This window comes from Acrocarpospora corrugata, from assembly GCF_009687845.1.
Lineage (GTDB): Bacteria > Actinomycetota > Actinomycetes > Streptosporangiales > Streptosporangiaceae > Acrocarpospora > Acrocarpospora corrugata.
Genome location: NZ_BLAD01000047.1, coordinates 1 through 57004, shown reverse-complemented (window position 1 = coordinate 57004; position 57004 = coordinate 1). Strand labels below are relative to the sequence as shown.

Below are 57004 nucleotides of genomic sequence, written 5' to 3'. Positions count from 1 at the left end.
CCTGTTCCGGTCAGTTGCAGCTGCGCGGCGAGGACGGGTTCGGCTTCGACCGCACGGTCACCTCGCCCGCCTCCGCGCCCAGGGAGGCGGTCGGGCAGGCCGTGCTCACCGATCCGCACGCGATCGAGACCGCGACCACGTTCCCGAACATCCACCCGCACGTCTCGGCCTCCTCGACGCTCATCGACCACCCGGCCGCGGGCGGCCTGTCCGCCTTCGACGGCAACCCCAAGACCATCTGGTACGCGGGAGCCTTCGACGCCAAGCCGACCCTGACCATCGATTTCGGCGAACGACGCAAGATCGACCAGATCGCGATCGAGTATCCCGAGACGATCACCGGGGCCGCGCCCATGCAGCTGCTGGTCTGGGCGGACAAGGCGCTGCGCGGCGGGTACGTGCCGGCGGACGGCGTCTTCCGGTTCGAGCCGGTCACCACCCGGAAGGTGGTGCTCCAGTTCCTGCCGCGTCGTAGCCAGGCCGTGCATATCGCCGATATCCGCATCCCGGGGGTTAGCCCGGCGGGGGTGCCGGGGTCGTTTCCGGTCCGGACGATCTGCGGGGTCGGGCCGGCGTTGTCGGTCAACGGGTATCCCGTACAGACCCGGATCGTCGGCGGCACGGTGGCCGACTTGATCAGCGGTCGGCCGCTGACCTTCGCCAGCTGCGAGAGGTGGATGCTGGCGGCGGGGGAGAACCGGGTCCGGGTGGCCGCGCGGGATTCGTATCGCATTCTGTCGATGGCGATCAGGGATCCGCTCGACCGGCCGCTGCCGCCCGTCACGGCCACGCCTGTCGTCACCGAGAAGTGGACCGGCGGCGAGCGCACGTTCTGGCCGCGGACTGACGAGCCCGGTTACCTGGTCGTCAACGAGAACTTCAACGGCGCGTGGCGGGCCAGGCTCGGTGACACTGAGCTGACCGCCGTCCGCCTCGACGGGTGGCGGCAGGCGTGGATCCTGCCGCCGGGGGCGTCAGAGCATCGGGTCACGCTGGAGTACCCGCCGCAGACGAGCTACCGCGCCGCGCTGGTGACCGGGTTCCTGATGGTGATGCTGCTGGTGGCGCTGGCCAGGTGGCGGCGGGCGGCGGTGGCGATCCCGGCGGCCCTCCCCGCTGGGGTGTCCGCCCGCGCGGCGGCCGGGCTGGCGATCGTCGTCGGGATCTGGACGGGAGGGCTGTTCGGGCTGTTGCTGGTGCTGGGCACATATGCGCTGGTCGTGGGCCTGCGGCGGGTTCCGTCGCTGCGCGCGGCCAGGGCCGTCGACTTGCCTGTGCTGGTGGCGGTCTTCCTCGGGCTGGCCGGGCTGTCGGCCGCGCTCGGACACTACCTCGCCGGGCTCGGCCAGGAGGCGGCGGCCGGAGTGCTCGGCGATGTCGTGGCTCAGCTGCTCTGCCTGCCGGTGCTGGGGCGGCTGGTGGCCGGGCTGCTGGAGCCGGTGCAACCGGCTGTCCCGGAACTCGAAGCGGTTCATGTCATGGCGGGAGCGCGCATATGACCCAGATCGCGATCCGGCCCGCCGTCCTCGCGCCGGCGGGTTCCCGGCTGCCCGTCCTGATGGGCGTCGTGCTGGTGGTCGTGCAGCTGGGGTGGCGGGCGTCCGGGGTGCTGCGGTCGTTCTTCCGCGAGGACGACTTCGTCCTGATCGTCAGGGCGCAGGAGCAGGATCTCGGATGGAGCTATCTGTTCACGCCGCTGGGCGGGCGGCTGACGCCGGGCGGGCTGCTGCTGGGGTGGTTCCCGGCGCGCGCGGACGCCTACGACTGGATGGTCATCGCGATCACCATGCTGGTCATACAGGCGCTGGTGTCGCTGGCGGTGCTGCGGATGCTGGTCGTGCTCTTCGGGCGGCGTCCGGCGATTCTGGGGCCCTTCGTCATCTTCCTGGTGACGCCGTTGACGTTGCCCGTACTGACCTGGTGGTCGGCGTCGTTGTCCGCGCTGGTCCCGCAGCTGGCGGTGGCCATGGCGATCGCCTCGCACGTGCTGTGGGAGCGCACCGGACGGCGGGCGCACGCGATAGCCGCCGTGTCCTGGGTGGTCGCGGGCGCGTTCTTCTCCCTGTCCGTCGCCGCTGTGCCCGTCCTGCTGTTCGTGCTGTCCCGCGTCTACCTGCGACCACGGCGGGCGCCTGTCCTGTGGACCATGTACGGATTCGTGGTCGCCGTCAGCGTCGTCGCACGCCTGGCCACCTCGGGATGGCACACACCGGACCCGGCCACCGGCGTCAGGTTCCTCTGGCGGCTCATCGGCCAGACCTTCGCGACCGGCCTGATCGGCGGGCCGGGCCGGTGGTACTTCGGGCGGCCGGACCACGGGATCGCGCTGCCCGCCCCCGCGCTCGTCGTGGCCGCGTGGATCGTCATCCTGATCGTCGTCGCGGTCACAGTGAAGGCGCGCGCGAACGCGCCCGCCGCCTGGCTGATGCTCCTCGGGTACGTCCTGGCCGCCGCGGCTCTACCCGCCCTGCTCGGCCCGGTGGCCTCGGTCGGGGAGATCCTCGGCGGCCAGACCGAACTGCTGGCCGGAACCGCTCCCGTCATCGCGCTCTGCCTCGGCCTGGCGACGCTGGGACCGGACCCCTGGCCGCGCCTGCCCAGGCGGGCCGCCGTGGTCGCGATCGCCGGTGTGGTCGCGCTGGCCGTGTGGTCGTCGTCGGCGTACACGGGGAACATCCGCACCCAACCGGCCCGCGACTACCTGGCCACGGCCGCCGCCGAACTGGCGCGAACGCCGTCCAGCGTGCAGATCTACGACACGCCGGTGCCCCGGCAGCTGATGTCGAGCTGGTTCGGGGACTACCGGATGACCTCCCGGGTGCTCGGGCCGCTGGCCGGTCCGGACCTGCGGGACGCGATGCGCCGCCCGGCCCCCGCCGCCGACCCGATGGTCTTCGACCGCACCGGACGGCTCCGCCCGATGACCCTCACTGCCGTGATCGCCGCCGCGCCGACCTCGACGCCCGCCTGCTACCGGCTGGTCGCGGGCCGGATCGACATCCCGCTCGCCCACGACCTGCCGATCAGGAAGTACACGGTGGCCTTCTCCTACACCGCGACCCGCGCGGCCCTCGCCACCTTCTCGCTCGGCGGCGCCCGCGTGCCGATCAGCCTCGACCGGGGCAGCGGCGTACGTTACCTGCAGGTGGTCGGCGGCGGCCCGGCGGTCCGGATCTCCGGGATCAGCGCCGGGGCCGGGGTGTGCGTCAGCGGGATACGGATCGGGTCACCGGTGCCGCGTCCGTAGTGACCGCCCGGCCGAGCTGGTGGAAGGGCTGCTCGATCAGGTGGTGGGTGAGGGCCGCCAGGGCCAGCGTGCCCGCCGCGGCGACGGCCAGGACCGTCGCGAAGCCGCCGCCGAAGGCCAGCTCGTTGCCGGTCAGTTCGTAGTAGCCGTAGATGACGACGAACTGCCACAGGAAGATCCCGTACGAGATGCGTCCCAGGTAGCGGACGACGGGGTTGCCGAAGACGAGGTGGGTCAGCCCCCGGCGGCCGGTGCTGAACGCGGAGGGCGCCACCAGGAAGAGGCCTACTACCGCCCACAGGACGGCTTTCGTGGTGCCTTCGGTGGCGGGGAGCGCGCCCAGGTGCATGGGCCCGGTCAGCGGGGTGCTGCCGGCGGCGAAGGCGAGCGCCGCGACCGCCCAGGACAGGGACGGGCGCCGGGCCACGGCCGCGCAGAATGCCCGCGCCCGCTCGTCGTTCGCGGCCCAGGCCGACCCGATGGCCAGCGCCATGCCGGCCCCGAACCACAGGAGATACCGGGGGAGCAGCATGTTGAACTCGGGCGGCATGCCCGGCTGGTGCGCGACCACCGTCCAGATGACCGAGATCACGCCGAGCGCGCCGACTCCGGCCAGCAGCGACCGCGCGCGCGTCCCGATCGCGGCGCTTGTTCCGGCGAGCATGGCCAGGGCGGCGGCGATGAGCGGCAGGGCCAGGTAGAAGGCCACTTCGACGGCGAGGGACCACATCTGCTCCAGGCCGCGGCCTTCGGTGCCGCCCCACCACGAGCCGACGTCGTAGATCTGGAGCAACAGCAGCCATTTCGCCCAGACCCACTGGGAGGCGTTGTGGCCGGAGTTGAAGAAGATCATCGCGATGACGGCCACCAGCCAGTAGGCGGGCAGGATGCGGAACGCCCGCCGCCACAGGTAGGCGGTGGTGTCCGGGCCGTTCCCCGCGTCCAGGGCGGCGCGGGCCCAGGGCCGGTACAGCAGCAATCCGGACAGGGTGAAGAAGATCGCCACGCCGACGTCGCCGCGCGACACCGCCCAGGCGCCCCAGCCTTCGGTCAGACCGGTCTTGCCGCCGACGTGGTAGACGAGCACCGCCAGGGCGGCGAGGGCCCGGATTCCGTCCAGCGCGTCCTGATGGGCGGTGTCCCGCTGCCGCTCAGGCTGCCGCGGCCGCCTCGGCGGCCTAACCGATATTTCCTGCTTTTTCATGACTGGTTCTGGCGGTGCCGCCGGTTCCCGTGGTTCGGCGGGGCGGCCGAGGATGGGCCGTTCCACCAGGTAGTAGGTGGCCGCCGCCAGCGCCACCGTGCCCGGCAGCGACAAACCCAGCACCGTCAGGAAATTTCCTCCGAAGTACGGCAGTCCGGTGACCCGGAAGACCGCCTCCATCACCACGAACTGCCACAGGAAGATGCCGAAGGAGACCTGCCCGAGAAACCGCATCGGCCCGCTGCCGAGCACCCGGTTGAGCCCCGTCGCCCCGGCCGGCTGGCAGGCCACCGGCAGCACCACCAGCAGCGTGATCAGCGTGTGCAGCACCAGCCGCAGCTCCTCGTCCCGCAACCCCGTGAACGGATCCCCGAACCGCCCGGCCACCGGCGTCGTCAGCACCCAGTACGCCACGGCCGCCGTGACCAGCAGCGTCCCGGCCGCCGAACCCGCCGTGTCCCGCGCCGCGCGCGCCCGGAGCCCACCGGGCGTGTCGGCTTCCGCCCAGGTCAGCAGGGTGGCGACCGCCATGCCCAGGGCGAAGAAGACCAGATAGTGCGGTAACAGGAACTGGATCCAGAACACCCGTTCCGGCACGTGCATGAAGATCGCGTACACGAACGAGGCGGCGCCGAGACCGCCCAGCGCGGCGAGTAGCCGTACCGCGCGGGAATCGGTGGTGGCGGACCGGATGAAGCGGCGGGCGGCCCACGCGAGCAGGGGGAGCGCCAGGTAGAAGGCGGCCTCGACGGCCAGGCTCCACATCTGGCCGAGCGCGGTCGGGCCGAGGCCGCCGTTCGGCCAGCCGGGGGAGGGGTCGTAGACGTGGACCAGCAGCAGCATCTCGATCCACTGGCGGACCGTGTACCCGGCTGATTCGGCGAGCAGGGTCATCGCCACCACGACGGTGATCCAGTACGCGGGCAGGATGCGTAACGCCCGCCGCCACAGATACCCCCGCACGGCGGGCCGGGGCCCGTTCAGCAGGATCTCCCGCGCCCACGGCCGGAACAGCAGCAACCCGGACAGCGCGAAGAAAATCGACACGGCCACGTCCAGCCGCGCGGTCAGCGTGCCGGGCACCCCGCCCGTCATCGTGAAGTTGGTCATCGCCGCCGCGTGGAACACCAGGATGCCGAGCGCGGCGAGCGCCCGGAGCCCGCTGATCGCGTCGATCCGCCGCGTCACGCGCGCTTCCTTCGCGCCGGCTTCTCCACCAGCTGGTACGTCACCCACGCCAGCACCACACTCACCGCCAGCACGACGAAGAACACCGGAATGAACTGCTGATCGAGGTACGGCCGCCCGCTGATGTCGTAATACGCCCAGACCACGATGATCTGCCACGCGAACACTCCGTACGACAGGTTGGCCAGCCACCGCATCGCCCGGTTGCCGAGCAGCACGTTCACCCAGCTCCGCCCCGGCGGTTGCAGGGCCACCGGCGCGACGATCAGGAACGCCATCACCGCGTACGCGACCAGCCGGAACGCGTCCGGGAGCAGGTCGGGGGCGAGCGACTGCGGGGTCTTCGGCCCGCCGAGCGGGGTCGCGGCCAGGCCGAACACCATGGCGGCCAGCACGAAGCAGGTGCCCGCGTTGGCGGCGATCTCGGTGCCCCAGCGGCGGATCCGTTCGGCGCCGGGGGAGTCGGCCCTGGCCCAGACGGTGAGCACGCAGGTCGCCATTCCCACGGCGAACCACGGGAAGAAGCGCGGGAGCCACCATTCCATCCGCATGGTGTAGACGGGGTGGTGCACGGCGTACATGTAGGCGAAGGACGTCAGGGACAGTCCGGCGAGCAGGATGAGCAGGCGTTTCGCCCGGGTGTCGACGGAGGCGCCGCCCGCGCGGGCGGCCCGGCCGAGGGCGGCGGCCAGCAGGGGGAGGAGCAGGTAGAAGCTGACGTCGATGGAGAGCGTCCACATCTGCTGGAGGCCGATGGGGGCCAGCTGGACCACCGGCCACCACGGGGTGGGGTCGAAGACGTACACCAGGAGGAGCACTTCGGCCCAGTCCCAGACGGTCTTCGCGGCGTCGAGGTTGAAGGCGATGAGCGCGGTGAGCGCGACCACCCAGTAGAGCGGGAAGATGCGCAGGATCCGGCGGGTCAGGTAGACCCGGGTGCCGGGGGGTTCCGTGGCGGTCAGGAGGTGTTTGACCCAGGGGCGGTAGAGGAGCAGGCCGGAGATGGCGAAGAAGACCGCCACCCGGGCCTCGCCCCGGGAGAGCAGCCAGGCCAGTGGGCCTTCGCCGTACTGCAGGCCGGTGATGCCGGCGATGTGGAAGACCAGGACCGCCAGGGCGGCGAGCACGCGGAGGCCGTCGACCGCGTTCAGGCGGGTGGCCGGGGTGGTCGCGGCGGGCTGGTCGACGTGCATGGGCGCCTGGCCAGGGGTGCGGCGTAGGGTGACAAGTCGCATTACCCTACCTCTTACCTAGAATCTGTTCTACTGCGGATGGGGGAGTCGGATGCGCCGGTCGGTGGGTCTCCTCCTGCTCGCGGCGGCGGGGTTTCTCGGGGTGCTCGCGGTGGTCGTGCCCACCTACCTGCTGGGGGCGCTGACGGTGGCGCCGGAGGACTATTACGGGGTTTTCCGGTTACGCGCCGTTGGGGCGGAAGGTCTGGATCAGGCGAGTGGGAAGGTGCTGACCGGGCTCACCGTGGAGTCCGTTTCGACCGTTCGCGGTGACCCGAACGCGGCCACGGCGGATCTCGTCGTCTGGGATGGGACGACGACCGTGCAGACGTCGACCGGGATCGTTCTGGCCTACAGCGATCGCCGGGTCGCGTTCGACAAGACGTCGGGCCTGGTCGTGACGTGCTGCGGGGCCTACGTGGGGGAGACGGGCGTCGAACAGTCAGGCCTGGCCTACAAGTGGCCATATTTCGCCGGTCGGGGGGATTATCCGTTCTTCGATCCGGTCACGTTGCAGACCCGGCCGATGCGCTACGAGGGTGAGGAACGTATTTCGGGGCTGACCGTTTACCGCTACCGCCAGACGATCCCCGACAGCCGTGTCGGCCCGGTTCCCGGTGGCAGACTGCCCGCCGCGGACCAGGACGTCCCCGCCTACCTGTACGCCTCCGTCGACCGGACCTACTGGGTGGAACCGGTTACAGGAACTCCGCTCCGCGTCCGCGAGACCCAGAACCAGACCTTCAGAACCGCCGACGGCCTCCGCCGCCTGACGGCCCTCGCGGCGGACTTCCACACCCCGCCCGAGGAAACGACCGCCCACGCGAACGACCTCCGCCCGACGATCACCATTCTCGGCTTCGCCCGGGGTCCCGCGCCCTGGGTGTGCGGGGGGTCGGCGGCGATCGCCTTGGTGGTGGGCCTCGTGCTCTACCGGCCGGAAGGGCTGCGTGGAACCAGAAACCCCCCGGCCGACCCGGAAGGGCTGCGCGGAACCGGAACACCCCCGAACAACGGGAACCTCCCTGAAGGCGAGAAGCGGCGAAACGACGATGACCTGCACGAAGGCGGCATCTCCGAAATATCGGTTGCCCGAACCCTCGACGCCGAATGAGTCAGATGGCTGAGTTGCGTGACTTCTATGAGAACCCGGAGACGCCGGTGTCGGCGGCCGAGGATCGGACCGCGCGGATCGTCGGGTTTCTCCGGGAGATCGTGGCAACGGCGACTGAGCCGCTGACGATTCTCGACGTGGGCTGCGGAGACGGCGGCATCACCCGGATGGCGGTCGACGCAGCACCCGGGCATCGGGTGATCGGCATGGACTGGGCGGCGGCGCCGTTGCGGACGGCTAGCGGCAAGGGGCTGACGGTGGTGCGCGGCGGCGCGGCCCATCCCGGGCTGCCGGTGGCCTCCGGCCGGGTGGACGTAGTGATCTTCTCTGAGGTGATCGAGCACCTGGTCGATCCGGACGCGGCCATCGTGGAACTGCGCAGAGTGCTCCGGCCGGGCGGGCACCTGCTGCTGTCCACCCCCAACCTGGCGGCCTGGTTCAACCGCGGCATGCTGCTACTCGGCATGCAACCGGTCTTCTCCGAGGTCAGCATGGTGCACGTGTTCGGCCGCCCGGGAAGTTCAGTGGCCGGGCACCTGCGGCTGTTCACCCTGCCTGCCCTCCGCGAATTCCTCCTCGCGTACGGCTTCACGGACCTGATCGTGCGAGGCGCGAGCTACCACGACGTCCCGAAGCCCCTGAAACCGATCGACCGCCTACTCCGCCACTGGCCGGCGGCAGCCGCGATCCTGACCGTGCACGCCCGCAAACCCACCTAGAACATGTTTCGGTTACTTTTCGGTATCCCCAGTGACGCAGGTCACAACAAGCTCTACCATGACGCGAAATAGAACCAGTTTCATGGTCCGGTCATGGAGGGGCGATGCGCCGCACGCTCGGAATCTCTCTCATCGCACTCGGGGCCTTTCTCGTCGTCCTGGCGCCGCTGGTCAGATACCCGGTGGCCGGCCGCCTGGTCCAGGCCCCCGGCGACCAGTACGGCATCACCACGCTGGCCGCCGAGAACGCCACCTATTTCAGCGTCGGCGACCTGAAAGTCCTCACCGGAAACCTGGACATCATCGTCACCACCCGCGGCGACGTGGCCCAAGCCACCGGCGACCACGTCGTCTGGGACCAGTTCACCGCGGTCAACGACGTCACCAACAACAAGCCCGGCATCTCCCTCTCCGAGTTCCGCAGCGCCTTCAACAAGTACACCGGCGTGGGCGTGAACTGCTGCAACGCCAACATCGACGAGAAACCGGTAAGGCTGGAAGGCCAGATCTACCTGTTCCCGTTCGGGGTGGAGAAGAAGACGTACAAGGTCTTCAACTCGACCACCATGAAGGCGTACGACACGGTGTTCGTCGGTGAGGAGACGGTCGGCGGGCTCCCGGTCTACAAGTTCGAGCAGAAGGTCCCGCCGACCGTCATCGACACGCTGGACGCGCCCGCCTCCCTGTTCGGCATGGCGGAGACCGGCAACGTCAAGGTCGACCGGGTGTACGACGGCGTGGTGACGTATTGGGTGGAGCCCACCACCGGCGCCCCCGTCAACCAGCAGCAGCAGCGCCACGAGGTGCTGAAGACCGCTGACGGCGTGGAGCGCATGCCCGCCTTCATCGCCACCGCGAAGTTCACCCCGGCCACCCTGGACGCGCAGGTCGCCACCGTCCGGGCCAGCGCCGACCAGGTAAAGCTGATCAGGACCACCCTTCCGCTGGCGGCGCTCATCCTCGGCCTGCTCGCGCTGGCGGCCGGCGTGATCCTGACCCGCTCACGCCGCGAAGTGAAACACGTTCAGGCCGCAGACCGAGCAGAGGGTTCCGAGTAGAACACGTTGCAGTGAGGTGGCCACCTATCCGTTCCTTTCAGCTTGGCCCTTTCTGGGTCAGACGCCGCGCAGGAAGGCGTTCAGTTCGGCGAGTAGTTCTTCGGCGTAGCGTTTGTCGTTGAACATGTCGCCGGCGTGCTGGGCGCCTGGGTAGACGAGCAGGTCCTTGGTGCTGGTGGTCGCCTTGTGGAGGTCTGTGGCGAGCTGGTTGGCGCCGCCGGTGATGTCGTCCTCGGCGACGACGTAGAGCGCGGGGACGGTGAGTCGTCCGACCGTTTCCTGCTGTTCGGGGAGGCCGCCGGAGAGGGAGATGACGCCGGCCGCCTTCGCTTCGGGGCTGGCAGCGGTGGCGAGCGCGACCGAGCCGCCGAGTGAGCCGCGGGCGTAGACGATCTTTTGGGCACCGAGATTTCTGAGTTCCCCGGCGACGGCCGTCATCTCGGTGGAGCCGCGGTCGAGCATGGTGGGGACGCCCGTGGTTCTGGGGACGAAGCCGTACCGGAACACGGCCCCCCGGAATCGGCTCTTCGCCAGATGGTCGGCCCAGATCAGCCAGTCGCAGTGATAGCCCACCAGGGTGTTGGCGATCACGACGCCGATGGGCCCTTCGCCGGCCACTCCGGCGGTGAGGTCGGCGTCGGAGCTCTTGACCGTCATGGTGGTGAACGGCACCGGCGGGGCCGGTGTTGCAGCCGACGAGAGTGGGGGTGCCGGACGGCGCGCTCAACGTGGCCCGCGCCCGTTGCTCGTCCTCGCCGCAGGCGGCCAGTAGCATCACCACGCCCAACGCCAGCCCCAGAGTACGCATATCAATGTCCGCCGGGACGACGAGACGCGTCAACGCAAGAACTAATCTTACTTTGTAAAGGCGATTGCGTATAGAAATTTCCCCATAACGCACGACAACCACAACCCAAGAACCTCAGCAGCGACGCCCATCCAGAGCTGCTCCTCCGCCGCGCGGACCTCGATCTCCATTTCCCGCACCCCCTGGACGTCGTGCTGGCGGCCGACGACGGCGAGGATGCGGGAAATCACGTGGGGCTGGCCGCAGGCCACTCAGTGCACGGTGACCCGGCTGGCCCGGTAGCGCCCGTTCGGCGATGCTGGCGGCGGACTTCGCTCTGGACCTGGGCCAGCGCGTACCAGGCCGTCGGGGGAGAGCGCGCGAGCCAACTGCGGGCGCCCGCCGCGTTCGGCAACCTGGTGTTCTACGCGGCGGCGATGACCAACTTCACGATGACGGGCGGGGTGCCTTTCACAGCTGAGCGCCGATGATGGGTGCGACGAACGTCAGCGGATTCCCGTACATGCCGAGTTTGGGTCCCGGGTGAGATGCGGCGTCACGGGGTGATGGCCCGGTGCAGGCGGCGGGCCTCCTGGAGGACGAGGCTCGATCCCTTGCGCGCCGCCAGTTCCGCCAGTCCGGGTATCTCGCCTCGCGCTCCGGCCAGGACCGCGGCCTGGACGGCGACGCTCAGGAACTCGCCCAGGCCGCTTCGCGTTTTCTCGCCCGGTGCTGTCGGCAGTAGGAGCGGGACAGCTGTGGTGAGGGCCTGCCACATCTCGGTGTGTGCTCCGGCTGTGGTCAGGTCGGCGAGGGCGGCGGTGATCCGTTTGAGTGGGACGGTATCGGCTCGGACCAGGTGTGCGATGGCCCAGCCGAGATCCGCGGCCGGGAGTTGGCCGCGTGCGGCCAGGATGGTCAGCGCGTCGGCGGCGGCCGCGCGCTGGGCGGGGCGTGGGTGGGCCAGGCAGGCGGCGATGGTGACCGCGGTCGCCTTGCCCACTGGGCCGTCGCCGTGGGCCAGGGCCACGGTGGCGTTAACGACGGTGGCGTTAACGGGGGAGCCGCTGCGCTTGGCGAGCCAGGGCAGCACCTGCACCATGTACGTGGCCACGACCTCGCGGTGGGATGGCATGATCGCTGGCCACCACACCACGTCGTCGGGGTAGGCGGCGTATCCGTTGGCGGGCTGTGCCGAGCACAGTTCGTGCAGCCAGTCGGGTAGGTCGTCGGGTGGTGTCACCGAGGCCCGTATGCCGTGTGGGAAGTCGGGGTGGTGGCTGCCGGGCCGTCCTACCTCGCAGTGCACCTCCGGGTCGGGCAGTCCGCCGTCGCGCAGCCAGTCGGCGAGTCGACGTCCGGCTTTGGTCGGCAGTTTCTCGGCCCGGACGAGCAGGGTCTCGTCCACTTGCCGCGGTAGCCGGAGCAGCGCTTGCTGGAAGTCGGCTTCGAGTGGTTCTGCGTCGCCCAGGCGTTCCATGCGCTCGATGAGCGTCGTGGGGGCGACGTGTCCGGTAGCGGTGGTCGGCGTGGCCAGGAGTACGGGAATCGTCGCGCCTCGCTCGAACAGGTAGATGATCTCCCGAAGGCGGCGCAGGACCAGGCGGTGGGGCAGCACGTCGAGGAAGGCGAGGGCGGGGTCGGCGCGTTTGGCCAGTGCCGTGGTCAGCTGGCGGCTGCGGCCGGGGAAGGTCAGCGCGAGCACGCAGCGGGACAGCAGTGCGTGTGTGGTGCGGTCGTTGCTGCTGTAGGCGTGGCTTTCAGGGTGCACCCAGGTTCCGCGCCAGCTGGGGGTCAGCTGCGCCACGATCTCTTCGCGGTCGCGATGGGCCAGTTCCACCAGGGCGGCGAGGATTCGTTCGATCTGGCTCGGCTCCTCCGGCCAGCGCAGGTCGATGAGTTCGTTGAGCACCTCGGCCGCCGACGCCAGGGGTGGCGCGAGCAGGGGCGGCGGGGGTGCGGTGAGCTTGGTGACGGTCGGCGGTTCCGGTTGCGTCGCGGCCGGAATCGTGCCGTAGGCGGCGGCGAGGCGTTCGCGTAGTTCGTCGGGCAGGCGGCCTGCCGCCTCGCGGATCGTGTCCCGGGCGGCTTGGTCGGCGTGCGGGGCGAGCTTGACCGCCAGCCGTACCGCGCGGTCCCACAGGGCCTGGACGTCTGCGTTGAATACGTGTGCCAGCGCTGCCGCCGCGCCGCCGCCTCTGGATGGGGGTGCGGCGGCGAGCCATTTCACGGCTGCGGCGACGTACTTCTTCTCCGGCCGGAACGCCAGTGCGCCGATCGCCTCGGCGAACAGTTCGTCGGGTAGTGCCCCGGCGGTCGCGGCCCGGCGGAGTTCGTCCAGCGCGAGCTGCGTGAGCGGTGAGGACCCCGACGGCAGAAGCCGGACGAAGTCAAGCACCGGGATCTCGGCTACGGTGGTCTCCAGTTGCCGCCACAAGGTCACGAACGGAGCGATCTCGTCGGCCTCGCCGCCGGTCAGAAAGCGGCTCGCGCAGCCGTCGACCAGCGCCTGGCGCGGCAGCCGTCCCGTCGCGGCGAGGGTGACCAGTTCGCCGGTGATGCTCAGGCCCGACTGCGGGTCGGGTGCGGTGCCGCCCAGCGTTTCGTATCGGCTCGCTTCGCGCTGCTGCCGCCGGCTTTCGTCCTCGTCGGCGGCCAGCGCGTCGGCTACGCCCTGGGCTCGGAACAGGTGGGGGAGCAGGTGGTCGAGCAGTGGGTCGTCGCCGAGGACGGGCCGGCCGCCGTTTTCTCGGCGTCGTGCCATCACCCGCCACGTCCAGGCGGCCACGAACGCGTCACTCTCGGGCGGTACGACGCCGGTCTGGACTATCAGCGCGGCGGCGAGCTCCCACCCCGGCGTGCCCTGCAACCGTCGCCCTGTGCTGCCCGCCGGTGGACGTAGCCGCTTCACCAGCCGTACGGCGAGGTCCTGCCGCCACGCCTCGGGCCGGTGCCGCAGTACGGACATGACCATGGCCGTGTCGGCCTCTTGGTTGCGCACTTGGCGCAGCTCCCGCCGGTTCAGCCAGGCCGTCACCTGGGCGGCCCCACCCATGCAGGCCGCCCCGGCGAGCCGGTATCCGGTGGTCATCTCGCCGAGCCGCACCATGACCTCCCATCGGGAGGTGCCGCCCAGCCGTCTGGCCAGCTGGTCGGGCATTTGCTCGGCCACTGTCCGCCGGTCGGCGTCGCTCAGGGCGTTCAGGAACTCCGCCAGGCGTTCGTAGTCCTGCGCCTCGATGAGGTCGAGGGTCTTGTCCCAGGGGTTCACGTGGCCGCCAGGTTGATGCTGAAGGGGCCGGGTAGAGGACATACCCGGATAGAAACGATCATGGCTGGGACCTTAGTGGCAGGCGCCGACATTCCCGGGGCTCGTACCGTCGGCCGGGTCGCCGGTGGGTTCGCGTCGTCCCAGGAATGAGGGCCTGACGCGGACGCATGTCTACTGAAGGAGTCGGGACCTCTGCGCGGAGGCACGTTTAGGTCCGCGAGGAGGCAGCCAGGATCAGACCGTGACCGGGACCAGCCGGGCCGCCACGCCGGAATCGCCCTGCAGCCGCACGGCCCCGTTTGGAGTCGTGATCACGTGGCCGGGAAAGGATTGGACGGGATGATGCTCGGGCTTGTAGCTTGCAGTTGATCGTGACACCGCCCGAGGAGGTGAGACCCATGAACGCTGTATCGATGTGGGTGCTCCCCCTTCCCGTCACGGCCGGGTGATTGACGTAGGTGTCGCCGGGAGCGCCTCGCCAACAAGGCACTCCCGAAAGGCAACACTTTATGCACTCTCAGCAGGTCACCGCCGAACCATCGTCGAACGACAGGGTCGAGCGTGACTCCACGGTGGGCGACGTCCCCGGAGTTCTCTGGTCGCCGGCTTCCGGCGCCGATCGCGCGCCGCTCGTCTTCGATGTGATCATTGCCGGGTGCGGTCCGACCGGTGCGATGCTGGCCGCCGAACTGCGGCTGCACGATGTGCGGGTACTCGTTCTGGAGAAGGAAACCGAGCCCGCGTCGTTCGTCCGCATAGTCGGTCTGCATATTCGCAGTCTCGAGTTGATGGCGATGCGCGGACTGCTGGATCGCATTCTCCAGCGTGGAAGACAGCGTCCGGCCGCCGGTTTCTTCGCCGCCATCCCCAAACCCGCGCCCAAGGGCCTGGATTCCGCGTACGCGTATCTGCTGGGTATCCCGCAGCCGGTCATCGAACATCTGCTCGGAGAGCATGCGATCGAACTGGGTGCGCAGGTCCGGCGCGGTTGCGCGGTCGCCGGTTTCGAGCAGGACGACGAGGGTGTGACCGTCGAGCTGGCCGGCGGGGAACAGCTGCGTTCGCGCTATCTCGTCGGCTGCGACGGCGGGCGCAGTACGGTGCGCAAGCTGCTCGGTGTCGGCTTCCCCGGCGAGCCCTCGCGGACCGAGACGCTGATGGGCGAGATGGAAGTGGGTGTGCCGCAGGAGGAGATCGCCGCCAAGGTGACCGAAATCCGCGAGACCCGTCAGCCATTCTGGCTCCGGCCCTTCGGCGAAGGGGTCTATAGCGTCGTAGTCCCCGCCGCGGGAGTCAGCGACCGCGCGGAACCGCCCACCCTTGAGGATTTCAAACAACAGTTGCGCACGATCGCCGGAACCGATTTCGGCGTGCACTCCCCGCGCTGGATGTCCCGCTTCGGGGATGCCACCCGGCTGGCCGAACGTTATCGGGTCGGGCGGGTGCTGCTGGCCGGCGATGCGGCACACATCCATCCACCCACCGGCGGGCAGGGCCTCAACCTGGGCGTTCAGGACGCGTTCAACCTCGGCTGGAAACTGGCCGCACAGATCCGCGGCTGGGCGCCGGAAACACTGCTGGACACCTACCAGGCCGAACGTCATCCGGTCGCCGAGGACGTGCTGGACAACACCCGCGCCCAGATGGAACTGCTGTCCACCGAACCGGGCCCGCAGGCCGTGCGCAGGCTGCTCACCGAGCTGATGGACTTCGACGAGGTGAACCGCCATCTGATCGAGAAGATCACCGCGATCGGCATCCGCTACGACTTCGGCGAAGGCCCCGACCTGCTCGGCCGCCGCCTGCGCGACATCGACGTGAAACAGGGCCGCCTCTACGGTCTGCTGCATCGCGGCCGCGGCCTGCTGCTGGACCGCACCGAACGCCTGACCGTCGGCGGCTGGTCGGATCGGGTCGATTACCTCGCGGATCCCACTGCGGTACTGGATGTTCCGTGCGTCCTGCTACGCCCTGACGGCCACGTCGCCTGGATCGGCGACGATCAGCAGGACTTGGACGACCATCTCTCCCGCTGGTTCGGCAAGCCCGCCAACTGACGACGCCGTCTGAGATGCTCCCGGGCGTCCGGACTCACGAACATGCCGATACCTCGCAGGCCACCAGTTGCCTCGCCGATTCTGCTGCCGCTGAAGCGTTGAGGTGCGCGGTTACCTGAGGCCTCCCGCCTCCGTGTCGCATCTGACGGAAATCCCGATCGAGGACGCGGCGGCCTGCCGATGACGCGGTGCCGACGGCGCGGGGTCGGCCGCGCAGTTGGAGATCGTGGCGGAGCCGCCCACCTGGCCGCCCTGCGCGTCGGCTGTGCCGCCGGACGCCGACGAGAGGAACAGCGTGGCGGCTGTCACCGCCAGGGCTGCGACGCCGGTGAGGGCTGCGACGCGGCGACGCCGGCGTACTGTCTTCGCGGGCGGGGGGACGATCGTCGTCATGGTCATGAGGGCTGGCGATATCGCGTGCCTGCCTTCCGCGCGGGCTCGCCGAGGGGGGCGGGCGGGCCCCTCGGCGTGATGCCGGTGCCGGGGCCTGCCGGGGTGGACCTGGTCGGCCGGAACACCTGTGACGGCGGTGAGGACCTCGCTAGCGGAGACGCCTGTGGCGGCGGTGTGGACTTGGCTGGCGGGGGTGTCTGTGGCGGCGGTGTGTGCCTGGCCGGCCGGGGCATCTGTGGCGGCGGTTGACAGTCCGCGGTGGCCTCCGACGAGGTCGCACAGCACTTCCACGGCCGACGGCCGGGCTGCAGGGTCTTTGGCCAGGCAGGCTGCCACCAGTTGGGCGAGTGGTTCGGGGATGCCGGAAAGGTCGGGTTCGGCGTGGAAGATGGCGTTCAGCGTCGCGGGTACGGTGCTTTCGGAGAAAGCTGGCCGTCCGGTCGCGGCGTAGACCATCGTGCCGGCCCAGGAGAACATGTCCGAGGCGGCGGCGATCGCCTGATCGGCGAATTGTTCTGGTGACATGTAGGCCGGGGTGCCCGCGGGCTCGGTGGTGCCGGCCGTGTCCAGCGCGAGCGCGATGCCGAAGTCGATCACGACGGGTCCTTCTGGGCCCATGATGACGTTGCCGGGCTTGAAGTCCCGGTGCACGACTCCGGCGCTGTGGATCGAGGCCAGCGCGGTCAGCGTGGTGACCGCCAGTCGTTCCAGCCCGCCGCCGGTCCGCGGCCCGTCCTTGTCGACCAGTTCCTCCAGCGACGGCCCCGGGACGTACTCGCTGATGATGTACGGACGGTCTTCGGCGAATCCGGTCTCCAGCACCCGGGCGGTGGAGAAGGTGGCCACGCTCGCGGCGATCTCCGCCTCGCGCTGGAACCGGTTCCTGACGTGGGGGTCGGCGGCGAGGCAGTGGTGCATTATTTTGATCGCGACCTGCCCCCCGTCGGGGGACTCGCCGAGGAATACCGTGCCCTGGCTGCCTTCGCCCAGGTGTTTCACCACGTGGTATCCGCTGACTTGCCCCGGATCTCCGCGTCCCACATATAGATCTGCCACGCTGACTCACCTCTCATGATCGCGCCCTGTCACTCCGTCTCTGCCGTCAGAGCCGGGGTAACCGCGTCTCGCCATCATGTTCGGTGGTCAAGGGAACTCCTCAGCGGGCGGAAACCCGCTTTGACTGCACTTTCGCCTGATATGTTGATAAGTATCAACCTATATGTTGATGGGTGTCAACTTCCTGGGATAGGCTTTACCCATGAGCACTCCCAAGGCGCGCGCCGGCCGCCCGCCGGCGGAGTCGTGTCCTGCCACCCTGGAACAGATCCTGGCCGGCGCCCTGCGGATGTTCGCCGACAGGGGTTTTGAGGGAGCCTCGGTGGCCGCGCTCAACCGGGAGCTGGGCGTCAGCCACAACCTCCTCCACCAGCGCTTCGGCTCCAAGGAGAAGCTGTGGTACGCCACGGTCGACTGGGCCTTCGGTGACGTCGCCGCTCAGCTGCTGCCCGAACTGGACGACCTCGCGGGCGGCCCGCTGGAACAGGTGCGCCGGATCATCCGCCGTTTCGTCCTGGTCCACGCCGCCCGCCCGGAAATTCTGCGCCTGGTCACCATTGAAGGCATCGCTGACAGCCCCCGGCTGGACTACCTGTATGACCACCATGTGGCCCCGCTGCTCGCCGCGATGACCGGCCCTTTGGGGCGGCTGGCCGATGAGGGGGTCATCGCCCCGGTCTCGCCGCGTACCCTGCACTTCCTCATCGCGCACGGCGGGGCCGCGCCCTTCAGCCTGCCCGCGCTGGCCCGCCGCATCGGCCCCGGCGACCCGCTGGCGGCCGACGCGATCACCGAGCACGCCGATCTCGTCGCCGACCTGATCCTGGCCGGCCTCCAGGCCCGCCGCCCTCAGGACGCGGGGCCGCGATAAACCCTGCGCGCAAGGGTCTGTTGCGAAAGGCTCGGGTGGTGCCACAACGGAGCGGGAGCCTATCGCGGTCGCATCAGGTCGAGATCTTCGCCCCATGCGTCCGGCACCGCGCCGCGCCCGGCCCGCCGGGCCGCGGCCTCGACATGGGCGAAGAGTTGCCGCTGGGTGAGATCCGTTGTCGCGCCGTCGGCGAGGACGACGTAGAGGTCGTTGAGGACGAGGCCGACGACGGCGGGGTCGGCGACGGCGAGTTCAACGAACGCGGGATAGGTGAGGGGCTGCTCAGTGGGCATCGTGTGATCTCCGGTGGGATGGTGGCTGATTATGCCTGTTGGGGGCGGCCCCACCTGCCGGGGTCGCCCGCACCGGGCGAGCCGTGCGCGAACGCCCGTTAGCACATACCGGGCCCCGGTCGCCCCCGGGAATGCTGGCGATGTGAGTCATGTTGGGGCAGGGCATGACAACAGTTGGACTGATTGGCAGCGGTCACATCGGCAGCACGCTCGCCAGGCTCGCGGTGGCCGCGGGCTATGACGTGGTCCTCAGCAATTCCCGCGGTCCGGAGACTCTGCGGGATCTGGTCGGCGAACTGGGGCCGAACGCGCGGGCGGCCACTCCTGCGGAGGCGGGCGAGGCCGGCGATCTCGTGGTCGTCACGGTGCCGCTGCGGGCCTATCGCGACGTTCCGGTCGAGGCCCTCGCCGGGAGGATCGTCATCGACACGAACAACTACTACCCGGATCGCGACGGGCATTTCGCCGAGCTGGACGACGAGTCGTCGACCACCAGCGAACTCCTTCAGGCGCATCTGCCGACCTCGAAAGTGGTCAAGGGCTTCAACAACATCTTCTTCCAGCACCTGGCTTCCCTGGCCCGGCCGTCCGGATCGCCGGACCGGACCGCCCTGCCGATCGCCGGTGACGATCCCGGAGCGAAGCGCGCGGTGACGGAGTTCCTCGACGCGATCGGGTACGACGTCGTCGACGTCGGCCCCCTGGCGGAGGGCTGGCGGTACCAGCGCGACCTTCCCGCCTACGCCGGGCTGTACGCCGGGGAGGGCCCGGACGGCTGGGACAATCCGGTACCGGCCTCGGCTGACGCCGTGAAGGCCGCTCTGGCCTTGGCCCGCCGGTACTCCGAGTAACCGCCGGCCCTGGGCGGGCTCAGGTGTGGGTGCGCAGGACGCGCCGTTCGACCAGGCCGAGCAGCACGTCGCAGGCCTTGCCCAGGGCCGCCAGCAGCAGGATCGCGAGCAGTAGGATGTCGGTGCGTCCGGTGTTCTGGCTGTCGGTGAGCAGGAAGCCCAAGCCCATCGAGGAGGCGATCAGCTCGGCGGCGACCAGGAACAGCCAGCCCTGGGCCAGGCCGAGCCGCAGCCCGGAGAACACTGCGGGCGCCACGCTGGGCAGCATGATCCGGCCCAGCAGGGAGCCGCCGCGCAGCCCGTACGCCCGGCCCACCTCCACCAGGTGCGGGTCGGCGTGCGCCAGCGCGGCCGACACCGTGGTGTAGACCGGGAAGAAACTGCCGATCGCCACCAGGGTGATCTTCGGCCCTTCGCCGATGCCCAGCCACAGCACCAGCAGCGGCACCCAGGCCAGCGACGGCACGGCGCGCAGCGCGGCCACGCTCGGCGCGACCAGGGCGCGGACCGCGGCCGACAGGCCGACCAGGGCGCCAAGCGCGAACCCGAGCCCGGATCCGGCGGCGAACCCGATCACCACCCGCTGGAGGCTGATCGCCACATGCTGCCAGAGCGTGCCGTCCCCGGCGAGCTGGCCGAGCGCCTCCAGCACCGACAGCGGCGGCGGGAGCTGGGCGGAGGAGTAGGCGCCAGTGGACGCCAAAACCTGCCAGGCCGCCAGCAGCAGGACCGGCAGCGCCAGCGCCGCCACGGCGGCCCGCAGCCCCGGCCCGGATCGGGTCGCCTTGGCGGGCGAGGTCACGGCTTGGCCGCCTGCTGGGCGAACTTCGGCTCCAGCAGCGTCTCCAGTGCCGTCCTCGCGTCCTGCTCGCTCTTGACCTGCTTTTCTGCCACCAGCGTCGGCAGGATGCGCTCCAGCACCTGCCGCTGGGCGTCGCCCGGCACCGGGCTGATGTCCAGTTTGGTCCGCTCGCCCAGCACCACCTTGGCCACCTCGGGAGAGACCTTCGACTCGCGGGCCAGCAACGAGACCGCCGCGTCGGGATTCTTCTGGATCCAGTCGCGAGCCTTCTCGTACGCGTTGACCGCCGCCTGCACCAGATCGGGATGCTCGGTGATGAACGCCTCCCGGGCATTGAGGAAGCCGTAGGAGTTGAAGCCCGGATTGCGGTAGATCAGCTTGGAGCCGGCGTCCACCTGGCCCTGCGCCATCAGCGGATCCAGCCCGGCCCAGGCGTCGACGTCACCGCGCTCCAGCGCGGTCTTGCCGTCGGCGTGCTGAAGGTTGACCACCTCCACGTCGGTCGCCGCCAGGCCCGCCTCGTGCAGCGACTGCAGCAGGAAGAAGTACGGGTCGGTGCCCTTGGTGGCCGCGACCCGCTTGCCCTTCAGCTCCTTGACGTCGGCGATCGGCGAGTCCTTGCCCACCACGACCGCCGCCCACTCCGGCTGGCTGTAGATCCCCACCGCCTTGATCGGCGTCCCGTTGGATCTGGCCTGGAAGGCGGCGGCGCCGGCGGTGGAACCCAGGTCGATGACGTCGCTGCGCAGGTTCTCGTTGGCCTTGTTGCTGCCGGCCGACAGCGTCCAGGTGACCTTGACGCCCTTGGCGGCCAGCTCGGTCTCCAGCCACTTCTGTTCTTTGATGACCAGGCTGGAGGGGTTGTAGTAGGCGTAGTCCAGCCGCAGTTCGGTCTGCGCCCCGGCGGCCGGTTGGCCGGTGGTGTCCTCGCCGCTGACGCAGGAGGTCGCCAGCAGGGCGGCCAGCGTCAGTCCCAGCGTGATCCGGAGTCTGCTCATGGTGCGTCGTTCTCTCTTTCGCGGGGGGCGGCCCGTCGCGGCACGCCGAGGCGGGCCAGCAGGTCGGATCTCAGTTCGGCCAGTTCCGGCTGGTGGTGGTCGCGGGGCCGGTCGCCGGGCACGTCGAGTACGGCGGCGACCCCGGTCGGGCCGCCGTCCGGCGGGGCGGCCAGCAGCACGATCCGGTCGGCCAGCTTCAGCGCCTCGTCCACGTCGTGGGTGACCAGCAGGACGGTGGTGCCGGAACGGCGCTGCACGTCCTCGACGAGGTCCTGCATCCGCAGCCGGGTCAGCGCGTCCAGGGCGGCGAACGGTTCGTCGAGCAGCAGCACGCCCGGCCGTCTGGCCAGCGCCCGGGCCAGGGCGGTGCGCTGGGCCATCCCGCCGGACACCTGCCGGGGCCGGTGCCGGGCGAACCCGTCCAGCTCCACCTCGGCCAGCCACCGGCGTCCCTCGGCGTCGCGGTCCGCCCTGGGCAGGTCGCGGGGGAGGCCGAGGGCGACGTTCCCGGCGAGGGTGCGCCAGGGCAGCAGCCGCGGCTCCTGGAAGACCACGGCACAGCGCGGGTCGATGCCGGCCACGTCGTGCCCGTCGACCCGAACCGTTCCGGCGGTGGCGGTGTCGAGCCCGCCGACCAGCCGCAACAGCGTCGACTTGCCGCAGCCGGAGGCGCCGAGGAGCGCGACCACCTCGCCCGGGGATATCTCCAGATCGATGCCCTGCAGCACCACATGTTCGCCGAAGGCCCGGCGCACGCCGCGCAGGGAGACCCCGGCGGGGGCAATTCCGGCCGAGCCCACCACAGAGGTACGGATCACCACAACCAGAACAATAACCTACTAAACCAGTAGCAAAAACGGACTTACCGTCGTGGCAGGCCGGACGCAACAAATCTGGCCGCCCAGTCGTCTCAGGGGGTGTGGAAGAAGACAACGCGCCGATTCGCTCCCGCGGTCACGACGCCAACCTCACCCGGGAAGCTGTGGTTCGACCCTCCGGGAGAGGCGCCCGCCGGTTGCGGCTGGCGGGCGTTGTCGCCGCCGGCGCGGCTCTCGCCCTGGGCGTGATGTGGCTGGTTTTCCCGGATCGGGTCCGCGTCGCCTCCTCCGTCGGCGTCCCGGGGCTGCCTCCTCCGCCGTCGGAGGTCTGGCCTGAGGCGGTCCACGAGCTTCCGCTGAGGCTGCCGGATGGCAATCCGTACCAGCCGATCCTCTTCCTGGACCGGGACAGGATGCTGATCAAGGTCGAGGCCGGGCTGCTGGCCTCCTACGATCTGCGGACCGGCGAGGTGAAGGACCTGGTCCGCCTCCGGAAGGAGATCCGCGCCTCCGGCTTCGCCGTCGGGTCGGGGGCCATCGTCTGGTGGACGAGCCGCCGCGACCGCGACGGCCAGGTGGTCGACATCTGGACCGCGCCGATCACCGGCGGAAAGGCAGCCGTCCGCGCGAGCGCCCGGCCGGACGGACTCGTGAAAGACCCCAGACTCCAGGTACTGTCCTCGGCCCTGGTGAGCATGGACTCCTTCAGCGGGCTGTCGGTGGCGGGCGGGAACATCTACTGGTCCAGCGTGAACGCCGGCCTCTGGCGGCTCCCGCTGGCCGGCGGCGCGCCCCCGGCCCCGGTTCCCGGCACCGCCGGATACCACTTGCTCTCCTATCCCTGGATGGGCCGGCCCGACGAATGGGGCAGACCACTCCCGCCCGGACAGGCCACTCCGGGCGACACCAACCGGCCCGTCTTCGGCGACCTGCTCAACATCGAGACCGGCGAGACCAGCACCGCCGTCATCCCCCCTGACACCCACTCCTGGACCTGCGGCCTCACCCGCTGCATGGGCCCCCTGCCCGGCAACTCCGGCGAGAACGGAGCCGCCCAGTCACGCGACGGCTCGGCGCAGCGGCGGCTCCCGTCCATGGAGACCCAGAACGCGGCCATCGCCCGGGACCGTTTCTCCATCCTGCGCGTGTACGGCACCGGCCACCGGGTCGAGGCCGTCGCCTTGGTGGACCTGAAAACCGGCGAGGCCGGCCTGGTGGGCCGGCGCGGCGTGGGGGACGGCCTGGCCCGCGGCCAGCTCTTCCACCACACCGACCTGTACTCCTACCGGCTCAACGACAAAATGATCATCGTTGACCTGCGCGCCATCCCCTAGCGCGGCAACGTCCGCAACCACCATGAGCGCGCCGCCCTGTCGACAGATGTGACAACGACGCTGGGATACGGCGTGGTCCTGTTGGTGCCGAACAATTCACGGTTCCGGCAGTTCGTGATCGATTCCGGCTCAGGCCAGGTCGACGGGCCGTATCCGCAGCTTGGCGGCGATGCGGGCCAGCGCCTGCTGGTCGGCGGCGGTGAGCGGGTCGAGCACGAACTGCCGGACCGCGCGGACGTGCGTGGGCGCGGCGGGGACGACCACCGCGTAGCCGGGGCGGATGGGCGACCGCTCGCCCATCTGGACGGAGAGTCGGTGTCGCCGCCCTCGGCGCCCCGAAGATGCGCGTCGAGATCCGCGTCACCGCCATCATCGGGAGCTGAGTCGACAACGTCCCGTGAGGTCAGCCGGATTGGGACGTGGGGTGCGACTTGCGGAGTCTGGCCGCCCGGGTGATCAGGTGAGGTGAAGCCGGGCGGTTCTGGTGGCGATCATCACAAAAGCGACACTCGTGCATTCCCGGGCCTTGGCATCAGCGCGTACAGCGAGCCGTCGAATGAGACGCCCCGAGGTCCATCAGCTCAGCCAGAGCCGGAGTCTCCCTCTCCCAGCGGGAGAGGCGGTCGTGGACTGTCGTCGTTACCGCACAGTTCCAGCACTTCCAGCACCTTCTGGGGTTGGGTCATGTCAGCGCTTCGCTCCAGGAAGATCAGCTGGCGCTGGGTCAGCGTCCGCACCGCGAGCTGGCCCTTGTCCTTGATGACCAGCACGCTGCCCACCAGCAGCACCGCCTGATCAGTTCCCTGAAGTGCCTGAATGAGCGTCGCCGCGGCCTGCGCCTGGAGGTTGTCGTTCTGGGCCTGGACTTTGTGCAGGCCGTGCAGTTCGGCGGCCCTGCGAATCTCGTCGGCTATCTCCTTGGCTTCGGCAGTGCTCGCCAGGTCCTTGGCCTTCATCCTGAACGTACGAAACCACGACCCCCGAAGAGGGGCGATCTGAGCGGAAACGCCCCAGCCGAACGATTCCGCCAGCGCGACGACCGCCGTCTCCACCGCGGAACTGGCCGGTTCGTCGGAAAGATAGACAAAGCACTCCTGCGTCGCCTTCGAGGCCCCGACGCGGGATTGCCGGAGAAGGGCACTGCGCATTTCGGTCTCAATGGGATTGGGCGGACGAGCATCACCCGAGTGACCGCCTCCGGCCGATCCGACCTGCGCCCTTCCGCCAACGACAAGGCGGTCCCGTTCGGCTTCCGCGACCTCCTCGAGTTCGAGCAGGACGCCACTGACGAGCGCGATCGCCGACGCCGGGCGCTCATTGACCAACCTGCGCGCCTGCTCAAGTCTGATCTGGAGAGTACGCAGCCTTGATCCGGTCGTCGGATGCGGTTGAAGCGCCAACTCCCGGTCCAGCAGGTCCTCGACCTCGGCCAGCATTTCGCCGGCCAGGCCGGTAAATTGCTGACTGCGAAGTTTGGATCTGCTACCCGTTAGGGCAACCGCGACAAGTCCCTCGACGACCCGCTCAGTGAAACCCCATGACGGCAACCCGCGGTGCTCGTCCGCGCCGGGGGAGACATTGTCAGGCTGGTCCCACAGTCCCCGCACCCTGCCCCTCGACAAGCCGCCGCTGGTGGAGATATCGCCAAATGCCGTCGACGAGCGCCAGAAGACGCTGGCTGGTCCTCATGCTCTGCGTCAGCGACGCCACCCAGGCGGCCTGTTTCAGCAGCAAAGGCGCGAAGTCGGAGACCATCCAGATCAGTGGCGGGCCGAGCTCATCGCTGCCGCGCAGGTCGACCGGGAGGCCGAGGACATGCGGGTTGCCCGCTGGATCGTCGCCGACCACGCGGCGGGAACGCCGCATGGGCCAGGCCAGTTGCTCCAGGACACCGGGGACGCGGACCAAGTCGACGTCGTCTGACCTGTCGGTGACCGATCTCTGGGTGATGATGACTGCGATGCCCAGAGAGTAATAGGGCGACTCATCCCCATCGGTCGTACGCCACGGAATGTCCTCCAGCGGCCCCGGCCGAACGTAGCGATCGTCTGCCAGTACTCCTGAGTCAACGACCAGCGACGATGCAGCGACTGGCCAGGGCCATCTGATCGTCGTTGAGCAGACCGAGCACCCGGGTCCGTTCGGAGAACAGGTCGCCGATACCAGCCATGGCGTTGACCGTGAAGTACAGGATCGGCGCCGCGCCCGCCACACCCTCAGGCTGCGGTCCCACGTCCAACGGGGTCTCCACCGCCGGGGCGTCCTTGACGATCCCCCAGGTCCAGCCGCACTCGACCAGCAGGCCCGGATCATCCGAGTCGACCCCGGCGGTCAGGTCCCGCAGTCCGGCCCGGATGAGCTGTAGTTCACGCTGAAAGGTCCTCAAAGATCTGCCGCTCCGGGAGGCCGGCCTGGTTGACGGTTGCCAGCAGCACACGCCCCGCGTCGCTGGCCGGGCCGAAAGCGTTGACCGTGAAACTGCGCTGCAGCCCGACCATCGCGGCCGACAGCCGCGTTCTGGCCGAGTCCTCGCACGCACGCAACTCCTCGCGGAGTTCCTCCTGGACGCTCTGGCGATACACCCGAAGGAAGGCCAGGCCGTCCAGCATGAGCGTCACCGACGTGGAGAACGAGTCCACAACGTCGAGCCGCATCTGGCGGGGAGACACCTGCTCGTCGGGGTCGGCGGGCGCGAAGTAGGTGCCTGCGGCAAACAGCGGCCGCCCATCCGCGCCGGTATAGCGGCGCAGATAGTCCCCGACAGCCTTCAGGATGCGGTTGGCAATCTCGGCGCTGTCCCCTAAAGCGGCCAGCACGTCGTCGGCGATCTCATTCGGAGTGCCGAGGTTAAACCCGGGAAGCTCGGAAGCCGGATAAAGCAGACAGGCCAGTTGCTCCGCATCGGAGATGCTGTTCGAACCACTTCGGCCGCCCCACGTCCAGTCGCCCTCACGCAGCGAGGTGCGGGCGACGGCCGCCCAGATCTCCAGGAGCTCCCGCCGTGGCTCAAGATCCATACACAGTCATCCCCTCCGACACCTCTACACAGAGCGTCGGCCCATGACCGCCTCGGTGTAGCGCGAGGGAGTTCATTTGCGTATGCTCCCACCCGCTGCAACGACGACCAGCCCGTGATCCCAGCGGCGGCGGCAGGCAGCGCCGCCGTCGGCTGGCGGCATGGTCGCCGGGACCCGCAAGCGGGCCATCGGACGCGGCGAGCACACACGGGCCTGCGCGTCGGCATCGAGGCCGAGGAATGCACCAACCCGCCGCTCTGGAGATGCGCGGTACGGGTGACTTCGGCGCTGAAGCGAGCCACTTCCTCCACGACCGGTCGATGGAAGGTCACAGCTGTGTGGCCGTGCGGATCAGCCCGGCCAGGGCGAGGGAACGGCTGTGCGCGGGCCAGGCGATATGGGTCACGACAGGGGGCGCGTCGGTCAAGGGGACGGCGGTGTGCTCGGCCCACAGCCACGCGCGGGCGGAGTCGGGGATGATGGCCACGGTACGGCCGAGGGCGATCAGCTGGGCCAACTGCGTCTGGTCGCGGATCTCGGGGCCCGGGCCGGGCGGGAAGATGCCGTGGCGGGGCCAGCGGGCGAGCGGAAGATCGGGGACGTCGCTGACCTCGGCCAGGGACAAAGTCCTGCGCGCCGCGAGGGGGTGCCCGGCGGGCAGGACGGCGATCTGCCCCTCGGTCAGCAGTTCCTCGCTGTCGAACCCGGCCAGGGAGTTGAACGGCGCGTGCATGAGCGCCACGTCGGCGCGGCCATTACGCAGCAGCTCTTCCTGCTCGCAGATGCCGCACGGCAGGACCTCGATCTCGGCGGCGTCGGGCTCGGCCGCGTAGGCGTGGAGAAGCTTCTGCAGCAGCTCGTGCGAGCCGGCGGCCTTCACCGCCAGCACCAGCCGATTGCGGGGGCCGCCCGGACCGTCGGCGGCACCGGCGCGGCGGGTGCGGCGAGCGGCGGCGGTGGCCGCGTCGAGGGCTGCGCGGCCCTCGTGCAGCAGCACCTCTCCGGCGCCGGTCAGGCAGACTCCGCGGCGGTTGCGTACCAGCAGGGAGACGCCGAGACGCCGTTCGAGCTGCTGGATCGCCCGCGACAGCGGCGGCTGGGCCATGCCGAGACGCTCGGCGGCGCGGCCGAAGTGCAGTTCCTCGGCGACGGCCACGAAGTACCTCAACTCGCGTGTCTCCAGGGCGTCCACGGCCACAACCTACCTCAGTGATACCTACCGGGTATGACAGGGCACCGTATCGGTGTTGGATGCACCGCCCGTACGCGAGCGAACATCAACGTCATGAGCGAAACGAAGATCGCGCTGGTGACCGGCGCGAACAAGGGAATCGGATACGCGATCGCCGCCGGGCTGGGCGAACTCGGATACCGCGTGGGTGTGGGAGCCCGCGACCAGGTCCGGCGCGAGACCGCCGTTGAGAAACTGCGCGCCGCCGGGGTGGACGCATTCGGGGTGCCGCTGGAGGTGACCGGCGCCCACAGCGTCACCGACGCCGCGGAACTGATCGAACGGCGGGCCGGGCGCCTGGACGTCCTGGTCAACAACGCCGGCATCTCAGGCGACGCGGGTCCAGGGTGGGCGCAGGACCCGACCACGCTCGACCTCGACGTGGTCCGCACGGTCGTGGAGACCAACGTCATCGGTGTCATCCGGGTGACCAACGCCATGCTGCCGCTGCTGCGGCGCTCAACCTCGCCACGCATCGTCAACCTCTCCAGCAGCGTCGCCTCGCTCACCCGGCAGGCCGACCCGGACATCGAGATCGGCCCCATCATGGCGGCCTACTCCCCGTCGAAGTCGTTCCTCAACGCCGTCACCGTCCAGTACGCCCGGCAGTTCGCCGGTACGAACATCCTGATCAACGCCGCCTGCCCCGGCCTGGTCGCGACCGACTTCACCGGCTTCTATGGCCCCCGCACTCCCGAACAGGGCGCAGCCACAGCGATCCGGCTCGCCACACTCCCCGACGGCGGCCCGACCGGTTCGTTCTTCGAGGACGACGGCGTCATCCCCTGGTGACCTTGAACCTGTGCCGGCCGGCGTCAGGAACTCGTGAGGATGACGAGTTGCTGGGTCGCCCTGGTCATCGCGACATAGCGGTCGACCGCCCCTTCGATGCCCTTGCCGTACGCCTCCGGGTCGATGAGGACGACCAGGTCGAACTCGAGTCCCTTCGACAGCTCCGGGGTCAGCGACCGGACGCGGGACGTCGTCCGGAAGGTGGGATCGCCGATGACGCAGGCGATCCCGTCGGCATGCGCGGCGAGCCAGGCGTCGAGGATCGAGCGCAGATCCGAAACGGATCCGTGCACGACGGGGACGTCGCTGGTGCGGATGGAGGTGGGCACGTTGGCGTCCGGGAGCACGGCCCGGATGACCGGCTCGGCTTCCGCCATGATTCCCGCAGGCGTCCGGTAGTTGACGCTCAGGGAGGCCAGGTTGACCCGGTCGATCCCGATCCGCTTCAGTCGTTCCTGCCATGACTCCGTGAACCCGTGCCTGGCCTGGGCGCGATCCCCGACGATGGTGAAGCTCCGGGACGGGCACCTGAGCAGCAGCATCTGCCACTCCGCGTCGGTCAGTTCCTGAGCTTCGTCCACGACGATGTGCGCGAACGGGCCGGCCAGCAGGTCCGGTTCGATGCCGGGCGGCGCGGTCTCGTCGACCAGGGTGTTCCGCATGTCCTGTCCGTGCAGCATCGTCACCACACCTTCACCGTCGTCGTCGGCCTCAAGCAGGGCGTCGACGACCTTGGTCATCTGCTCGCGTTCGGCGGCGACAGCGGCCCTGTGCCGACGCTTACGCCGTGACGCCTCCGGGTCGCCGAGCCGCTGCCGTGCCGCGTCCAGCAGCGGCAGGTCGGACACCGTCCAGGCCTGGGCGTCCCCGCGCTGCAGCGCCTGAATGTCCTCAGGGCTGAGCCAGGGAGCGCATTTCCGCAGGTAGGCGGGCACCGACCAGAGGTCTCCGACAAGGTCGGCCGCCTCGATCAGCGGCCACGCGCGGTTGAAGGTCGTGAGCAGCTCCCTGTTCAGCAGCAGCGACTTGCGCAGCAGGTCAGCCGGGGCGTCGCCGCCGTGCTTGTCCATCAGGATCGTGAGCAGCTCCTCCCAGATCTGGTCGCGCGCGTCGTTGTGCGGCGTACCGGGCTCCGGCGCGTCGAACGCCTCAGCCCAGTCCTCGGCACTCAGCCAGATGTCGGACCAGTGGGTCGTGACCGTCATCCCCGTGGTGGGCGGATTCTCGTAGAACCGGACGGCCGGCTCGATCGCCTTCACCAGGTTCGCGGACGACTTCAGCCGGGCCACGTTCGGGTCGGTCTCGATCGCCGCCGCGGCACCTTCGGCGACGAGGTCCCGCAGGGTGCAGGTCTGCACACCCTCCTCTCCCAGGCTGGGCAGTACGTCGGCGACATAGGCCAGATACGGCTGGTGCGGACCGACGAACAGCACGCCGCCCCGGTGATGACCGAGGCGAGGGTCGGAGTAGAGAAGGTAGGCGGAGCGGTGCAGAGCGACGACGGTCTTCCCCGTGCCCGGCCCGCCGTCCACGACGAGAGCGCCGCGGGATCCCGCGCGGATGATGGCGTCCTGGTCGGCCTGGATGGTGCCGAGCACGTCCCGCATCCGGGCCGACCGGTTGCCGCCCAGGCTGGCGATGAAGGCGGACTGGTCGTCGAGCGCGGCGTGCCCTTCGAGCCCGTCCGGGGTGAACACCTCGTCCCAGTAGTCGCTGATCCGGCCGCGGGTCCAGCGATACCTGCGGCGGCTGGCCAGGCCCATCGGGTTGCCGTGGGTCGCTCCGAAGAACGGCTCGGCCGCGGGGGAGCGCCAGTCGAGCAGCAGCCGGCGGCCCGTGCTGTCGGTGAGGCCGAGCCGTCCGACGTACACGGGCTCGGGGTCGTCCGCGCTGACCATGTGTCCGAGGCACAGGTCCAGGCCGAAGCGGCGCAGGGTGCGCAGGCGGGCGGTCAGCCGGTGGATCTCCAGGTCCCGGTCCAACGCGGCGCGGCCTTTGCCGCCGGGCGCCCTGCGTTCGGCATCGAGGCGGCCGGACAGGTCGGCGATCGACTGCCCGAGGCTCTCCGCGATGGCCGTGAAGTGCTGCTCGTCGCCGGCGATCAGCTTCGGGTCGGCCTTGGGGGCGAGGTGGTCGGGAAGGTCAAACGCGCTGGTAATCAGGGGGTTCACGTCCATTAGCTCCGATCTGAAGTCGATTTCAGCCAGACGCGCAAGGCGTCTGGACCGGCGTGCCGGACCTGGTGGCTCGACCCGTAGGCAGGGTGGGTCCTGGCTCCGACGATCCTGCGCGGTTCACGCGGGCACTGGCGGCCTTCCTTGGCTGACCGCGCCGAGCAGCAGTTTCGCGCCGAGCTCGCGCGACGCCGCCAGCGGTTCGACGTCCCCGCACGACCCATACGTCGACAACAACACACGCACTTCGCAATCCCCCATTGCCGCCGATTCTGGTCTCGGCCGACGATTCTGCGGCACGACCCGGGTCTTGCCGCAAGCCCCCCGGTGCGCTATACGTTGAAAGTGGAGAGGGGCGGAGCGGATACTCCCCTTTCCCTTCATCGTCCGCTGTAGGCCGCGAGTTCGACGGTGCCGCTTCACAGCGGATGTCAGGGGCTTCGTCCAGTGTGCGCCGGCAGGGTGGCGGTCGGCCAGCGCTGGGTGAGCGCGGCGGAGACCGTGTCGGCGATGCCGTCGAGCCGTACTCGCTCCTCGGGGTCGAGGTCCTGGTTGGTGATCGCGGTTCGGGTGCGGCGCAGCTGCGCGCCGATGCACTCGGTGTGCGCGGGTGTCCGGCTGGACCAGGCGACCTCGCGCAGCAGAGTCAGCAGTCGTGCCATCACCTCTGGATCTGCGGCCCCGTAGCGGCGGGGCTGGGCCAAGCCCAGTTCCAAAAGCATCGGCAGATCCGGGCGAGCCAGGATGACCCGGATCGTTCCCTCGGTATCGCGAAGCACTTTGGGCCCCAGGTCACGCCCGACCGCTTCGCACAGCACCGCGGAAATATGCCCCAGGGCGTGGACCGCGGTCGTCGGATCGTTCACCCCTGGCGAGAGTGCCTTGACGGCGACGTCGACGAGCTGGCGCAGGCCGAACGCCACGTCTTGCGCCGTCGTTCTTTCAAAACCCGTTCGTGTCGCCGCCCCAACCCGCCTGCTCAAGGCGTCGACCTGCGGCGGGGTCAACGGACCGGGCCCATCAAGGCGCCAAGCGGTGGCGATGGGAACGCCGGCGATCAGAGATTCGCCGGGGCAGCGGTCGAGCAGAATCACGGCGTCGGCGTCGACCGCGGCGTCGACCAATGCGGTCTCGTCCACGGAGGTGAAGAAGCCGGAGGTGGACGCGCTCAGCGGTACCGCACCGGCAGGCGGCTGGGGCAGGGGCGGGGCGGGTTGCGGCGGGTGAGGCAAGAGCCGCCGCACGGTTTCCGCCGCCTCCTCCTGGACCTCCCGCAGCATCGACTCCACCCGGATCTGCCGGGCGAGATGGGCCAGGAACACCACCAGCCCAAGGACGCTGACCAGTCCCAGCACGTATGCCACGGTCACCGAAATCTGCGGCACGAACGCGGCCTGTGCCTCCAGCGAGGTCCGTACGGTCCGCAGCACCGTGACCGCGTACGTGAACGTGGCCAGCAGCAACGCCAGCGTGCCGTGCACCAGCCGGTCACGGGTGAAGGTGCGCAACAGCCGTGGCGAGAACTGGCTGCTGGCGAGCTGGAGGGTCACCACGGTCAAGGAGAAGGTCAGCGAGGTCACCGTGATGATCGACCCCGAGATCACCGAAAGAAGCGTTCGTGCCGCGTCCGGACCGCCGCTGAAAAGGAACGCGCTCACCGGCGATGACAGCCGACCGTCCACGGCCGCGTCCAGGGCGGGCAACATCACGCCCAGGCCGAGCGCCACCAGGATCCCGACAGCGGGCAGGGGCCACAGTTTCGTACGCCAAGCGTCGCGCAGGACACTCCATCGCTGCCGATCGTCACCCAGGCCAGGGCCGGACATCTACCCTCCAGCCCGTGTCGATGGCCCGCCGCCGACGTGCGGGCCGGGCAGAGCGCTGCGCCGACCGGCGTGTCCGGCCGAGACCACGCTGAAGCTGCCGTCGGTCTCCAGCACCACAGCGGTAACCGCGCCCAGATCACCCAAGCCTTGAGCCCGGACCGCCTGACAGACCTCGCCCGCTGTGACCCGTTGTGCGCGCATCAGCTCGGGCTGGAATTCACCGTCGCGAAGCCGTCCTACGTCGGACCAACCTTGAAAGAACATGAATCCGCCTTACCCGGCCAGGGCGAACCAAAGCAATTTCGCTTGATGCCGAAGGCGAGCGACAGTGACGGGCCGGTCTCGCCTTGTGCTGTGAAGGACCAGCCGATCGACCCCCTCACGGTCCGCCGGCGGCAGCGTTCTCCACCGCTAATTTCTGCGCTCAGACTCCTCGCGGGCCGGACCGCGCGCTGCTCAGTCCCACGGTCCAGCCGGACCGGTTGCGCCGGCAGAGATCCACGACGGCCCGTACCACTACATCAAGAACTGGGACTACGACTGTAGCCGTTAGCTGCTCAAATTCGGCACGAAAGTGGCTCACGCCAACGGCCGGCCGCCTCAGGCGGGATAAACCGGTGCGGCCCACCGCCACATTCCGCGCGGTGGGCCGCACAACGACTAGCCGACGCGCTCCGGCACAGGCGGGCGCGACGTGGCGAGGTGGTGGTTGAGCCGTTCGCCCTCGACGTCGAAGTCGGGCAGCACCCGGTCCAGGACCTTCGGCAGCCACCAGGCCGCCCTGCCGAGCATCGCCATCACGGCCGGGACCAGCGTCATGCGCACCACGAACGCGTCGATCAGGACGCCGAGCGCCAGCGCGAAGCCCATCGACTTGATGATCGGGTCCTCCATGAAGACGAAGCCGCCGAACACCGAGGTCATGATGAGCGCGGCGGCGGTGACCACCCGGGCGTTGTGCCCCATGCCGTTGATCGTGGCCTGCCGGGCGGTGTCGCCGTGCACGAAGTCCTCGCGCATGCGTGAGACCAGGAACACCTCGTAGTCCATGGCCAGGCCGAACAGGATGCCGATGAGCAGGATCGGCAGGAAGCTGACCAGCGGTCCCGGCACCTCGACGCCGAACAGCCCGGCCAGGCGCCCCTCCTGGAAGATCGCCACGGTGATGCCGAACGTCGACCCGATGGTCAGCAGGAAGCCGAGCGCCGCCTTCAGCGGTACCAGGATCGACCGGAAGACCAGCATCAGCAGCAACACCGACAGCCCGACGACGAGCAGCAGGTAGACGGGCATCGCCTCGCCCAGCTTGTCCGACACGTCGATGCCGACGGCGGTCGCGCCGGTGACGGCGATCTCCGCGCCCGCGATGGTGGCGACCTTGCCCCGGATGGCGTGCACGGCGGCCTCGGTCGAGGCGGCGGTCGGCCCCTCCTTGGGGATGATCGCCAGCAGCGCGGTCGTGCCGGTGGCGTTGGGCTGCGGCGGGGCGACCGCCAGCACGCCGGGCACCTGCTGGATCAGCGCGGCCGCCTGCCCTGCGGCGGTGTTCACGGCGGCGGCGTCCTCGGCGGAGACGACGGCGATCAGCCGTGCGTTGAAGCCCTCGCCGAAGCCCTTGCTGGTGAGATCGTAGGCGGCGCGTTCCGGGGTGCCGGGCGCGGCCGTGCCCGCGTCGGGCAGCGCCAGCCGCAGATCCTGTACGGGCAGCGCCAGCACCCCCAGGCCGACGATGCCGATCAGCAGGATCGGCACCCGCAGACGGCTGACCAGCCGCCCCCACGTGTAACCGAAGCCCTCCTTGGCGACCGCGCGGCCGTCGCGCTGCTTGCGTGGCAGGACCCGCGGCCCGGCGTACGCGAGGATCGCCGGCAGCAGCGTCAGCGCCACGAGCACCGCCACGGCGACGGTCCCGGCCGCGGCCAGGCCCATGACGGTCAGGAAGGGGATGCCGGCGACGAACAGACCGGCCAGCGCGATCACCACGGTCGCCCCGGCGAACACCACGGCGGACCCGGCGGTGCCGGTGGCCCGCCCGGCGGCCTCCTCCCGATCCAGCCCGTCGGCCAGGAACTGGCGGTAGCGCGAGGTGATGAACAGCGAGTAGTCGATGCCCACGGCCAGGCCCAGCATCAGCGCGAGCACCGGGGTCACCGAGGTCAGCTCGAATACGCCGCTGAGCGCGAACAGGCCGGCCATGCCGACCCCGACGCCGACCAGCGCGTTGAGCAGCGTCATCCCGGCCGCGACCAGCGACCCGAAGGTGACGATCAGCACGATCGCGGCGATCAGCACGCCGATCGCCTCGGAGCCGCCGACCTCCGGCGCGGCCCGCAGCACCTCACCGCCGTGCTCCACCTGGATGCCGGTGGCCGAGGCCCCCGCCTTCAGGTACGCCTTACGCTGCACGTCGGTGATGTCGTCGATTTTGTCCTTGAACTGGACCTGGACCAGCGCGTACCGGCCGTCGGGGGAGAGCGCGCGGGCCTGGAAGGGATCGATCGCGGCCACCACGCCGGGCACGGCGGCGGCTTCCTCCACCACCGGCGCGACGACCGCGGGGTCCAGTTTGCCGCCTTCGGGCGCGGCCACCACGATGACGCCGACGGCGCCGCTGGCCTGCGGGAACTCCCGCACGAGCGAGTCGAGGGCGCGCTGGGATTCCGTGCCGGGCATGGAGAACTTGTCACTGGACGGGCCGAGGAACAGGGCAGCGGCCACGCCCAGGAGCGCGAGCAGCAGCAACCAGACGGCGGCGACTCGCCCCCGGTTGCGGAAGGAGAACCGGCCGAGCCGGTACAGCAGGGTCGCCATGAGTAGGGGTCTCTCCCAATGATCAGTCAGTTGGGCGGCCGAGGGCGCGCAGCGCGCCACGGGTCAGTTCCACGCGCATGATCTCGTCCGGGACGTCGACGCCCCGGGCGCAGGTCAGGAAGATGCCGACCAGAGTCATCCAGCCCACCACCCGGCACTCCTGCCCGGGGGCCCGGCCGACCAGTGCGTCCACCAGGCTCTCGGTGGCGCTGTCGACGTCGGGCAGTTCGGGGCGGCAGAGCAGGTCGTCGACGTCCACGAGAAGGATCTTGACTTGGCGGCGGAATCGCAGCGCGAGTTCCACCAGCCCGGCGACGGCCTCCCGGGCGGCCTGCTCCCCGTCGAGCGGGGCGAGTTTCCCCTGGATGGTCTCCAGGTCCCGCCCGACCGGCGCGAACAGTTCGCTCAAGATCGCGTCTTTGTTGGTGAAGTGGTAGAGCAGCGATGCCTTGGAGCAGCCCACGTCCGACGCGATGTCCTGGAGGGACGTGCCGCGGAAGCCGTGGGCGGCGAACAGTCGGGCCGCCGACTCCAGGATCTCCGCTCGCATCGAGGTCATGACCCCAACATAACTGACCGATCGGACAGACTCTGTCCGATCGGTCAAAGGGTAAGCGAAATCACACGAAACGCATGACCTGTTCAGGAGGACCTGGGGCTGGGCTCCATGACGACGGTGGGCAGCCGGGCTTCGACCAGGGTTCCGCCGGTGTCCGGTGAGGTGATCGCGCAGGTGCCGCCCAGTTCGGCGGCCCGTTCCCGCATCGAGGAGGTGCCCACTCCGGCGCGCCGCAGCTCCGCCAGCCCGACGCCGTCGTCCTCGATCCGCACGATGAGCTGCTCGTCCTCCCGGGTCAGCTGGAGCAGCACCCGGCCTGCTTGGGCGTGCCGCCGCACGTTGGTGAGCGCCTCCTGGACGATCCGGTACGCGGCGACTTCGACGGCGGCGGGCAGTTCGCCGAGCTCGTCGGCGACGACTTCCACACTGGTGGCCGGGGGCAGTGTCTCCTTGGTGAGCGAGGTGACCGCGCCGGTCAGGCCGAGGTCGTCGAGGGCGGGCGGGCGCAGGCCGTACACGAGTTCGCGGATGTCGCCGGTCACCGCCTCCATGCCGGAGCGCAGGTCCTCCAGCAGGTCGTCGGCGGTGGCGGGGGAGCGGCTGATGCTGATCCTGGCCATGTTGAGGGTCATCGCCATCGCGCCGAGCGTCTGGCCGAGCCCGTCGTGCAGGTCGCGGCGCAGGCGGCGGCGCTCCTCCTCGCGGGCGGCCAGGATGCGCCCGCGGGAGCGTTGCAGGTCGGCGGCCATCCGGGCGGAGTGCGCCATGTCCGCGACGTACGGCAGCAGGGTGGTGATGACGCGTTCGTCGTGGGAGACGGCGAACCGGCGCGGCCCGCAGGGGCCCAGCAGCAGGCGGCCGACGGGTTCGCCGTGCCAGATCAGGTCGATCGCGCGCGGCCGGTCGCCGACCGAGCCGCTGTCCATCCGCGGGCCGTCGGTCACCTCGACGGCGGCCCCGGCCACGGCCAGGCCGTCCCGGACCACGGTGACCGCGACGCCGAGCGCCTCGGCGGGGTCGGCCTGCCGGGCCTCGTGGACGAGGCGGCCGGCGAGCAGGCGGGGGTCGCCGGACCTGCCGTAGAGCATGCGGTCGGACAGGCGTTGCAGGGCGCGCCGCAGCGGCTGGAAGAACGCGCCGGCGAACAGGGCGGCGGCCAGGCCGGCGACCTGGTGATAGCTGGACACCAGCAGGCTGGACACGGCGCCGACGCCGAAGTAGACGGCGCTGACCACGGTGATCAGCCCGGCGGCCACGATGGCGTGGCTGATCACCGTGTCGATGCCGAACAGCCGGTAGCGCAGCACCGACACCATGATCGAGATGGGGATGAGGCAGGTCCAGGCCGCGCCGATCACCCAGAACCGCGGGCCGAGCAGCAGGCACACGACGTAGATGGCGAAGGTGAACAGCGGCCACGCGATCTGCCGCCGGGTCACCGGGTCGGCGCCGCGCAGCCGTACGGCGAGCGACACCAGCCCGGCCGCGATGCACACGTTCGTGAGTACGTAGACCACGTTGTACAGGTCGGCGTGGTAGGGCTGGAAAAGGTCGATGGCCAGCGGGTTGGGGATTCGCGCTTTGTCACCCGTGCTGAACAGGAACGCCTGCAGCACGGCGGCGGTCACGGCGATCGGCACCAGCGGACGCCAGCGCCGCGACGGGAGCCTGCCGTCGGGGGAGAAGAGCGGGAGGAGGACGGCCAGCATGACGCCGCTGAGCGTCCACGGTATCGAGGCGAGGTCGTTCAGCAGCCCCGCCAGCATGAGATCGCCGTCGGCCGCCGCGCGGTAGGTCAGGATCGACAGCAGCACGCAGATCGCCGAGAACATCCCGCCCACGTACATCAGCCAGGCGATTTTGGATTTCGGCTGGTGCGCCAGGAGGAACGCGCCGACCAGCGGGAAGGCCAGACCGGAGGTGTAGTCGGGGGTGGCGGGCAGGGCGGGCGCCCAGTCGGGCGGCAGGCCCAGCTGGATGAACACGGCCGTCGGCACGATGACCAGCCCCCCGGCCGCCATCGCCCACGCCGCCAGCCGTGCTCGTCGCATGTTCTCCCCGTGGATCACCCCGTTTGGGGAGAGATTATGGCCGTAATTATGGTGCGGTCGCCAGCCGGGGAGTGTGGTGGCCGGTCGAGACCCGGCTGAGCTGAAGCACGCTCATGCCGAACATCAGTACGCCCAATGGGATGTGGAGGGTCTTCACCTGCGCGATGCCCAGCGCTATCTGCGCCAGCGTGAACCCCAGGAACACCACCGCGTACAGGATGGGCCTGGGGGAGCCGCCGCCCGGCCGCCACGCCAGGATCGCTGCGACCACGTGCACCAGCGCCACGGTGAACACCCCGTAGGCCGAAATACTGTGCATGGATCAACGGGCGGTCGGCCGACCCGGCCGACCGCGTCACTCTCGACGTCTCCCGCACCAGGATCGCTGCGCTCGACACGACATGCGCTCCGCCGGGGATCCCGATGGAGACAGTACGGCGCGAGGGCTCAGAGATGTCACTGGCTGGGGTCGCTGTCTCGTCTAGGGGGTGCCGGCGATCCTCGATCCAGGAGTACATGATGAACCTCGCGCTGTGGATCGCTGCCGGACTGCTCGCCGTGGTGGCCCTGATCGGCGGCGTCACCAAGGTGTTCGTGCCCAAGGAGAAGCTGGCTGCGGCTCCTGGTGGGGGGTGGACCGGGGACGTCGGCGTGGGCTTCGTCAAGACCCTCGGTGTCCTCGAGTTGCTGGCTGTGGCGGGCCTGATCCTTCCTGCCGCGCTCGGCGTCGCACCGGTTCTGGTGCCGGTGACCGCCGTCTGCTGGATCCTGCTGATGGCCGGCGCGATGATCACCCATGGCCGACGCGGCGAATCCGCGTTTGTGGTGCTGAACCTGATCTATCTCGCGGTTGCGGCGTTCATCGCGTGGGGCCGCTTCGTCCTGGAGCCCTTCACCGGCTGATGGGCGGCGACACACGGTTTCCGATCAATGACCGAGGGGCTCGGTTTCTCGGCTGGCAGCTGCGCTACCCCTCGTGGCGGCAGGGTTTCAAGGAGGAGGTGGCATGAGCAGGGGCGAGGAGTTTCAGGAGCTGCGGCCGCTGTTGTTCTCGATCGCCTACCGGATTCTGGGCAGCGTGAGCGAGGCCGAGGACGCGGTCCAGGAGACCTGGCTGCGCTTCGAGGCCTCCCCGGCACAACCCAGGTCGGTCAAGGCGTTCCTGTCGGCCGTGGTGACCCGGATCTCCATCGACGTGCTGCGCTCGGCACGCGTCCGGCGGGAGGAGTATGTCGGGCCGTGGCTCCCCGAGCCGCTGCTCGCCGACCCTTACCAGGATCCGGAGCGGTCGGCGGAGCTGGCCGACTCGCTGTCGATGGCGGCCTTGGTGCTGCTGGAGCGGCTGACCCCGCTCGAGCGAGCGGTCTTCGTCCTGCGGGAGGTGTTCGATTTCGGCTTTCCTGAGGTCGCGTCGATCGTGGAGCGCTCGGAGGCGGCGTGCCGCCAGCTGGCGGTGCGGGCGCGGCGCCATATGGCCGCGGGACGGCCCCGCTTCGAAGCGGACCGCAAAGAGCGAGAGGAACTGGCGTCGCGGTTCTTCGACGCCCTCCGTGAAGGCGACGTCGCCGGGCTGCGGAACCTGCTGGCTGCCGATGTATCGATGGTCGGCGACGGCGGCGGCAAGGCTCCGCAGCTGGCCAAGGCCGTCAGCGGCGCTCAGAATGTGGCCCGGCTGCTCGCCTCCATCTTCCCCCTGATGGCCCGGATCGACGTGACGTTCGAGCCGCACGAGGTCAACGGCCAGCCGGGCGCGATCTTCCGCGATCGGGACGGCAAGGTGCTCCACACCTTGGCGCTCGACGTACTCGACGGGCAGATTCAGACGATCCGCGCGGTGATCAACCCCGACAAGCTCGGGCACGTGGGCCCAGTGGCGGACGCCTGGGCAATCGACCGCGAAGTACGACGGGCACGCCGACCCACGGAATAGCCACCGTCTACCACACGTTGCCCGCAAGATCATTGCCCGCCGGTTGGAGAATCCCATGCCGGTCACGACATCCGCCGCCGCACACCAAACTTTCAGCGGTTATCAGGTGACTTCCACGACCACCCGATATCGAGGTGTGGTGGTCGGGCCCGGCCTTGATGGGAACGCGTCGGGGCGTGCAGGAGACTGCGAAGGGCGGACAGGTCGCCGGTGGCGACGGCGCTTCCGTCGGATATGGCTGTGTCGAGCGTGGTTGGGTCGTTGAGTAGGGCGTTGAGTGTTTTGGGGTCGGTGCGGAGGCGGGCGTCCGCGCTGGTGGGTTCGCCGGGTTCGACCTGCAGTTGGCCAGCCGCGGTGTGGACGGTCCATACGCGGTCGTCGAGTTCGATGCGGCAGGTGGTTGCGGGCGCGGCGGGATCGGGGTGCGCGGCGGCGCGCAGGAAGAGCATGACGGAGGTGGCGCTGAGGGTCGTCGGCGGGGGCGGGAGTGGGACGCGGACACCCCAGGCGCCCAGGGCGAGCACGATCGGTTCCAGTTCGCGGCCGTGTTCGGTCAGTTCGTACACCCATGAACTCGCCGGGGGTGGCAGCTTTCGGCGGCGAAGCACGTCGCGGGCTTCCAGCTCGCGGAGCCGGTCGGCGAGGAGGTTCGAGCTCGCGCCGGCGAGTGCTTGGCGTAGCTCGGTGAAGCGTTGTGGTCCGAGGAGCAGTTCGCGGACCACCAGCAGCGCCCACCGTTCCCCGACGACGTCGAGGGCGCGCGCGATCCCGCAGGCATCCCCGTAGCTGCGACTCGTTGGCACGACGAACCCCTTCTCATCTCAGTTGAGAGTCAATACTATCTAGTTGTTTTTAACAACCAGAGCGGAGACAACCATGGGGCAGCCAGTCGTGCACTTTGAGATCATTGGTACCGATCCGGCGAAGCTTCGCGGCTACTACGGCGAGCTGTTCGGCTGGGAGTTCCAGGTGGGCGACACGGTCAGCCTGAACGTCTCCCAGCCAGGCATGTACGGATTCGTGGATGGAAGCACCACGGAGGAGGGGCCTGTTCTCAACGGCGGGATTGGCGGCGGTCCGGGCCACCAGCCCAGAGTCCTGTTCTACGTGGGCGTTCCCGACGTGGAAGCCGCGCTCCAGAAAGCCGAGAGCCTCGGCGGAACGCGACGGATGGGCCCCGACGGGACGCCGGGCACCCTCGTGGTGGGCCACTTCACCGACCCCGAGGGCAATCTGATCGGCGTCGCCGGCGCAGCCTAGCGCTGGGCCGGAGAGCGTTCTCACGCCGAACCTCTCTTCTGGGCGGGATTCACCTTCACCGGCCGCTAACAGAATTGCCGTTCGGAGCCTCACGCGGGACTAAGCTCGGGGGCAGGCGGAACGCGAGAGGACCGATCATAACCAGCGATTTCTTCCCCACGGAGCCGGTTCGGCCCGTGCGTCGACGCGTGACGGAAGCGGCGATCCTCACCCATACGCAGAGCCCGGCAGCGGTGCGGCAGTGGACCTGCCCGCACGCCCAGCACGCCCGGCACGGCTGCGTCACCTGCTACCAGGCGTCGGCCGACGCCGATCCGGAGTTGCCGCTGTGGGAGGTCGCGGTCTGGTTCACCACCACCCGCCCGATCCCGATCAGGGCGCTGCAGGATGTGCACCGCCACGGCCGCCGCTTCACCCTCGATCAGCCGTCGACGCCCTTGGTGTACATCTTGAGCGGGCAGGTGCGTACGGGCTTGGCGGCGGAGGCCGTGGCGGGCATGGTGGGATTCATGTTGCAGAACCGGCACATCGTGGAGGAGTTCAACGTGACGGAGATCCGCGCCGTCCACACCTGACGGGCTTCGCCGCGCTAGGCGGGCTTCCAGGCGCGGTCGAGGAAGTCGGCGACCAGTGGGGCGATGTCGGGAAGGTACTCCTCCAGGGCGAAGTGGCCGGTCTCGAAGATGTGCAGTTCGGCGTCGGGCAGGTCGCGCAGGTAGGCGTGGGCGCCGGGTTCGGGGAAGAACATGTCGTCGCGGCCCCACGTGATGAGCGTCGGCGGGGTGTGCCGGCGCAGCCAGGCCTGCCACTCCGGGTAGCGTTCGACGTTGCTGTGGTAGTCGAAGGCCAGGTCGATCTGGGGCTGGGCGCGGCCGGGCTGGTCGAGGAAGTGCTGGTCGAGGGTCCAGCCGTCGGGGGCGATGAGGCGAGGATCGCCGGCGCCGCTCTCGTACTGGCCGCGGGTCGCCGCCAGGGTGAGCAGCCCGCGGATGGTCTCCTCGGCGCCTGGGACGCCGGGCCGCAGGGCGATGAAGCCGCGGGCGGCGTCGGACAGGCCTTCGGTGTAGGCGTTGCCGTTCTGGATGACGAGGCCGGCGATCCGCTCGGGGTGACGGGCGGCCAGGCGGAAGCCCACGGGTGCGCCGTAGTCGAAGACGTACATAACGAAGCGGGTCAGGCCGAGCCGTTCGACGAAACCGTCGACGAGGCCGGCGAGGCGGTCGAAGCTGTAAGGGGTGCCGTCGGCCGGGGTGTCGCTGTGGCCGAAGCCGGGGTAGTCCGGGGCGATGAGGCGGTAGCGGCTGCCGAGCGCGTCGATGAGTCGGCGGAACTGGTGTGAGGCGGAGGGGAAGCCGTGCAGCAGCAGCATCACCGGGGCCTCGTCCGCGTTGTCGGGGACGGACTCGCGGTAGAAGATCTGCAGTCCGTCGACCTCGATGTGGCGGTGCAGTGTTCGCGCGACTGCCGTCATTTCACATGCCTCCTCTAGGTTTGGACGCATTAGTCTTAGCTCGTGCCGGGCTAATGTGTCAATGGGGCCGATTAGCATTAGTCGGGTGAGTGAACTTCTGCCACTGACTGGTGAGCCGCTGGCCCTCGACCTGGTCAACACCCGGCCGCACACTCCGGACGGCCCGGTCGACCTGCTCGCGACACCCGCCGCGCTGGGAACGTGGCTGACGCTGCAGGCGGAGCGCCTGCCCGGTTACCCGTCGGAGGCGGCGCTCACCGCGGCCGACCTGGCCGCCGTCCATGCCGTGCGGGAGCACACCGCCGTCGCGATCGACCACCTGCGGCGCGGCGAGAAGCCGCCCGCGTCCGCCCTGGCCGGCCTCAACCTGGCCCAGCGTGCCGCGCCCGCGATTCTGGAACTCGGCTGGGACGGCACGTCGGTCACGGCCGTCCCCCAACGCGCCGGCACTGTGGGCGTCCGCCTGGCCGCCCGGCTCGCCGCGGCCGCCGGTGAGCTGCTCGCCGACCCGGCGTTCGCCGCCGTCCGGGCGTGCGAGGCTTCGGACTGCGTCATGCTGTTCCTGCCCGCCCACCCCCGGCGGCGCTGGTGCTCGGCCGCCCGGTGCGGCAACAGGGCCCGCGTCGCCCGTTACTACCAGCGGCACCGCACCACCTGATGTGGTTGTCGGATCGGACAACTTCCGCCAGCTGAGGCTGTCCGATCGGACGAGTACGGCGGCAGATGCGCCATCTAGCCTCAGCAGCATGATGTCGCCGGAAAACGTCCAGAGCTGGCTCGACGAGCACTTCGCCCGGATCATCGGCGAGCGCGGGGTCCCGGGCGCCTCGGTCGCCATTCTCACCCAAGGCCAGGTGCTCACCGCCGCCGGCGGCGTCCTCAGCAGGGCCACCGGCGTCGAGGCGACCACCGACTCGGTCTTCCAGATCGGCTCGATCACCAAGCTGTGGACCAGCGCCCTGGTGATGCAGCTGGTCGACGACGGATTGGTCGACCTCGACGCGCCGCTCCGCGCGTACCTGCCGGAATTCACGGTCGGCGACGCGGCCGCGTCCGCCACGATCACTACCCGCCAGCTGCTGTGCCACGTCGCGGGCTTCGAGGGCGACATCTTCACCGACACCGGCCGCGGCGCGGACGCCGTCGAGAAGTACCTCGCCTCGATCCACGACATCCCGCAGCTGTTCGAACCGGGTGCGGTCTTCTCCTACAACAACACCGGTTTCGTGGTGCTCGGCCGCCTGGTCGAGGTGCTGCGCGGCCAGCCCTTCGACGAGGTGCTGGTCGAGCGGCTGGCCGTCCCGCTCGGGCTCACCCACGTCTCGCCGAGCCCGTACGAGGCGATCCTGCACCGGGCCGCCGTCGGCCACCTGCCAGGCGAGGGCGGCGCGATGGCGCCCGCGCCGACCTGGGCGCTCGCCAGGTCCAACGCCCCCGCCGGCTCGATGCTCGCGATGACCGCTCGCGACCTGCTCGGCTTCGTCGCCATGCATCTGGCGGGTGGCCGCCGTCTCGGCGCGGGACTACATCGCCGCGGCCCGCATCGCGGGCGTGAGCAGGCTCCGGATCCTGCTCCGCCATGTGCTGCCGAACATCGCAGAACCGCTCATCGTCAACGCGACGATGGCCGCCGGCGGGGTGCTGCTCACCTTCGCCGGGCTCTCGTTCCTGGGGCTGGGCGTGCAGGCACCGTCCTACGACTGGGGCAAACTCATGCAAGACGGGCTCAACGAACGACGGCCTGGCTGAAAGCGGGGCTGCGGTGGAGCCCCTCGGGGTTGATGTGCCGTACACCCATCTGCTGCCTCCAAGGATGAAACCAGTTAAAGGGGTTTCGGCGTACGGAACCAGTTATAGTGGTTTCATGCGAGCGTACGCAACCGGAAGAGTGCTGCACGACCCCAAGGGCGGGTCGTTCCGGTTCGACGCCGGCGCCCTCTGCCTGGACTTCGCCCACACGGGCGGCGAAGGGCAATACGCGATATTCGAGACCCTCCACCAGCCTGCCGACCTCGGCGAATGGCTGGCCCAGCCGCCACTGGCCGCGATCATGACGGTCCCCGTGTCGGCCGATGAGCTGACCGAGGCCAAGACTCTCCGCCGGGCGATCTGGGACGCCGCGCACGCGCGGGCGGCGCATGACCCCCTCCCCTCCGGCGCGGTCGCGACCATCAACCGGACCGCCGCCGCGACGCCGCTGACCCCCGAACTCGCCGCCGACGCCACGACCGCGGGATGGGCGCCGCCGGTAAGGGCAACGCAAGCGCTGTCGACCCTGGCACGGGAGATGATCGAACTCCTGTCCGGGCCGTTCTCCGGACGCATCCGCGAGTGCGCGAGCGACAACTGCCCGCTGGTGTTCGTCGACACCTCCCGCCCCGGCGCCCGGCGCTGGTGCGCGATGGAACGCTGCGGCAACCGCCACAAAGTCCGGGCTCTGCGCGCCCGGCAGGCCACCTCGGTCAGGGAACCGTCCCCGATCGAACCTTGATCGCTGAGCGGTGGCGCTGCCCTGGGTGATCCTCTTGGGAACCTTTTCCCGGCGGTTCGGCAACAACAGGTGTCCAGCACCCGAAGCCGAGAGGGCCACCCGCAGTGAGACAGAATGAGTGAGCAGGACGCGGCGTGCATCGAGAGGTCCCGCCGCGACCCGGAGGCGTTCGCCGAGGTCTTCCGGCGGTACGCTCCCGATCTGACCCGGTATGTGACCCGCCGCCTGGGCCGGGACGCCGCCGACGACGTGGTCGCCGAGACCTTCCTGGCCGCCTTCCGGCAACGCGACCGCTACGACCCGGCCCGCCCCAGTGCCCGCCCCTGGCTGTACGGCATCGCCACCAACCAGATGGGCCGCCACGTCCGCGCCGAGGTGCGCCAGTTGCGCGTCCTGGAACGCACCGGGACCGACCAGGTGACCGCGCCCTTCACCGACCGCAGCGACGACCGGGTCAGCGCCCAGGCCTCCGGCCGGAGCCTGGCGGGCGCGCTGGCCGCGCTGCCGAAAGGGCACCGGGACGCGCTGCTGCTGATCGCCTGGGCCGATCTCAACTACGAGGAGACGGCACAGGCGCTCGGCGTGCGCCTGGGGACCGTGCGGTCCCGGGTCAGCCACGCTGCGCCGCGCACTCGGCAAGAGCAATCCGATAATGGAGGAGGCCATCCATGAATGAGATGGACACGCTGTCGGGATTCCGGGCCGAAGTGCCGCGACCCGAGCCCGCCGACCTGCGCGCCCAGGAGGACCGGCTCCTGGCGGCACTGCGCACGCCACCGCCGCGCCCGGCGCTGCGCGGATGGACGCGCGGATGGAAGCTGGGCCTGGTGGCGGGTCTGGCCGTGGCTGCGGCCGCGACCGCCGTGGTCGCGCTGCCGTCCGATCCGCCCCGCGTCATCCACGCCATGCCGGTGGCGCATTCCGCGGTTCTCACCCGGGCCGCCCAGGCCACCGCCGGGCAGACCGAGCTGCGCCCCCGGCCGGGGCAGTACCTGGTCTATGAGTCCAGGATGATGTTCGCCTCCGAAGGCACGAGCCGGGACGGCGTCGCTTCGCGTTATCTGACCGACGAGTTGCGGCGGGTCTGGTTGCCGGTCGAGGGCGATGCGACCGGTGGGTTCATCGATGGGGAGCGCCTGCCGCCCAAGGTGTGGCCGGGCTGGCCCATCCCGCCGGAGGCGTGGGAGAACCTCGGCCGCTACCGGCCCGAGAAGCTGGCGGACTTCGACCAGCGGGCCGAGCAGGACCTGACCGACTATGCCCACACCAGTGCCTGGCCCACCGACCCGGAGGGGATGTACCGGCGCCTGTACACCGGGCTCGGGAACGACGAGGAGGCCCACGAACTCGTCTGGGGAAATGTTCAGTCCCTGCTCCGGGAGTCGTATCTTCCGGCCGCGCAGCGTGCCGCGCTGTTCCGGGCGGCCGCCGCCATTCCCGGCGTGGTCACCGTGCCCGACGCGCGGGACGCGGCCGGACGTCCCGGCATCGCCGCCGCGCGCCTCTGGGCCGTTCGGGGCACCCGGGTGGAGCTGATCTTCGATCCGAAGACCTACCAGTACCTGGCGAACGTGAGGTCGTCGTGGACGCGGCCAAGACCGGGACCCCCGTGGGCACGGTGCTGAGTGCCTCGGCCCTGCTCAAGATCTCGATCGCGGACGAACCGCCCACAGTCGGGACGCCGCGCTGATGTTTTGATCATCGTGGTTCGTGGGGGCGTGATCGGTTTCGCGGGCGGGGACGCGGTGTTCGGGGTGGTGACGAAGCCTTCGGGCCGCCAGCAGCTCACCAGCCGAATCTTTCGGGCCGCAAACGCGCGCTTCAGCTCGCGGCAGCGCCGAACCACTTGGGCAGGCGGCTGAGCAGATCCTGCTGGTCGTCACCGACCCACGCCACGTGGCCGTCCGGCCGTAGCAGCGCCGCGGGCAGGTCCAGTTCGTCGCTGACGTCGACGACGTGGTCGACCCGATCCGCCCAGCCCGCCACCGAGAGCCGGCCGGTCTGGTCGAGCAGCAGCCCGCGGCCGCCGCGCATCAGCTCATAGAGGCGACCCCGCTTCAGCTGCACGTCCCGCAGCCGCCTGCCGAGCAGTTCGGGCCCCTCGCCGAAGTCGTAGCGCACCCCGATCGCGGTGATCTTCTCGATCAGGTACCGGTTCACCTCCTCGAAGTCCATCAGTTGCGACACCAGCCGCCGTACCGACTGGGGGCCCGGCTCGACGGACAGCAGCTCCATCTGCGCGCGGGTGTTGTCCAGCACGTCGGCGGCCACCGGGTGCCGTTCGGCGTGGTAGCTGTCCAGCAGCCCCTCCGGCGCCCAGCCGCCGACCTCGGCGGACAGTTTCCAGCCGAGGTTGAACGCGTCCTGGATGCCGAGGTTGAGCCCCTGCCCGCCGGTCGGCGGGTGGATGTGCGCCGCGTCGCCGGCCAGCAGCACCCGGCCGGTACGGTAGCGCTCGGCCTGCCGGGTGGCGTCGCCGAAGCGGGACAGCCAGCGCGGTGAGTGCACGCCGAAGTCGGTGCCCGCGAAGGCCAGCAGCTGCCGCTTGAACTCCTCCAGGGTCGGCGGAGTGCGGTCCTCGGTCACCCCTTCGGCGGGCACGACGACGCGGTACACCCCGTCCCCGAGGAGGCCGAGGCCGAACCGCAGCTGGGTCTTGCGTACCTCCGCGACGATGGCGGCGATCGTCGCCGGATCCTCGGCCGCCTCCATTTCGCCCAGCAGTGTCTCGACCTTGGTGGGCTCGCCGGGGAAGCCGACGCCGAGCAGCTTGCGCACCGTGCTGCGTCCGCCGTCGCAGCCGACGAGGTAACGCGAGCGCAGCCGCGTGCCGTCGGCCAGTTCGGCGGTCACCCCGTCCTCGTCCTGGCTCAGCCCGGCCAGTTCGCAGCCGCGCCGGATCTCGGCGCCGACCTCGGTGGCGTGCTCGGTCAGCAGGCGCTCGGTGGTGGTCTGCGGGATGCCGAGAACGTACGAATGCGCGGTGTCCAGCCGGTCGGGCCACGGCTTGGTGATGCCGGCGAAGAAACCGGCGGACGCGTACTGCTGGCCGAGCGCGAGGAACCGCTCCAGCAGACCGCGCTGGTCCATCACCTCGATACTGCGCACGTGCAGACCGAGCGCGCGGACATATTTGGTCGGCTCCGCGTCTTTCTCCAGCACGAGCGCCTGTACGTCGTGCAGCCGCAATTCCGCGGCCAGCATCAAGCCGGTCGGCCCGCCACCGGCAATGATCACGTCAATCATGAAGAGCCCCCATTTCAACGTTTCGGCCAGCTGCTCCGCGCCGAGTGCCCACCGGCGGTCCGAGTCCCGGTACGTCGACATAGCGCACGTACTTCGCGAATTTCCGCAGGTTCTGGCTTCGGCTGGAGATTCTGCAACATGACCCGGGTCTTGCCGCAAGCCCCCCGGGGCGCTATACGTTGAGAGTGGCAGGGAGCGCGAAATCTCCTTGCCTTTGTCTTTTGCCGTCCGCTGCGGACGGACGAGCTGGCTGAACCACGTCGGCGGATCGTTCGCCGCGAAGGCTCAGCTCGACGCGCGGTCGGCGTTGGCCATGATGGCGTCGTGGATATAGCGGGACAGGCCAGGGGCCATGTCGTCGTAGTTACGGCCGACGCGTTCGTTGGCGAGGTAGGACCTGGCTAGGGCGCCGTCAGTGCGGTGTTGGCGCTGTTCAGTCCGAGCCATCGGGATGGCGGCGCGTCCAGTGCGTGCCGTACCAGCCATGCGATCTGGTAGGCGTGAGTCACCAGGACCTCGTGTGTGTCTTTCGTGGTCGGGTCGGGGGCCTTCGCGAAACGGGCGATCAGGGCCTCGGCGAGGCTCTGGCCTGAGGCGGCCTCGGTGTCGTCGTAGCCGTCGAAGAAGCCGGCCCAGGATGGGGGTGTTTCGGACGCGCTGGGAACGTAGGGCACGTGGTCGATGAGTTCGGCGGCCTCGGTCACGGGCACGTTCGGTAGCTTCCGGGCGAGTTCGTGCGCGCTTGCTGCGGCGCGTGGGAGCGGGGAGTGCCACACGGCGTCGACCGGAACGCCGGCCAGGCGTTCGCCCAGCAGGCCCGCCTGCCGGTGCCCGATGCCGGTGAGCTCCCCGAACGCGTCGGCCGCGCCGTGTCGTGCCAGATAGAGGTGTCGCGTTGGCATTGAATGGTAGGGACGCGGAACCGCTTCCCTACTCCTTTCGATCCGTTAGCTGTGGGTTCGGTTTGTCGTCGTGACGGTGCCGGTGGAGCCGTCGATGGTGATGATCGTGCCGTCGTGGAGCCTGCTCGTCGCGTTCTGGACGCCGAGGACGGCGGGGATGGCGTGCTCGCGAGCGACGATCGCGGCGTGGGACAGCACGCCTCCGGTCTCGGTGACGACGCCGGCGGCGATGCGCAGCAGCGGCGTCCAAGCGGGGTCGGTGAAGGGGCAGACGAGGATGTCTCCCGGATGCACGCGCGCGAAGTCGCCGGGACCACGGACGATCCTCGCGGTGCCGGTCACGGTCCCGCGGCTGCCCGGTGTTCCCGTGAGTGGGGTGTCCGAGACGCCGGAAGGCGGTGGGGGAGCGGCGGTGACCGGCCGGGCTTGCAGAACCCAGGTGCGCTCGTCGGTGATCGCCCACTCGATGTCCTGCGGCCCACCGAGTACGGCAGCGATCTCCCCACCCAGCTCGGCGAGCCGCGTGGCGGTCGCGTCGTCGATCGCCGGTTGGTTCCGGGCACGGGTGGGCACGTCGCTCATGACGAGCCGCGTGCCGCGCCGGTCAAGGCGGGTCCGTTTGTCGGCGATGGTGCGGGTGACCGACCCGTCCCCGGACACGCGGTAGGCGTCAGGGGTGACCGTGCCCCCGACGATGCTGGGGCCAAGGCCCCAGGACGCCTCGATCTGGGTCACGTCGTCCGGGTCCGCGGGTGTGAACATGACCCCGGACACCTCGGCATCCAGATGGCGCTGGACGATGACGGCCATCACAAGATCGTCGTACGGCTCGATGGCGCGTGGAGAGAACAGCGACGCCCAGCAGGCACGTACGGCATCGGCGACCCCGCTGACTCCCTGCACAGCGAGGAAGCTGTCGTGCCGGCCGGCCGCCGATGCCTGACCGGTGTCCTCATTCGCCGCCGATGATCTCACCGCCACGGGCGGATCGCCGAGCTCGCCGAGTGCGCGTCCCAGCGCGTCGATCACGGTGGCGTGAACCGGACGCGCCTCGATCATCCGCCGCGCCGCGTCGAGCTCGTCCGACCGCGCGAGGTCCAGGTCGCGTACGGCGGCGAGGTAAGCGGCGAACGGGACGACGAAGCCGTCAGGAACCGGCAGACCCGCGCGGAGCAGCGCGCCGAGTGCGCCGGCCTTGCCCCCGCAGGTATCGGCGACAGCCTCCATGAGGGGTACGATCACCCACCCCCACCTTTCAACAGAATGTTGACAACATTTCGTTGATTGTGGATCATGAGTCGCATGCCGCGCAAGCAGGACATCGCTCACACCGCGCACGCTGACCACGCCCAGGCCCACCGTGAGCAGGACGCGCGTGAGCATCTGATGGCCCTGGGCGCAGATGAGCTCGACGCCCGTCCCTGGCGGCCCTCGCCCGTCCCGCCGTCGGCGGTCGACCTCGCGCAGTTCGCCGTCTGGCGCGGCGCCGATCTCGACCCGGAGGACATCCTGAGCGCCCTCGCTCTCCTGCCCGCCGCGCGCGCCGAGGTCGAGGGACTCGAAACCGCTCTGCTGTTCATCGCCCGGAGCGCGGGCCTGTCCTGGGCACAGATGGCGCACGCGATGGGATTCAACTCCCCGCAGGCGTGCCAGCAGCGATACAACCGCCTGGCGGGACGACAGGACGCGGGCGCGTGACGCGGGACTCTTCGCCCGGCCTCCTGGCCCTGCACGCCGTGCGCATCACCGGCTTCGCGGACACCCCGGTGATCGCTCATCGGTACGGGCTCGATCTGGCCGACACGAAAGAGGCGCTGCTCGACGCCGAGGCACGCGGGTGGGTCGGGCACACCGCCTTCGCCGGCACCGGAGGTTGGTCGCTGACCGAACGGGGCCGCGCCGAGAACGAGCGCCAGCTCGCGGCCGAGCTCGCGGACGTCGGCGGCGCCGACGAGGTCCGTGACGTCCACCGCGAGTTCCTCCCGCTGAACGCCCTGCTGCTCCGAGCCTGCACCGACTGGCAACTCCGCCCCACCGCCGGCGATCGGCTCGCCGTCAACGACCACTCCGATCCCGCCTGGGACGCCAGAATCCTCCACGAACTCGCCATCATCGACCACGCGCTCACGCCACTCTCAGACCGGCTCGGAGGCGTCCTCACCCGGTTCCGCGGATACGACACCCGATTCGCCACAGCCCTGGCGCGCGCCCAAGCCGGGGAGGGCTCCTGGATCGACCGCACCGACGTCGATTCCTGCCATCGTGTCTGGTTCGAGCTCCACGAAGACCTCATCGCGACACTCGGCCTCGACCGGCACGCGGAACCCTGATCGCGTGCCGTTTACGCGGACCTGTTGAATGTGCAATGTCACACAGTAAAACCAAGCTGATGTCGAACCCATAAAGAGATCTTGTCCATATACGGACAATGCCGGAGATTACGGATGTTTCCCGAATCTCTGGAGTCATCTGTGCCACCGTTACGAGCAGCCGTCATCGCCGTGGGCCTGGTCCTGATCGGAGCCACCCCGGTGCAGGCGCTCAGCACCCCCGCCATCACCGTCGAACAGGGGCGCACCCAGCCCGTCTTCTCCTACGCCGACGCCATCCGCGAACACGTCTACGTCGAGTCGAGCGTCGACAGCGACGCCAACGGACAGCTGGACCGGGTCCGGGTCGACATCATCAGGCCCAACCAGTCGGGTCCCGGCCTCAAAGTGCCGGCGATCATCGATGAGAGCCCGTACTACGACAACTCCGGCCGAGGCAACGAAACCGAGCACAAGGTCTACGACCCGGCGGGCAACCTCGCCAAGTTCCCGCTGTACTACGACAACTACTTCGTGCCCCGTGGGTACGCGGTGCTCAACGTCGACATGATCGGAACCACCAAGTCCGACGGCTGCCCCGACGTCGGCGGGCGGGCGGACGTGCTGGGCGGCAAGGCCGTCATCGACTGGCTGAACGGCCGCGCCACCGCCTACCACGCCGACGGCACCCAGGCGTTCGCCGACTGGAGCACCGGCAAGGCCGGGATGATCGGCAAGTCCTACGACGGCACGCTGGCCAACGCGGTCGCGGCGACCGGCGTCAAGGGCCTGGAGACCATCGTCCCGATCTCCGCGATCAGCTCCTGGTACAAGTACCAGCGCTCCAACGGCGTGGTCTACAACTATGACTACATGTCGTACCTGGCGAGCTTGGTCGACACCGACCCGGCCGCCAAGTGCGCCGCCGTACGGGCCGAGCTGGACGCCCAGGACGGCGACGACACCGGCAACTACAGCCCCTTCTGGGCCGAGCGCGACTACATCGACGGCACGCTGGGCGATGTCCGCGGCGTGCGGGCCAGCGTGTTCGCCGTACACACGGTCAACGACATGAACGTCAAGCCCGACCACTTCTCCACCTGGTGGGACGCGCTGGCCAAGCAGGGCGTGCCGCGCAAGATCTGGGTCGGCCAGTACCAGCATGTGGATCCCTTCGACTTCGAGGGACGCCGGGACGTGTGGGTCGACACGCTGCACGCCTGGTTCGACTACTGGCTGCTGGGCGTCAGGAACGACGTCATGCGGGAGCCCCGCGCCGACGTGCAGGTCGGCCCCACCGAGTGGATCACTCAGCGTGACTGGCCCGTGTCGGAGGCGTCGGGCCAGGTCTTCCGCCCGGCGGCCGACGGGACACTCGGCCTCGTCCAGGCCGGCAAGGGTGAGACCGTGGCATTCACCGACATCCGCCAGTCGGAGAACGCGATGGTCGCCAACGTCGGCACGATCCAGCCGGGCCGGGTGGCCTTCACCACCGGCGAACTCGCCCGCGACCTGCGCCTGTCCGGCACGCCCATCGTCAATCTGCGAGTGGCGCTCGACAAGCCGACCGCCAACCTGACCGCGCTCCTGGTGGACTTCGGTGACGACTCCAGGATCGACTGGAGGCGCGGGCAGGGCATCACCACCCTGGCCGAGGAGAGCTGCCACGGCGAGGCGTCCGCCACCGACGACGGCTGCTACCGCAAGGTCGTGACGAACATGGTCACCCGGCCGCTGGAGATCGTGGCCCGCGGCTGGATCGACGTACAGAACCGCGACTCGCTCAGCCAGTCCTCCCCGCTGGCCCCGGGCGCGTACGGCGAGGTCGAATGGGAGACCCTGCCGCAGGACTACACCTTCAAGCAGGGGCATCGCCTGGGTCTGGTGATCGCCGGAACCGACTCGACGTACAGCGGTGAGACGGCCACCGGGGCCACCGTCACGGTCGACCTGCAAAGAAGCAAGGTGCGGATCCCGCTCGTCCTCGGCGCTGAGCCCGCGCTGACCGACGGCGACGTCATGGCGAGGCGTGGCCGTTGGATCGGCCCCGGCGAGATCGAGCTGCCGGTGCCGGACAACCGTCTCTTCTAGTACCGGGACACTCCCCGGCATATCTCAGGGCCCGGCGGCATCCCCGCCGGGCCCGTTCTTCGCTCTCGGTGCTGCCCGGACGTGGGTGCGTTCGCCTTGTTTCCCGATGAGGCTCAGGAACTCGACGGGACCGGCGCTGGTGGCCCCGAACCAGTGCGGGGTGCGCGTGTCGAACTCCGCGGCCTCCCCGGGTTTGAGGATGAGGTCGTGTTCCCCGAGTACCAGGCGGAGCGTGCCGTTGAGGACATAGACCCAGTCGTAGCCCTCATGGGTGCGCGGGTCGGGTTCCGCGTCGTCGCTTCCGGCCGGGAGGACGAACTTGTAGGCCTGGATTCCGCCGGCCCTGCGGGTCAGCGGCAGGATGACCGAGCCGTCGCCGCAGGGGATGGGACGCAGGTGGATGCGGGGGTCGCCGGTCGGCGGCGCGTCGACGAGTTCGTCGAGTGTGACCCCGTGGGCGCGGGCGAGCGGTAGCAGCTGTTCGAGCGTGGGGCGTCGCAGGCCCGCTTCGAGCCGGGACAGGGTGCTGGTGGAGATGCCGGTCTCCGCCGCCAGGTCGGCGAGTGTGACGTCGCGATGCAGCCGAAGGAGTTTCAGCCTCGGCCCGACAGCGTCAAGAGTGCGATCAATGGTTTCGTCCACCTCTCCATTTTGCCATTCGGCAACAATGTTTGCGGATCCGCCTTCCCTGTCGGCACCATGAGGGTGACGGAGAGATCATCGCGCGCGGGGAGGACGAGCTGTGACGCACGGATTCGACAAGGACTACTGGGACCGGCACTGGCGACAAGGGCGACCCGGATCTATGAACCCGCCAAATCCGTACCTCGCTCGTGAGACCGGCGGCCTGACGCCGGGGACGGCGCTGGATGCGGGGTGCGGCGGCGGCGCCGAGGCGATCTGGCTTGCCGCCAACGGCTGGCAGGTCACCGCGGCCGACATCTCGTCCGAGGCCCTTGCTCGCGCTGCCGAGCGCGCGGCGGCGAGTGAGCGTTTGCGGTGGGTTGAGGCGGATCTGAGCGTCTGGAGTCCGGGCGCGCGGTTCGACCTGGTCATGACCCACTACGCCCATCCGGCGATGCCTCAACTGGAGTTCTACGACCGCATCGCCGGATGGGTGGCTCCCGGCGGCACGCTGCTAATCGTGGGGCACCTGCACACCCCTGGTGCCACCGGCCACGGACATCACCCTCCGGCCGAAGCGTCGGCCACCTCCGCGGCCATCACCGCGCGCATGGACGACATGGCGTGGGAGATCGTCACCGCCGAAGAGCACCTCCGCACACTCACCGCCCACGGGGGCCAAGCGGTCCCCCTCCACGACGTCGTCGTGCGCGCCACCCGACGCCGGTTCCCCTTGCCCTTTTGAAAGGAATCCCATGAGTACGGACCTGTCCTCAGACGCGGGAGCCCCCGATCAGACCATCCAAGACCCACGACAACGACGAACGATCTTGGTCGGGGTCTGTATCGCGCTCATGGCGGTCATCGCTTCGGTGTCCGGGCTGAACGTCGCCCAGCCGGAGCTCGCCGTCGCGTTCGATGCCTCGCAGACCGAGGTCCTGTGGTTCATCAATATCTACACGATCAGTTTGGCCGCGTTGCTCCTGCCGCTCGGTGCGCTGGGCGACCGGTGGGGCCGCAGGCCGGTGCTGATCGCGGGGCTGCTCGTCTTCGGAATGGCGAGTGCGGCGGCCGGTCTCGCCACGTCGTCGGAGATCATGCTCGCCGCGCGTTTTCTGAGCGGCGTGGGTGCGGCGATGATCATGCCGGTCACCCTCGCCGTGATCACCTCGACCTTCCCTGACGGGGAGCGCTCCAAGGCGATCGGCGTGTGGACCGGCGTCGCCGGTGGGGGAGGCATCTTGGGGATGTACCTGTCGGCCGTACTGGTCGACCTGGCGAACTGGCGGTGGCTCTTCGTCCTGCCGGTCGTGCTCGTCGTCGTCGCCGTCGTGATGGCGCCGCGATCCATCCCGAACTCGCGCGAGGCGTCAGGGCCGGGGTTCGACGTCGTCGGTTCGCTGTCGTCCGTGGTCGCGGTGGTCGGGCTGGTCTTCTTCCTCCATGAGGGGCCCGTACGAGGCTGGGCCGCGCCCGCGACGCTTCTGGGTCTCCTCGTCGGCGTCGTCGCCGCTGTCGGATTCGTGGCATGGGAGCTGCGCCGGCAGGCTCCGCTCCTGGACGTCCGCCTGTTTCGTGAGCGAGGCCTGGCGAGCGGTTCCGTGTCGCTTTTGACGGTCTTCGGCGTGCAGGCAGGGATCTTCGTGGTCCTCTTCCCGTACTTCCAGGCGGTACTCGGCTGGTCCGGCCTTCGCTCCACCCTGGCGCTCATGCCGATGGCGCTGCTGATGATGGTCGCCTCCGGCCTCGCCCCGCGGGTGGCCGTGCGCATCGGCAGCCGCTCGACGATGGCCTCAGGGATCTTCCTGGGCGGTGCGGGGCTGGTCCTCATGGCCATTTTCGTCTCCGTCGACGGCGGCTATCTCTCGCTCCTGCCCGGCATGCTCGCCATGGGACTCGGCATGGGCTTGACGATGACGCCCTCCACCGAGGCCATCACCACCGCCTTGCCGCGTGACCGTCAAGGCGTCGCCTCCGCGCTCAACGACGTCACCCGGGAGTTCGGCACCGCGCTCGGTGTCGCGCTGCTCGGAGCGGTCCTGACCGCTGGCTACCGCGCCGCCATCGACTCCCGGCTCGACGGAGTGCCGGACGCCGCCGCCGACACCGCCCGCCAGGGCATCGCCAACGCCCTCGCGACCGCCGACGGGCTCGGCCCCCAGGCGCAGGCACTGACCCGAGCCGCCCAAGAGTCCTTCGTCGACGGCTGGCAGCAGGCCATGTGGGCAGGCGCACTAGTGATGGCGGTCCTGTTCGTCTACGTCCTCACGCGAGGCCCGCGGCAACGAACCCTAGCGACAGCCGTGAATCCAACGACGTAGTCGCCGACCTGTGCTGACTCACCTAAAGGAGGAACTACACCCAAGGCAAGGGCAGAATCCGCGACAAGACCCTCGAAGGCCAACAGACCGCCGCCGCCCGCGCGCCACCCAGGACGGCACGTTCTTCAGCCGGGGCGCGGCCACCGAGGACCTGTCCAACAGCGTCTAAAGACGGCAGCGCCCGCGACGGCTGATCAGTTGGACGGCGCCGGAGGGGTGCAGTACTTTGCCTCGCATGCGCGAAGCGATCACCACCTCAGAGGCCCCGGCATCGCCGCTCTTCAGTCAGGCGATCAAGGCGGGCCAGCACATCTACGTGTCGGGTTTGGTAGGCGTCGATGTAGCCACCGGCAAGCCCGCCGGTCCGACGATTCAGGAGCAGACGCGACAGGCGATTGCCAACTGCGAGGCGGTGCTTCGCTCAGCGGGCGCCACCCTTGATGACGTCGTAGAGGTCGGCATCCTGCTGAGCGATCCGGCGGACTTCCCGGGAATGAACGAGGAGTACGCCAACTGGTTCTCGGACCAGCCCCCGGCGCGCTACGCCGCGAAGCTCGGGGCCGAGATTCCTGGGATCCTCGTCTCGATCCGCATGACGGCGGTCA

At 69.6% G+C, this 57004-nt stretch carries 55 protein-coding genes (1 of these 55 cut by a window edge); 25 read left to right on the top strand and 30 right to left on the bottom strand.

Annotated features, from left to right (window positions below; translation table 11 throughout):
* Both Acor_RS14560 and Acor_RS14555 read left to right on the top strand, forming a co-directional pair.
* Positions 1-1499, top strand: the final stretch of a protein-coding gene (locus Acor_RS14560; protein WP_155337170.1) for an alpha-(1->3)-arabinofuranosyltransferase domain-containing protein. It extends 2626 nt beyond the left edge of the window; 1499 of the gene's 4125 nt are visible here — the last part of the coding sequence; its start codon lies off the left edge, out of view; its stop codon occupies positions 1497-1499.
* Positions 1496-3247 (top strand): hypothetical protein, encoded by a 1752-nt coding sequence (locus tag Acor_RS14555; protein ID WP_155337169.1) that lies wholly within the window; start codon positions 1496-1498, stop codon positions 3245-3247. Before Acor_RS14560 ends, Acor_RS14555 begins: the two co-directional genes overlap by 4 nt.
* Here the strand turns inward: Acor_RS14555 and Acor_RS14550 are convergent.
* Both Acor_RS14550 and Acor_RS14545 read right to left on the bottom strand, forming a co-directional pair.
* Positions 3207-5639 (bottom strand): acyltransferase family protein, encoded by a 2433-nt coding sequence (locus tag Acor_RS14550; RefSeq protein ID WP_170316930.1) that lies wholly within the window; start codon positions 5637-5639, stop codon positions 3207-3209. The genes Acor_RS14555 and Acor_RS14550 overlap by 41 nt on opposite strands.
* Positions 5636-6874 (bottom strand): acyltransferase family protein, encoded by a 1239-nt coding sequence (locus tag Acor_RS14545; RefSeq protein WP_155337167.1) that lies wholly within the window; start codon positions 6872-6874, stop codon positions 5636-5638. The genes Acor_RS14550 and Acor_RS14545 overlap by 4 nt, the downstream gene beginning before the upstream one ends.
* A 49-nt stretch (positions 6875-6923) precedes the next feature.
* Here Acor_RS14545 and pgfA (Acor_RS14540) point away from each other — a divergent pair, with 49 nt between their 5' ends.
* From pgfA (Acor_RS14540) to pgfA (Acor_RS14530), 3 genes are all read left to right on the top strand, one after another.
* Positions 6924-7985 (top strand): cell envelope lipid trafficking protein PgfA, encoded by a 1062-nt coding sequence (gene pgfA, locus Acor_RS14540; RefSeq protein ID WP_155337166.1) that lies wholly within the window; start codon positions 6924-6926, stop codon positions 7983-7985.
* 5 nt (positions 7986-7990) lie between these two features.
* The gene (locus Acor_RS14535) at positions 7991-8704 is read left to right on the top strand and encodes a class I SAM-dependent methyltransferase (protein ID WP_218034280.1); all 714 of its coding nucleotides are present in this window, start codon (positions 7991-7993) and stop codon (positions 8702-8704) included.
* Between the two features lie 104 nt (positions 8705-8808).
* A complete protein-coding gene (gene pgfA / locus Acor_RS14530) occupies positions 8809-9762 on the top strand; it encodes a cell envelope lipid trafficking protein PgfA (RefSeq protein WP_155337164.1) in 954 nt (317 codons plus the stop codon).
* A gap of 57 nt (positions 9763-9819) precedes the next feature.
* Here the strand turns inward: pgfA (Acor_RS14530) and Acor_RS14525 are convergent, their stop codons facing one another.
* The 3 genes from Acor_RS14525 to Acor_RS14515 all read right to left on the bottom strand — a co-directional run bounded on the left by Acor_RS14525 (position 9820) and on the right by Acor_RS14515 (position 13820).
* Complete coding sequence (locus tag Acor_RS14525; protein WP_155337163.1) at positions 9820-10419, bottom strand: alpha/beta hydrolase; 600 nt, start codon at positions 10417-10419, stop codon at positions 9820-9822.
* A gap of 198 nt (positions 10420-10617) precedes the next feature.
* A complete protein-coding gene (locus Acor_RS42185) occupies positions 10618-10821 on the bottom strand; it encodes a hypothetical protein (RefSeq protein ID WP_170316929.1) in 204 nt (67 codons plus the stop codon).
* Positions 10822-11105: 284 nt separating this feature from the next.
* Positions 11106-13820 (bottom strand): DUF7825 domain-containing protein, encoded by a 2715-nt coding sequence (locus Acor_RS14515; RefSeq protein ID WP_155337161.1) that lies wholly within the window; start codon positions 13818-13820, stop codon positions 11106-11108.
* A 509-nt stretch (positions 13821-14329) separates the two neighbouring features.
* Here Acor_RS14515 and rox (Acor_RS14510) point away from each other — a divergent pair.
* Positions 14330-15877, top strand: coding sequence for a rifampin monooxygenase (rox, locus tag Acor_RS14510; protein WP_155337285.1), 1548 nt, complete (start codon positions 14330-14332; stop codon positions 15875-15877).
* Between the two features lie 111 nt (positions 15878-15988).
* Here rox (Acor_RS14510) and Acor_RS14505 read toward each other — a convergent pair whose 3' ends face one another.
* Positions 15989-17272: a serine/threonine-protein kinase gene (locus tag Acor_RS14505; protein ID WP_170316928.1), complete on the bottom strand. Its 1284-nt coding sequence runs from the start codon at positions 17270-17272 to the stop codon at positions 15989-15991.
* A gap of 256 nt (positions 17273-17528) precedes the next feature.
* Here Acor_RS14505 and Acor_RS14500 point away from each other — a divergent pair, with 256 nt between their 5' ends.
* Positions 17529-18197, top strand: coding sequence for a TetR/AcrR family transcriptional regulator (locus Acor_RS14500; protein ID WP_155337159.1), 669 nt, complete (start codon positions 17529-17531; stop codon positions 18195-18197).
* Between the two features lie 59 nt (positions 18198-18256).
* Here the strand turns inward: Acor_RS14500 and Acor_RS14495 are convergent, their stop codons facing one another.
* Positions 18257-18490, bottom strand: a complete 234-nt coding sequence (locus tag Acor_RS14495; RefSeq protein WP_155337158.1) for a hypothetical protein — start codon at positions 18488-18490, stop codon at positions 18257-18259.
* Positions 18491-18654: 164 nt separating this feature from the next.
* On the opposite strand from Acor_RS14495, the gene Acor_RS14490 reads away from it, so the two are divergent.
* Positions 18655-19341, top strand: coding sequence for an NADPH-dependent F420 reductase (locus Acor_RS14490; protein ID WP_155337157.1), 687 nt, complete (start codon positions 18655-18657; stop codon positions 19339-19341).
* Positions 19342-19360: 19 nt separating this feature from the next.
* Here the strand turns inward: Acor_RS14490 and Acor_RS14485 are convergent, their stop codons facing one another.
* The 3 genes from Acor_RS14485 to Acor_RS14475 are packed head-to-tail and all read right to left on the bottom strand — an operon-like array spanning position 19361 to position 21962.
* Positions 19361-20143: an ABC transporter permease gene (locus tag Acor_RS14485; RefSeq protein WP_155337156.1), complete on the bottom strand. Its 783-nt coding sequence runs from the start codon at positions 20141-20143 to the stop codon at positions 19361-19363.
* Complete coding sequence (locus Acor_RS14480; protein ID WP_155337155.1) at positions 20140-21141, bottom strand: aliphatic sulfonate ABC transporter substrate-binding protein; 1002 nt, start codon at positions 21139-21141, stop codon at positions 20140-20142. Before Acor_RS14480 ends, Acor_RS14485 begins: the two co-directional genes overlap by 4 nt.
* Positions 21138-21962 carry an ABC transporter ATP-binding protein gene (locus Acor_RS14475; protein WP_218034279.1) on the bottom strand — a complete coding sequence of 275 codons (825 nt, stop codon included), beginning with the start codon at positions 21960-21962 and terminating at the stop codon, positions 21138-21140. Before Acor_RS14475 ends, Acor_RS14480 begins: the two co-directional genes overlap by 4 nt.
* Before the next feature lie 161 nt (positions 21963-22123).
* Between Acor_RS14475 and Acor_RS14470 the strand changes: the two genes are divergently transcribed.
* A complete protein-coding gene (locus Acor_RS14470) occupies positions 22124-23293 on the top strand; it encodes a hypothetical protein (protein ID WP_155337154.1) in 1170 nt (389 codons plus the stop codon).
* A gap of 129 nt (positions 23294-23422) precedes the next feature.
* On the opposite strand, the gene Acor_RS14465 is transcribed toward Acor_RS14470, so the two are convergent.
* The 6 genes from Acor_RS14465 to Acor_RS14440 all read right to left on the bottom strand — a co-directional run bounded on the left by Acor_RS14465 (position 23423) and on the right by Acor_RS14440 (position 27502).
* Positions 23423-23593 (bottom strand): hypothetical protein, encoded by a 171-nt coding sequence (locus Acor_RS14465; RefSeq protein WP_218034278.1) that lies wholly within the window; start codon positions 23591-23593, stop codon positions 23423-23425.
* Between the two features lie 281 nt (positions 23594-23874).
* On the bottom strand, positions 23875-24900 hold the full coding sequence (locus Acor_RS14460) for a hypothetical protein (RefSeq protein ID WP_155337153.1): 1026 nt from the start codon (positions 24898-24900) through the stop codon (positions 23875-23877).
* Positions 24875-25201 carry a hypothetical protein gene (locus Acor_RS14455; RefSeq protein WP_155337152.1) on the bottom strand — a complete coding sequence of 109 codons (327 nt, stop codon included), beginning with the start codon at positions 25199-25201 and terminating at the stop codon, positions 24875-24877. Before Acor_RS14455 ends, Acor_RS14460 begins: the two co-directional genes overlap by 26 nt.
* Positions 25202-25358: 157 nt before the next feature.
* The gene (locus tag Acor_RS14450; RefSeq protein WP_155337151.1) at positions 25359-25679 is read right to left on the bottom strand and encodes a hypothetical protein; all 321 of its coding nucleotides are present in this window, start codon (positions 25677-25679) and stop codon (positions 25359-25361) included.
* Positions 25660-26310: a hypothetical protein gene (locus Acor_RS14445; protein WP_155337150.1), complete on the bottom strand. Its 651-nt coding sequence runs from the start codon at positions 26308-26310 to the stop codon at positions 25660-25662. Before Acor_RS14445 ends, Acor_RS14450 begins: the two co-directional genes overlap by 20 nt.
* 328 nt (positions 26311-26638) lie before the next feature.
* Positions 26639-27502 carry a LysR family transcriptional regulator gene (locus Acor_RS14440; RefSeq protein ID WP_155337149.1) on the bottom strand — a complete coding sequence of 288 codons (864 nt, stop codon included), beginning with the start codon at positions 27500-27502 and terminating at the stop codon, positions 26639-26641.
* Between the two features lie 93 nt (positions 27503-27595).
* Between Acor_RS14440 and Acor_RS14435 the strand changes: the two genes are divergently transcribed.
* Complete coding sequence (locus Acor_RS14435; protein ID WP_155337148.1) at positions 27596-28333, top strand: SDR family oxidoreductase; 738 nt, start codon at positions 27596-27598, stop codon at positions 28331-28333.
* Positions 28334-28356: 23 nt separating this feature from the next.
* On the opposite strand, the gene helR is transcribed toward Acor_RS14435, so the two are convergent.
* The 8 genes from helR to Acor_RS14395 form a co-directional block, all read right to left on the bottom strand.
* Positions 28357-30510: an RNA polymerase recycling motor ATPase HelR gene (gene helR, locus Acor_RS14430; protein WP_155337147.1), complete on the bottom strand. Its 2154-nt coding sequence runs from the start codon at positions 30508-30510 to the stop codon at positions 28357-28359.
* Between the two features lie 117 nt (positions 30511-30627).
* Positions 30628-30753: a hypothetical protein gene (locus Acor_RS45415; protein ID WP_281353218.1), complete on the bottom strand. Its 126-nt coding sequence runs from the start codon at positions 30751-30753 to the stop codon at positions 30628-30630.
* A gap of 185 nt (positions 30754-30938) precedes the next feature.
* A complete protein-coding gene (locus Acor_RS14420; RefSeq protein WP_155337145.1) occupies positions 30939-32333 on the bottom strand; it encodes a DUF2254 domain-containing protein in 1395 nt (464 codons plus the stop codon).
* Complete coding sequence (locus Acor_RS46250; RefSeq protein ID WP_155337144.1) at positions 32334-32597, bottom strand: YetF domain-containing protein; 264 nt, start codon at positions 32595-32597, stop codon at positions 32334-32336.
* 396 nt (positions 32598-32993) lie between these two features.
* The gene (locus Acor_RS14410; RefSeq protein WP_155337143.1) at positions 32994-35144 is read right to left on the bottom strand and encodes an MMPL family transporter; all 2151 of its coding nucleotides are present in this window, start codon (positions 35142-35144) and stop codon (positions 32994-32996) included.
* A gap of 22 nt (positions 35145-35166) precedes the next feature.
* Complete coding sequence (locus tag Acor_RS14405; protein WP_155337142.1) at positions 35167-35703, bottom strand: TetR/AcrR family transcriptional regulator; 537 nt, start codon at positions 35701-35703, stop codon at positions 35167-35169.
* A gap of 83 nt (positions 35704-35786) precedes the next feature.
* The gene (locus tag Acor_RS14400) at positions 35787-37754 is read right to left on the bottom strand and encodes a sensor histidine kinase (RefSeq protein ID WP_155337141.1); all 1968 of its coding nucleotides are present in this window, start codon (positions 37752-37754) and stop codon (positions 35787-35789) included.
* Between the two features lie 46 nt (positions 37755-37800).
* Positions 37801-38073 carry a hypothetical protein gene (locus Acor_RS14395; protein WP_155337140.1) on the bottom strand — a complete coding sequence of 91 codons (273 nt, stop codon included), beginning with the start codon at positions 38071-38073 and terminating at the stop codon, positions 37801-37803.
* A 197-nt stretch (positions 38074-38270) separates the two neighbouring features.
* On the opposite strand from Acor_RS14395, the gene Acor_RS14390 reads away from it, so the two are divergent.
* Positions 38271-38657, top strand: a complete 387-nt coding sequence (locus Acor_RS14390) for a DoxX family protein (RefSeq protein WP_308805650.1) — start codon at positions 38271-38273, stop codon at positions 38655-38657.
* A gap of 103 nt (positions 38658-38760) precedes the next feature.
* Complete coding sequence (locus Acor_RS14385; protein WP_155337139.1) at positions 38761-39684, top strand: RNA polymerase sigma-70 factor; 924 nt, start codon at positions 38761-38763, stop codon at positions 39682-39684.
* Between the two features lie 92 nt (positions 39685-39776).
* On the opposite strand, the gene Acor_RS14380 is transcribed toward Acor_RS14385, so the two are convergent.
* Complete coding sequence (locus tag Acor_RS14380) at positions 39777-40487, bottom strand: winged helix-turn-helix transcriptional regulator (RefSeq protein ID WP_155337138.1); 711 nt, start codon at positions 40485-40487, stop codon at positions 39777-39779.
* 73 nt (positions 40488-40560) lie between these two features.
* Here Acor_RS14380 and Acor_RS14375 point away from each other — a divergent pair, with 73 nt between their 5' ends.
* Together Acor_RS14375 and Acor_RS14370 are read left to right on the top strand one after the other, a co-directional pair.
* A complete protein-coding gene (locus Acor_RS14375; RefSeq protein ID WP_155337137.1) occupies positions 40561-40944 on the top strand; it encodes a VOC family protein in 384 nt (127 codons plus the stop codon).
* Between the two features lie 176 nt (positions 40945-41120).
* Positions 41121-41519 (top strand): hypothetical protein, encoded by a 399-nt coding sequence (locus Acor_RS14370; protein ID WP_155337136.1) that lies wholly within the window; start codon positions 41121-41123, stop codon positions 41517-41519.
* A gap of 14 nt (positions 41520-41533) precedes the next feature.
* On the opposite strand, the gene Acor_RS14365 is transcribed toward Acor_RS14370, so the two are convergent.
* Entirely contained in the window at positions 41534-42415 is an 882-nt protein-coding gene (locus Acor_RS14365) for an alpha/beta fold hydrolase (protein ID WP_155337135.1), read from the bottom strand.
* Between the two features lie 85 nt (positions 42416-42500).
* On the opposite strand from Acor_RS14365, the gene Acor_RS14360 reads away from it, so the two are divergent.
* From Acor_RS14360 to Acor_RS14335, 5 genes are all read left to right on the top strand, one after another.
* On the top strand, positions 42501-43073 hold the full coding sequence (locus tag Acor_RS14360) for a CGNR zinc finger domain-containing protein (protein WP_155337134.1): 573 nt from the start codon (positions 42501-42503) through the stop codon (positions 43071-43073).
* An 88-nt stretch (positions 43074-43161) separates the two neighbouring features.
* Complete coding sequence (locus Acor_RS44315; RefSeq protein ID WP_170316927.1) at positions 43162-44232, top strand: serine hydrolase domain-containing protein; 1071 nt, start codon at positions 43162-43164, stop codon at positions 44230-44232.
* 47 nt (positions 44233-44279) lie between these two features.
* On the top strand, positions 44280-44906 hold the full coding sequence (locus Acor_RS14345) for a CGNR zinc finger domain-containing protein (protein WP_246238645.1): 627 nt from the start codon (positions 44280-44282) through the stop codon (positions 44904-44906).
* 114 nt (positions 44907-45020) lie between these two features.
* Positions 45021-45578, top strand: coding sequence for an RNA polymerase sigma factor (locus Acor_RS14340; RefSeq protein WP_155337133.1), 558 nt, complete (start codon positions 45021-45023; stop codon positions 45576-45578).
* The gene (locus Acor_RS14335; protein WP_155337132.1) at positions 45575-46531 is read left to right on the top strand and encodes a CU044_5270 family protein; all 957 of its coding nucleotides are present in this window, start codon (positions 45575-45577) and stop codon (positions 46529-46531) included. Before Acor_RS14340 ends, Acor_RS14335 begins: the two co-directional genes overlap by 4 nt.
* Positions 46532-46727: 196 nt before the next feature.
* On the opposite strand, the gene rox (Acor_RS14330) is transcribed toward Acor_RS14335, so the two are convergent.
* The 3 genes from rox (Acor_RS14330) to Acor_RS14320 form a co-directional block, all read right to left on the bottom strand.
* The gene (rox, locus tag Acor_RS14330; protein ID WP_155337131.1) at positions 46728-48152 is read right to left on the bottom strand and encodes a rifampin monooxygenase; all 1425 of its coding nucleotides are present in this window, start codon (positions 48150-48152) and stop codon (positions 46728-46730) included.
* Positions 48153-48553: 401 nt separating this feature from the next.
* On the bottom strand, positions 48554-49054 hold the full coding sequence (locus Acor_RS14325) for a histidine phosphatase family protein (RefSeq protein ID WP_155337130.1): 501 nt from the start codon (positions 49052-49054) through the stop codon (positions 48554-48556).
* Between the two features lie 45 nt (positions 49055-49099).
* Positions 49100-50296 (bottom strand): PEP/pyruvate-binding domain-containing protein, encoded by a 1197-nt coding sequence (locus tag Acor_RS14320; protein WP_155337129.1) that lies wholly within the window; start codon positions 50294-50296, stop codon positions 49100-49102.
* A 60-nt stretch (positions 50297-50356) separates the two neighbouring features.
* Here Acor_RS14320 and Acor_RS14315 point away from each other — a divergent pair, with 60 nt between their 5' ends.
* The 3 genes from Acor_RS14315 (at position 50357) to Acor_RS14305 (ending at position 53454) form a co-directional block, all read left to right on the top strand.
* Positions 50357-50752 carry a DNA-binding protein gene (locus Acor_RS14315; RefSeq protein WP_155337128.1) on the top strand — a complete coding sequence of 132 codons (396 nt, stop codon included), beginning with the start codon at positions 50357-50359 and terminating at the stop codon, positions 50750-50752.
* The gene (locus tag Acor_RS14310; RefSeq protein ID WP_155337127.1) at positions 50749-51384 is read left to right on the top strand and encodes a transcriptional regulator; all 636 of its coding nucleotides are present in this window, start codon (positions 50749-50751) and stop codon (positions 51382-51384) included. The genes Acor_RS14315 and Acor_RS14310 overlap by 4 nt, the downstream gene beginning before the upstream one ends.
* Positions 51385-51525: 141 nt before the next feature.
* On the top strand, positions 51526-53454 hold the full coding sequence (locus Acor_RS14305) for a Xaa-Pro dipeptidyl-peptidase (protein WP_155337126.1): 1929 nt from the start codon (positions 51526-51528) through the stop codon (positions 53452-53454).
* Positions 53455-53478: 24 nt separating this feature from the next.
* On the opposite strand, the gene Acor_RS14300 is transcribed toward Acor_RS14305, so the two are convergent.
* Positions 53479-54096, bottom strand: a complete 618-nt coding sequence (locus Acor_RS14300; protein ID WP_155337125.1) for a helix-turn-helix domain-containing protein — start codon at positions 54094-54096, stop codon at positions 53479-53481.
* Between the two features lie 100 nt (positions 54097-54196).
* On the opposite strand from Acor_RS14300, the gene Acor_RS14295 reads away from it, so the two are divergent.
* The 3 genes from Acor_RS14295 to Acor_RS14285 form a co-directional block, all read left to right on the top strand.
* On the top strand, positions 54197-54823 hold the full coding sequence (locus Acor_RS14295) for a class I SAM-dependent methyltransferase (protein ID WP_155337124.1): 627 nt from the start codon (positions 54197-54199) through the stop codon (positions 54821-54823).
* A gap of 10 nt (positions 54824-54833) precedes the next feature.
* A complete protein-coding gene (locus tag Acor_RS14290; protein WP_155337123.1) occupies positions 54834-56399 on the top strand; it encodes an MFS transporter in 1566 nt (521 codons plus the stop codon).
* A 235-nt stretch (positions 56400-56634) separates the two neighbouring features.
* Positions 56635-57004 (top strand): RidA family protein (locus tag Acor_RS14285; RefSeq protein WP_155337122.1); only part of this gene is annotated, 370 nt, incomplete at its 3' end.

Coding starts and splice junctions, on each gene's coding strand:
- Acor_RS14555 (WP_155337169.1), top strand. CDS start 1,496: ATGACCCAGATCGCGATCCGGCCCGCCGTCCTCGCGCCGGCGGGTTCC.
- Acor_RS14545 (WP_155337167.1), bottom strand. CDS start 6,874: ATGCGACTTGTCACCCTACGCCGCACCCCTGGCCAGGCGCCCATGCAC.
- pgfA (WP_155337166.1), top strand. CDS start 6,924: ATGCGCCGGTCGGTGGGTCTCCTCCTGCTCGCGGCGGCGGGGTTTCTC.
- Acor_RS14535 (WP_218034280.1), top strand. CDS start 7,991: ATGGCTGAGTTGCGTGACTTCTATGAGAACCCGGAGACGCCGGTGTCG.
- pgfA (WP_155337164.1), top strand. CDS start 8,809: ATGCGCCGCACGCTCGGAATCTCTCTCATCGCACTCGGGGCCTTTCTC.
- Acor_RS14525 (WP_155337163.1), bottom strand. CDS start 10,419: ATGACGGTCAAGAGCTCCGACGCCGACCTCACCGCCGGAGTGGCCGGC.
- rox (WP_155337285.1), top strand. CDS start 14,330: ATGCACTCTCAGCAGGTCACCGCCGAACCATCGTCGAACGACAGGGTC.
- Acor_RS14500 (WP_155337159.1), top strand. CDS start 17,529: ATGAGCACTCCCAAGGCGCGCGCCGGCCGCCCGCCGGCGGAGTCGTGT.
- Acor_RS14495 (WP_155337158.1), bottom strand. CDS start 18,490: ATGCCCACTGAGCAGCCCCTCACCTATCCCGCGTTCGTTGAACTCGCC.
- Acor_RS14490 (WP_155337157.1), top strand. CDS start 18,655: ATGACAACAGTTGGACTGATTGGCAGCGGTCACATCGGCAGCACGCTC.
- Acor_RS14480 (WP_155337155.1), bottom strand. CDS start 21,141: ATGAGCAGACTCCGGATCACGCTGGGACTGACGCTGGCCGCCCTGCTG.
- Acor_RS14465 (WP_218034278.1), bottom strand. CDS start 23,593: ATGGGCGAGCGGTCGCCCATCCGCCCCGGCTACGCGGTGGTCGTCCCC.
- Acor_RS14445 (WP_155337150.1), bottom strand. CDS start 26,310: ATGGATCTTGAGCCACGGCGGGAGCTCCTGGAGATCTGGGCGGCCGTC.
- Acor_RS14435 (WP_155337148.1), top strand. CDS start 27,596: ATGAGCGAAACGAAGATCGCGCTGGTGACCGGCGCGAACAAGGGAATC.
- helR (WP_155337147.1), bottom strand. CDS start 30,510: ATGGACGTGAACCCCCTGATTACCAGCGCGTTTGACCTTCCCGACCAC.
- Acor_RS14420 (WP_155337145.1), bottom strand. CDS start 32,333: ATGTCCGGCCCTGGCCTGGGTGACGATCGGCAGCGATGGAGTGTCCTG.
- Acor_RS46250 (WP_155337144.1), bottom strand. CDS start 32,597: ATGTTCTTTCAAGGTTGGTCCGACGTAGGACGGCTTCGCGACGGTGAA.
- Acor_RS14410 (WP_155337143.1), bottom strand. CDS start 35,144: ATGGCGACCCTGCTGTACCGGCTCGGCCGGTTCTCCTTCCGCAACCGG.
- Acor_RS14405 (WP_155337142.1), bottom strand. CDS start 35,703: ATGACCTCGATGCGAGCGGAGATCCTGGAGTCGGCGGCCCGACTGTTC.
- Acor_RS14400 (WP_155337141.1), bottom strand. CDS start 37,754: ATGCGACGAGCACGGCTGGCGGCGTGGGCGATGGCGGCCGGGGGGCTG.
- Acor_RS14395 (WP_155337140.1), bottom strand. CDS start 38,073: ATGCACAGTATTTCGGCCTACGGGGTGTTCACCGTGGCGCTGGTGCAC.
- Acor_RS14390 (WP_308805650.1), top strand. CDS start 38,271: ATGATGAACCTCGCGCTGTGGATCGCTGCCGGACTGCTCGCCGTGGTG.
- Acor_RS14385 (WP_155337139.1), top strand. CDS start 38,761: ATGAGCAGGGGCGAGGAGTTTCAGGAGCTGCGGCCGCTGTTGTTCTCG.
- Acor_RS14375 (WP_155337137.1), top strand. CDS start 40,561: ATGGGGCAGCCAGTCGTGCACTTTGAGATCATTGGTACCGATCCGGCG.
- Acor_RS14365 (WP_155337135.1), bottom strand. CDS start 42,415: ATGACGGCAGTCGCGCGAACACTGCACCGCCACATCGAGGTCGACGGA.
- Acor_RS44315 (WP_170316927.1), top strand. CDS start 43,162: ATGATGTCGCCGGAAAACGTCCAGAGCTGGCTCGACGAGCACTTCGCC.
- Acor_RS14345 (WP_246238645.1), top strand. CDS start 44,280: ATGCGAGCGTACGCAACCGGAAGAGTGCTGCACGACCCCAAGGGCGGG.
- Acor_RS14340 (WP_155337133.1), top strand. CDS start 45,021: ATGAGTGAGCAGGACGCGGCGTGCATCGAGAGGTCCCGCCGCGACCCG.
- Acor_RS14335 (WP_155337132.1), top strand. CDS start 45,575: ATGAATGAGATGGACACGCTGTCGGGATTCCGGGCCGAAGTGCCGCGA.
- rox (WP_155337131.1), bottom strand. CDS start 48,152: ATGATTGACGTGATCATTGCCGGTGGCGGGCCGACCGGCTTGATGCTG.
- Acor_RS14325 (WP_155337130.1), bottom strand. CDS start 49,054: ATGCCAACGCGACACCTCTATCTGGCACGACACGGCGCGGCCGACGCG.
- Acor_RS14315 (WP_155337128.1), top strand. CDS start 50,357: ATGCCGCGCAAGCAGGACATCGCTCACACCGCGCACGCTGACCACGCC.
- Acor_RS14290 (WP_155337123.1), top strand. CDS start 54,834: ATGAGTACGGACCTGTCCTCAGACGCGGGAGCCCCCGATCAGACCATC.